This window comes from Xylophilus ampelinus (genome assembly GCF_003217575.1).
Lineage (GTDB): Bacteria > Pseudomonadota > Gammaproteobacteria > Burkholderiales > Burkholderiaceae_C > Xylophilus > Xylophilus ampelinus.
The window spans coordinates 1-56,809 of sequence record NZ_QJTC01000021.1 but is presented as its reverse complement, the minus strand read 5'-3'; the positions used below and the strand labels follow the sequence as shown (position 1 = coordinate 56,809).

Sequence of the window (56,809 nt, the reverse complement as noted above, 5' to 3'; positions counted from 1 at the left end):
CCGGCATCCTGATCCTGCTGGGCCTGATCCCCGGCATGCCGCACCTGGTGTTCCTGGGCGTGGGCGGCGTCGTGGCCTGGATGACCTGGCGCCTGCACAAGCGCCCACCGCCGCCCGATCCGGCCGCAGCCGCCGCCGCGGCCCCCCCGCCCGACGGCGAAGCCAGCTGGGACGACCTGCAGCCGGTCGACCTGCTGGGCCTGGAGCTGGGCTACCGCCTGATCACCCTGGTCGACAAGAACCGCCAGGGCGACCTGCTGACCCGCATCAAGGGGGTGCGCCGCAAGTTCGCGCAGGAAGTCGGCTTCCTGCCGCCGGCCGTCCACGTGCGCGACAACCTGGAGTTGAAGCCCAGCGGATACCGCATCACCCTGCGCGGAGTGGTCATGGGCGACGGCGAAGCCTTCCCCGGCATGTTCCTGGCGATCAACCCCGGCGGCATCACCACCCCCCTGATCGGCACCGCCACCACCGACCCCGCCTTCGGCCTGCCCGCCCACTGGATCGACGAACGCCAGAAGGAAGCGGCACAAATGGCGGGTTTTACCGTCGTTGATTCAGAAACCGTGATGGCCACGCATCTCTCACACTTGATGCAAGTGCAGGCCGCGAAGTTGCTGAGCCGCACCGAGACCCAGCAGCTCGTCGAACACGTGGCGAAGCTGGCCCCCAAGCTGATCGAGGAAGTGGTTCCGAAAATGGTGTCCATCGCCGTGTTCCAGAAGGTTCTCCAGCTGCTGCTGGAAGAGTCGGTGCACATCCGCGACATCCGCACCATCGTCGAGACCCTCGCAGAACACGCCGGCGGCGTGCAGGACCCGGCCGAGCTGGCCCGCCGTGTGCGCGTCGCCCTGGCCCCGGCCATCGTCCAGCAGATCTACGGCCCGATCCGCGAGCTGGCGGTGATCGCCATCGAGCCGGGCCTGGAGCGGCTGCTGGTACAGGCCCTCGGCAACGCCGCCGGCCCCGCGCTCGACCCGGGCGTGGCCGACGTGCTGACCCGCTCCGCCGCCGAAGTGGCCCTGAAGCAGGAAGAGCTGGGCCTGCCCGCCTGCCTGCTGGTGCCCGACGTCATCCGCTCCGCCATCGCCCGCCTGGTGCGGCGCGTGGCCCCCCGACTGCAGGTGCTCGCTCACAGCGAGATCCCTGAGACCCACACGATCCGCATCGGTCCCATCCTCCGAGGTGCTTGAGCATGAACATCCAACGTTTCCACGCCGCCACGTCCCGCGAAGCCCTGGCCAAGGCCCGCGCCGCCTTCGGCGACGGCACGCTGATCCTCTCGAACCGCCCGACGGCGACCGGGGTGGAGGTGGTGGCCACGGCCGAGGATGCCCTCTCCGCGCTCGACCAGGAGCCGCTGGCCGCCGCCGCGCCGGCCGCCGCCTCGCCCTCGCCGCTGCAGGCCCGCGCCGCCGCCCAGATCGACAAGCCCCTGGCCAAGGCCAAGCCCAAGCCCACGCCCAAGCCGGCAGCCCGCAACTTGGTGCAGGAAGATACCGAACAGCTCGCGATGAGCACCCTATCGTTCCAGGACTATGTGCGCGAGCGTATGCTGCGCCGCCGCCACGAGGCCCTCAACGGCCAAGCCGACGGCCTGCGCACCGACGAAGCCCTGGCCGACATACCCGCCGCGCCGGCCCCGGCACCTGCCGTCGCCGCTCCGGTCGCCCCTATTACCGTGCGCCCGGCTGCCGCTCCCGCCCGTCCCGCGCCGGCCCGCCAGGTGCAGCACCAATTCGAGGCTCCGTCCCCCCGCGCCCGCGCATCCGCACCGGTGATGGCCTCGGCCCCGGCCCCGGCCCCGGCCCCGTCGCAGCAGGGCATCGTCGACGAGCTGCAGGCGATGAAGGAACTGATCGAAGACCGGTTCAACACCCTCTCCTGGCTCGGTCAGGCGCGCCAGGACCCGATCCAGTCGAACCTGATGTTGAAGCTGATCCGCGCCGGCTACTCGCCCGCACTGGCCCGCGCCGTGCTGGAGCGCATGCCGCCCGACGCCGATGCCGGCGAAGCCGTGCGCTGGCTGATGGACGTGCTGGAGCGCAACCTGCGCACCGACGCCGAAGCCCGCCCGCTGGCCGAGGAAGGCGGCATCTTCGCGCTGGTCGGCGCCACCGGCGTCGGCAAGACCACCACCGCCGCCAAGCTGGCCGCCCAGTGCGCCCGGCTCTACGGCCCCGCCAGCGTCGGCCTGATCACGCTCGACACCTACCGCATCGCCGCCCACGAGCAGCTGCGCGCCTACGGCCGCATGCTGGGCGTCGTGGCCCACCTGGCCCACGACCGCGCCGCCCTGCAGGACCTGCTGGGCCTGCTGGCCGGCAAGAAGATGGTCCTGATCGACACCACCGGCGTGGCGCCGCGCGACCCGCGCAAGCGCGACATGCTCGACGTGCTGGACCTGCCCGGCGTGCAGCGCCTGATGGTACTGAACGCCGGCGGCCACGGCGACACGCTCGACGACGTCGTCACCTCGTTCAAGACCAGCGGCGCCCAGCAGGCGATCCTGTCGAAGACCGACGAGGCGGTGAAGCTCGGCCCCGCGGTCGACGCCCTGATCCGCCACCAGCTGGTGCTGCGCGGCGTGGCCAACGGCCAGCGCGTGCCCGAGGACTGGGAAGAGGCCGATGCCGGCCAACTGGTGCGCGCCTCGATGCGCTCGCCCGCCAAGTCGGCCTTCGACCCGAAGGCGGCCGACCTGAGCTTCTTCTTCTCGCAGGCCTCGTCGTCTTCCGCGGTAGCGCTGTCCGACACCCGTGGCCGGAGCATGCTCCATGCTTGACGCCTTGCTGGACCAGGGAGCCGGCCTGCGGATGCAAACGCCCCATGCCGCCACCCGCCTGGCCGCGCTCGTCGCCCAGGGCGATGCCGATACCGAGCTGCCGCTGCTGTGGCAGATCTGCGCGGCGCTGCAGGCGCTCGGCTACCAGGTCGCGGTGCTGGACGGCACCAGCGCCGAACACCTGCATTCGCCCGGTCTGCTGCAGCTGCTCGACGGCAGCATCGGCGCCGACGACGATTTCGATCCCGCGTCCGCACCCTGCGGCCTATCGGTCTTCCCCGCCGCCCTCGGCCTGAAGGCGATGGCCGACGAGCACAACCTGCGCGCCGAGGATGCCCTGCGCTTGGCGCGCCTGTTGCGGCCGCACGACATCGTACTGCTGTACGCGCCGGCCGAGGTGGTCGCCCACTGGGCGGCCGACTGCGCCATCGCCCCGGTGCTGCCGGCCGCGCCCCTGCAGTCGGGCGTGCTGGCGGCCTACCGGTCGCTGCGCACCCTGCATGCGGCGGGCATCGCGCCGACGGTCGCCTCGGTCGTCACCCGCACCGGCATGGCCACCGCCGCCAGCGCCCAGGCGGCACGCGAGAACCTGGCCCGCTGCGCCGAGACCTGGCTGGGCCTGCAGATCGAAGTGCTGCGGGTGCGCGCGGTGCCGCTGGAAAGCGGCCTGCCCGCCGCGTCGGGCGACGTGCACCGGCTCGCGCTGCGGCTGATCGAAGGCGCGGCCACCCTCGCGGCGCACGCTTTGCCTTTCCCTGCGCCCGCCACAGGCGCACACTACGCGGCTGAACGTTTTGTCCGGAGTCATTGATGTACACCGCCAAAGGCCAACTCGACCGCGAGGCCATGATCCGCCAGTACGTGCCGCTGGTGCGTCGGTTGGCGCACCACATGATCGCGAAGCTGCCGCCCAACATCGAGATCGACGACCTGATCCAGGTCGGGATGATGGGCCTGGCCGAAGCGCTCTCGCGCTACGAGGCCAGCCAGGGCGTGCAGTTCGAGACCTTCGCCACCCAGCGGATCCGCGGCGCCATGATCGACGAGCTGCGCGAGGGCGACTGGATGAGCCGCGGCTCGCGCAAGAGCCAGAAGGACATCGAGCACGCGGTGCGCCGGCTGGAGCAGCGCCTGGGCCGCAGCCCGCTCGAATCCGAGATCGCCGCCGAGCTGGAAATGACGCTCACCGACTACCAGAGCCTGCTGGCCAAGGTGCGCGGCACCCAGCTGGTGTACCTGGAAGACATGGGCGCCGGCCAGGACGACGACAGTTTCCTCGACCGCCATGTGGCCGACAGCGACGCCGACCCGATGCAGCAGCTGCGCGACCAGCGCCTGCGCACCAGCCTGGTCGCCGCCATCGAGGGCCTGCCCGAGCGCGAGAAATTCATCATGAGCATGTACTACGACGACGACATGAACCTGAAGGAAATCGCCGCGGTGCTTGGCATCACCGAGTCTCGGGTGTGCCAGCTGCACAGCCAGTCGATCGCGCGCCTGCGGGCGCGGATGAGATCGCACTGACCTCCCCCAGGCCGCGCGCGTCTAGCCCATCGCCTCACTCGGAGGCCAACACCGGCGGACCGGCCAAGCCGGCTCCGCTGTGTTTCTGGGGGGTGGGAGTTGACAGGGCGGCTTTTTCTTGCTGTATCGTGCGTCGAGTGCTATAGTAGTTGCCTAGTCGGAAACGGCTACTACTTGGCGTCCAAAAGCGCCCCATACTACTATCGGTGCCAACCGCACCTCTACTTCGGTGCCCAAAAGCACCTTTAAAGAGCGCTTCTAGGCGCTCTTTTCACGTCTGCAATATGCAAAGAATCGCAGTTTTCATAGATGCCGGTTATTTTTGGGTGCAATTGTGCAAAACCATCACCGGCAGCTATGCTTCTCGTGGACAGGTAACGGTGGATTACGCCGCTCTTCGGAACCGGTTGCTGACGGAAGTGTCAAGCCAGTTTCCAGCAAGCGACCTTTTACGCGTTTACTGGTATGACGGCCCTGGCAACATGACCGGCACCAAAACAGCGTAACACCTGTCGATCGACGCGCTGGACGACTTCAAATTGCGTTTGGGCACGCGCAACATCCCAGGTCAACAAAAAGGCGTCGACGGCCTGATGATCGCCGACCTCATCAGCTTGACTCAGCAGAGGGCTATTAGCGCCGCGTTGCTTGTCTCAGGGGACGCAGATACTGCGCCTGGCGTGGTGGCCGCTCAAGGAATGGGCCTGCGGGTGCACCTGCTAAGTCTAGGCACTACTGCAGCTACTTCGCCATTGCTCGCCGCTGAGGTGGATATGAAGCGTTCCTGGGCTTTGGCGGACGTCGCGATGTTTGCCAGCCAAACTGCGGCCTCCGTCGTCGTGACGGCTCTCGCGCCGAGCGGAGTAACGGTGCAAGCCCCGGCCTCTCCCGTGGATTTTTCTGCGATTGCTCGTATCGCGCATACAAACATTACAAGCGGGCCACTGGCTGCATTGGTGGCAAGTTGGCCGCCCGGCACTTTTCAAATTCCAGCGGATATCGATCGGGCTCTTTTGTCAGATGCCAAGTCTCAACTCGGCAGAGCGCTTCACGATCGCGAAAAACCGCTGCTGCGAAATGAGTTTCGCGCATTGCGCGCCTAATTTCGCGACAGGCGGGCGGGATTCGCGATGTTTCCAGGAACCGATGCCTGAAAAATCGATGGCTGCGGCGGCGATTGCATCGCGCCGCTGGTGATCCACTGGCTATGGCTTTTTTGCCGCAGATCCTGCATCCCGTTTTTTTCAGCATCCCGGACTGCTTATGGCCAGCGCCTCGCTCGTCGGATTCAACTGCGAACTCAAACGAAATGGGGCTGTAGCCGGCATTCCGCGCCAACCTCCAGCTATCAAAATAATATCAGTCAGCCGAAGCGGCTGCGCATCGCACCGCCGGCGCCGTAGGTGACGGCTTTCTTGGCGGCGACGTCGGGGAGCAGGGAGGCGACGGCGCGGTCGACGATGGCCATGCGGCGGGCCATCTGGGTGCGATGCTGGGCGAGGGCCGTGCCGGCCTGGCGAACGCGGGCCTGAAGCGGGCTGCAGGCGGCGACGGCCTGGGCGGCGCCGGGAACGTCGAGGCAGCGGGAGAAGTCGGCAGCGGCGTTGCGCAGCGCGGTGGCTGCGGCCTGCAGGCCGTCGGGGTGACCGGACACCATTGCCTCGGCCATGGCGGCCAGCTGCACCTCGACCGGGGCCAGGCCTTGCGCCACGAAGGCCTGGAGGCGTTCGGCGGAAGGGGCGGCGGGCGTGGAGGCTGCGGTCATGGCGGTGAAAGCGTCGGGCGCTGGGGGGTGTCAGGCGCCGCCGGCGTCGGAGCGGTCGGCGTCCGATGCGTTGCGGCGCAGCACCTGCTGGGCGTTGGACAGGAGCTTGTCGGCTATGGCGCCGGCATTGACCTTGTAGGTGCCCTGGGCGATGGCGGCCTTCACTTCGGCCACCTTGGCGGCGTTGAAGTCGCCGCTGGTGTCGGCGGCGACGCCGGCGGCGGCCCGCGTCTCCATCGAGCGGGCCAGGTTCGACACGGTGACCGTCGCGGCGGGCGCTGCCGCAGCCGTGGCAGTGCTGCCGACGGCGGGCGCGGCGGCCGCACCCGTTCGGGCTGCGGGCGCCTTGAGCAGGTCGGCTTGCAATGAGGGGTTGATCTTCATGGCTTTTCTCCATCGCCTCGCAGGGTAGGAGGCGGCACAGGAGTTGTTTCGGCGGTCGAGGCCGGAACTTTAGGGCCAATTGCAACTTTTTGCAGCGCCCGGGGCACGCCCGACGGCCGGCGCGAGGTCGTCAAAGAGAGTGGGCTGTCGGTGCGGAGCGCCATAGTTGTCGTATCGACGCCTACAGCGCCATCTGTACCGTCTGCGAATCGACCACGGTGCCGTTCATGATCCGGCCGTTGTCCATCCGCACCCGGACCTGCTGGCCGACGAAGCCGGCGTTGATCGCCTGGCCGCCCGAGGTGACGGCGAAGCCCGGGCCCTGCGCCACGATGCGCACCTGGCTGCCGGCACCGAAGGCCTGCGGCGCCCGCACCAGCGACTGGCGCAGCGCCTGGCCGGGTTGCAGGGCGCGGGTGACGGTGGTCCCGATCCACTGGGCCGGGTCGGAGACGATCGGCGAGGCGTCCTCGGCCCAATCGACCTCGGCCTCGACCGCGTCGCCCGCGGCCAGCGTGGTGCCGGGCGCAACCGCCCCCTGCACCACCCAGGCCGGGCCGAAGGCCTTCACCGTGACCGGCAAAAAGACGTTCCAGCGCACCGCTCCTTCCAGGCAGCGCAGGCCGAGCCGCGTCTTGCCCCAGAGACGCATGCCGGGCGGCAGGTAGGGCTCGACCCGGGCGCAGGGCGCCAGCCGCAGCCGGCTGTCGAGCGCGCCGAGGCTGACTTCCATGCGCAGCGGCATGTTGGCGGCGGCCGGCGCCTGGGCGACGGCGGCATCGAGGAATTGGCGGCTAGCGGCGGCGATGTCGGGTACGGCCTCCAGGCCCGGTGCCACCGGCACGGCGGCCGGCGGTATCGCGGCGGCGGCGGCATGCACGGCCGCGGCAGGTGCCGCGGGCACGGCGACGCCGATCGGCGGCATCGGGTAGGCGGGCGCCATCGGGGCGGCGGACGCGACCACGGCGACCGGCGCCTTGGCGGACGTTGCGGCTGCGGCCGGCTGCGCTTTGGTCACCGCGGCCAGCTGCGCCGCCTGCATCGCCTGGACGGATGCCGGGATCTGAATGGGCCTGGCCATCCCCGCGGCGGCGGGCGCCGCGGGGATGGCGGGCTCGGCCGCGGCGGCGACGCCGGCCGGTAGGCAGGCCGCCGCCAGCAGGCAGAGCGAAGTCGAAAAAGGGGGGTGCATGGCGGTGGTCTCCCACAGTGGCCGGGACACCGACTGTAGGGCGGCCCGCGGCGGGCGAGCGGGCGAACTGCGGCGGCTTCACCCCCTTCATTCCGGGTTCGGCCGCGGCTTCGGTTTTCATAATTACTCCCACGTGGAGAACCGTGCCGCCCCCGGTGCCGCCCTCCTGCCCATCCACCCTACGCCGACGACGGCCGCGCCCATGCTCGACAAGCTCACACAGGCAATTGATTTCCAAGGCAAGGCCCTGGTGATGCGCGCCGAGCGTCAGCGCAACATCGCCAGCAACATCGCCAATGCCGACACGCCCGGCTACGCCGCCCGCGACTTCAAGTTCGCCGACGCGATGCGCGACGCCACCGGCAACGGCGGCACCGCCCTCGGCGCGCTGCGCCTTGCGGCGCCCCAGTCGGGCGGTGGCGTAGGCGGCAGCACGGTGGCGATGGGCACCGGCGCCGGCCACATCCCGCTGACTAGCTCGACGGGCTCGCTGCAATCCGGCTCCGGCCCCAGGATGGACTACACGGTGCAGAGCCAGCCCAGCATGGACGGCAACAGCGTGGACCTCGACCGCGAGCGCGCGGCCTTCACCGACAACTCGGTCCGCTACGAGGCCACGCTGCGTTTCATCAACGGTTCGGCCAAGACGATGCTCACGGCCATCCAGGGCCAGTAGGCCTCGCCGCACGGTTCACCCAGGAGTTTCGCCATGTCGATGTTCTCTATCTTCAATATCTCCGGCAGCGCGGTCGGTGCGCAGTCGCAGCGCCTGAACGTGGTGGCCAGCAACCTGGCCAACGTCGACGCGGTGGCCGGACCCGACGGCAAGGCCTACCAGGCGCGCCAGGTGGTGTTCCAGACGGTTCCCTACGGCAACGAAGGCAGCGCCGGCGTGAAGGTGTCGTCGATCTCAGAGAACACGTCGCCCGGCCGCAAGCTGCTCGACCCGAGCAACCCCGCCGCCGACGCGCAGGGCTACGTGACGCATTCCAACGTGAACGCGGTCGAGGAGATGGTCAACATGATCTCGGCCTCGCGGGCGTACCAGAACAACGTCGAGGTGATGAACACCGCCAAGTCGCTGCTGCTCAAGACCTTGCAGATGGGCCAGTAGGCCCTCAGCCCACCCAGACACCACCGGAGACCGCCATGGCCACCACCAACAACGTCGCTGCCGCCACCTCCAGCAGCACCTACACCTACACGCCCACGACGGACGCCAGCAAGGCGGCCACCGGCGCGGCCGCCAACGTGGCCAACGACCCGGCCACGGCGCAAGACCGGTTCCTGAAGCTCCTGGTGGCGCAGCTCACCAACCAGGACCCGACGAATCCGATGGACAACGCGCAGATGACCTCGCAGATCGCGCAGATCAACACCGTCACCGGCATCACCCAGCTCAACAGCACCGTCAAGGACATGGCGGCCCAGCTGGCGGCCACGCAGGGCCTGCAGGCGACGGCGCTCGTCGGCCGCACGGTGCAGGCCGAGGGCGACACGCTCTCGATCGACAAGACCGGCAAGACCGGCACCGGCGGCTTCGAGTTGTCGGGAGCGGCCTCCAGCGTGGTAGTCAACATCGCCACTGCCAGCGGCAAGTCGCTCGGCAGCATCAACATGGGCACGCAGAGTGCCGGCGCCCACGACTTCAGCTTCGACACCTCGGGCTACACCGGCACCGAGCCGCTGAAGTTCACGGTCGAGGCCACCAACAAGGGCACCGCCGTCAGCAGCACCTCGCTCACCAGGAGCACCGTCACCAGCGTCGGCTCCGACAGCAGCGGCGCGCTGACGCTCAACCTGGGCAACGGCAGCAGCGTCGCCTACGGCAAGGTCAAGGCGATCAGCTGACCGGCCCCGCCGCACCGTTCCGAACCACACCCCCACTCCCTATCACACCCGCCACGGCCACCATCCACCAGGAGCACCGACCATGTCATTCCAGCAAGGGCTTTCGGGCCTCAACGCCTCCAGCCGCAACCTCGACGTCATCGGCCACAACATCGCCAATGCCAACACCACAGGCATGAAGGCCTCGCGCGCCGAGTTCTCGGAGCTGTACGCCGGCAACATCGGCACCTCGGGCGGCACCGCGGCGGGCATCGGCGTGGCGGTCAGCACCGTGTCGCAGCAGTTCACCCAGGGCAACATCACCACCACCGGCAACAGCCTCGACGTGTCGATCAACGGCAGCGGCTTCTTCACCGTGGCCCAGCCCAACGGCGACCTGGCCTACACCCGCGCCGGCAACTTCAAGCTGGACGCGACCGGCAACATCATCACCAACGACGGCGCCAAGCTGCAAGGCGACATCATCGACCCGGTGACCGGCGCGATCAGCAAAGGCGCCCTCACGGTACCCACCGGCAAGGGCGTGGCGGGCAAGGAAACCACCACCGGCAAGCTGGAGCTGAACCTCGACACCCGGGCCCCGGTGGCCTCGGCCCAGGTGCCGCCCACCCCCACCACCACCTACGGAACCTCGCTCAACGTCTACGACAAGCAGGGCGCCGCCATCCCGGTGAACCTGTACTTCGTGAAGACCGGCCCCAACGCCTGGAACGCCTATACCAAGCCCGACGCCAGCGACACGCCCACCGCGCTGACCTTCGACACCAGCGGCAAGCTGCTGACACCCAACCCGGCCACGATGACGCTGACCGGCCTGCAGAACGCGGGCAGCACCAGCGACCCGGTCTCCGTCGCCTTCGACCTGAGCGGCATGACGCAGAACGCCTCGTCGTTCGCGGTGTCCGACCTCGCTCAGAACGGCTACGCGCCCGGCCAGCTCACCGGCATGTCGATCGAGAACGACGGCACGCTGACCACCCGCTACTCCAACGGCCAGACCCAGTCGGCAGGCCGGGTGACGCTGTCGAACTTCCGCAACGTGCAGGGCCTGGAAGTCTCCAACGGCGGCTACTGGAAGCAGACCGCCGCCTCCGGCGCGCCGATCACCAGCAACCCCGGCTCGGGCAGCTTCGGCCAGCTGCGCTCCGGCGCGCTGGAAGACTCCACCGTCGACCTGACCGGCGAGCTGGTGAACATGATGACCGCGCAGCGGGCCTACCAGGCCAATGCGCAGACGATCAAGACCCAGGACCAGGTGATGTCAACCCTGGTGAATCTGAGGTGACATCCCCCCAGGCTGCGCGCTGCGCGCTTCGCCTACCCCCCCTTCCGCTGCGCGAAGGGGGGCGACGACGGCGGCCAGGCGGAGCCTGTTCCGCGGCGTCCTCTGGGACGGAGCCGCATCGGTGGTCTATGCGATGCGCGCGGGCTACGCGTTTCGTATCGCTTTCTTAAAGGTTGTGCATGGACCGTTTGATCTACACCTCGATGACCGGCGCCAGCGCCGCTGCGGCACGGCAGACGGTGCTGGCCAACAACCTGGCCAATGCCTCGACCAACGGCTTTCGGGCCGAGCTGTCGCAGTTCCGGGCGGTGCCGCTCAACGGCAGCGGTGCCAGCACCCGGGTGTTCTCAGTCGAGACGACGGCGGGCTTCGACGACCGCCGCGGCGCGATGCAGCCCACCGGCCGCAACATGGACGCGATGGCCCAGGGCAATGCCTGGTTCGCGGTGCAGGGGCTCGACGGCACCGAGGCTTACACCAAGAACGGCACGCTCGAGGTCAACGCCCAGGGCACCCTGGTCAACAGCGTCGGCCTGACGGTGCTCTCCGACGGCGGCGCGCCGATCGACGTGCCGCCGGGCGCGCAGATCGCGCTGGGCCAGGACGGCACCATCACCGCCAAGACCGACGGCCAGCCGCCCGCCACGCTCGGCCGCCTGAAGCTGGCCACGCCCACGCCCGAAGACCCGATGAAGCGCAGCGACGACGGCCTGTTCCGCGCCCGTTCCGGCGAGCCGGTGCCGCAGGACGCGCTGGCCCGCATCCAGACCGGCGCGGTGGAGAGTTCCAACGTCAACCCGGTCGAGGCGATGGTCGGGATGATCGCCGCCGCCCGCCAGTTCGAGCAGCAGATGCGCCTGATGCAGAACGCCGAGACCAACGACAAGACCGCCAGCAAGTTGCTGAGCATGCAGGGCTGATGCCCGTCCCGCCCGCCCCCCATTCCCAAGGTAGCCCGCCATGATCAATTCGCTCTGGATCTCCAAGACCGGCATGGAAGCCCAGCAGACCCAGCTGGACGTCATCTCGCACAACCTGGCCAACGTCTCCACCAACGGCTACAAGCGCGCCACCGCGGTGTTCGAGGACCTGATGTACCAGAACCTGCGCCAGGTGGGTGCCAACAGCACCGAGCAGGCGCAGCTGCCGACCGGTCTTCAGCTCGGCCTGGGCGTGCGCACCGTCGCCACCAGCCGCTCGTTCGCCCAGGGCAGCCTGCAGCAGTCGGGCAACGTGATGGACGTGGCCATCAAGGGCAACGGCTTCTTCCAGGTGACCCAGGCCGACGGCACGCTGGGCTACACCCGCGACGGCTCGTTCCAAGTCAACGCCCAGGGCCAGCTGGTCACCGCCACCGGCCTGCCGGTCGCCAGCGGAGTGACCATCCCCGCCAATGCGCAGAGCGTCTCGATCGCGGCCGACGGCACGGTGAGCGTCACCACGACCGGCGCCGCCGCGCCGCAGCAGGTCGGCACCATCGCGCTGGCCAACTTCATCAATCCGGCCGGCCTGGAGCCGCGCGGCCAGAACCTGTTCACCGAGACCGCCGCCTCCGGCCAGCCCCAGCAGGGCACCGCCGGCCTGAACGGCCTGGGCTCGCTGATGCAGGGCTACGTGGAAACCTCCAACGTCAACGTGGTGCAGGAACTGGTCACCATGATCCAGACCCAGCGCGCCTACGAGATGAATTCCAAGGCCGTGACCACGTCCGACCAGATGCTGCAAAAGCTGGGACAACTGTGATGAATCTCCGCACCCTCCTCTCTCCCGCGCTGGCCGTCGCGGCCGGCCTGCTGCTCGCCGGCTGCGAGACCACCCGGCCGCAGGTCGACATGGCGATCACCTCGGCCCCGCCGATCACCTACACCACCGCGGCCAAGCCGCCGGTGACCGGCGGCCTGTTTCACGTCAGCCAGTTCCGCCCGGCCTTCGAGGACCGGCGCGCCCGGCTGGTGGGCGACAGCCTCACCATCCTGATCTCGGAGAACGTCTCGGCCAGCCAGAAGTCGTCGTCCACCGCCGACCGGGCCAGCAGCAACAAGGCGGGCATCACCGCGCTGCCCTTCTTCGGCGCGGCCTCGCTCGCGGCAAAGACCGGCATCGGCGCCTCGACCGAGAACACCTTCGCCGGCAAGGGCGGCACCGAAAGCGCCAACACCTTCACCGGCACGATCACCGGCACCGTGGTGCAGGTACTGCCCAACGGCTATCTTATGATCGCCGCCGAGAAGCAGATCGGGGTGAACCAGAACGTCGACGTGATGCGCTTCACCGGTACCGTCGATCCGCGGGCGATCCTGCCGGGCAACGTGATCCCGTCCACCCAGGTGGCCAACGTGCGGGTCGACTCGCGCGGCCGGGGCGCGCAGGACGAAGCGCAGACAGTAGGCTGGTTTTCCCGCGTCTTTTCCAGCTATAGCCCTTTCTGATCGTACGCAGAATGCAGCCATGGCACTGCATTCCCCCATCGCTTCCGTCGCCGCCGCTTCCCGCGGCGCATCCGGCCTGCTGCAGGCGGCCCGGCTGGCCGCCGCGGCGCTGCTGGCCCTGACGGGCCTGGGCCTGGCCCTGCCGGCCCAGGCGATCCGCATCAAGGAAGTGGCCCAGATCGCCGGGGCCCGCAGCAACAAGCTGACCGGCTACGGCCTGGTGGTGGGCCTGGACGGCACCGGCGACCAGACCACCCAGATGCCGGTCACCACGCAGAGCCTGTCCAACTACCTGCAGCAGCTCGGCATCACGCTGCCGTCCGCCTCCCTCTCCCAGCTCCAGCTCAAGAACGTGGCCGCAGTGCTGGTCACCGCCGAGATGCCGGCCTTCGCCCAGCCGGGCCAGGCGATCGACATCAACGTGTCGTCGATCGGAAACTCCAAGTCGCTCAAGGGCGGCACCCTCATCGTCACGCCGCTTCGCGGGGTGGACGGCGAGATCTACGCCCTCGCCCAGGGCAACATGGTGATCGCCGGTGCCGGCGCCGCCGCCGGCGGCAGCAAGGTGCAGATCAACCACCTGAGCGCCGGCCGCATCCCCGGCGGCGCGCAGGTCGAGCGGATCATCCCGTCGCCGCTGCAGGAAGGCACGACGATCAACCTCGACCTGAACGCCACCGATTTCCAGACCGCCCGCCGCGTCGCCCAGATCATCAACAGCCGCATCGGCGCCGGCACCGCGCAGGCGCTCGACGGCCGCACGGTGCAGGTGCAGGCGCCGCTCGACCCGAGCACCCGTGTCGGCTTCATCGCCGACCTGGAAGAGCTGCCGCTGGAGCTGTCCACGCCCGCGGCCAAGGTGGTGGTGAACGCCCGCACCGGCTCGATCGTGCTGAACCAATCGGTCACGCTCGGCCCCTGCGCCATCGCGCACGGCAACCTGGCGATCACCATCAGCTCGACCCCGGTCATCAGCCAGCCCGGTGCATTCTCCGGCGGCCAGACGGTGGTGGCGCAGAAGAGCGACATCCAGATCAAGCAGGAGCCCGGCACACTGCTGACGCTGCCCGCATCGCCGCAGCTCGCCGACGTGGTGCGGGCGCTCAATTCGCTCGGCGCCACGCCGCAGGACCTGCTGGCCATCCTGCAGGCCATCAAGGCCGCCGGCGCGCTCAATGCCGAGCTGGAAGTGATTTGACGGGAGCACCTGCATGGCCATCTCCTCCGCTGCCTCCTCCGTGATGTCCAACGCGTCCCTGCTCGGGACGGGTGGGCAGAACGCCGTTTCGTCCAACTCCCTGGCGGCCGATGCGCGTAACCTCAACTCGCTCAAGGCCCAGGCCGGGCAGGACAGCCCCAAGGCGATCCGCGAGACCGCCAAGCAGCTCGAGTCGCTCTTCATGCGCGAGCTGTTGAAGAGCATGCGCGAGGCCACGATGAAATCGGGCCTGACCGACAACGCCGGCAGCGACCTGGGCACCGACATGCTCGACCAGCAGTTCGCGGTGCAGATGTCGGGCCAGCGCGGCGGCCTGTCGGACCTGATCGCCAAGCAGCTCTCGCGGCAGACCAACGGTGCGGATGCCGACGGCGACGCCGCGCCGATGGAATTCAAGGTTCCCTCGACCCTGTCGCTCGGCCGGTTCGACGCCAGCGGCATCACCGGTGCGGCTGGCGCCGCCGCGGCCACCGTGGCACCCGCCAGCCGGGTGCGCACCACCCAGACGCAGGCGGGTTTCGTGGAACAGCATGCCGACGTGGCCGCCCGCGTGGGCCAGGACAGCGGCATCCCGGCGGCCTTCATGGTCGGCCAGGCCGGCCACGAGACCGGCTGGGGCAGGAGCGAGATCCGGATGAAGGACGGCAGCAACTCGTACAACCTGTTCGGCATCAAGGCCGGCGGCGGCTGGACCGGCAAGGTCGCCGAGATCACCACCACCGAATACGTCGGCGGCAAGGCGCAGAAGGTCACGGCCAAGTTCCGGGCCTACGACAGCTACGAGGATTCGTTCCGCGACTACGCCCGGATGATCAACGAGAGCCCGCGCTACGCCGCCGCCCGCGGCAAGACCGATTCGGCCCTGGGCTACGCCACCGAACTCAAGCGCGCAGGCTACGCCACCGACCCGGCCTACGCCAGCAAGCTGAGCCGCGCGATCAAGAGCACCGAGCAGCTGCAGCGCGCCCAGCAGGCGCAGGCCACGGTGCCGACGCCTGCGGGCGGCATCGGGACCGGGACCTCCACCGTCTTCGCGGGTACAGCGGCATGACACCGCGCGCCACCACCCGGTCGAGCCGCCCGACCGCCGCCCTGCGCGGCGCAGGGGCTGCGCCATGAGCGGCCTACTGAACGTCGGCACCCGGGCGCTGCTGGCCAACCAGGCCGCGCTCTCGACCACCGGCCACAACATCGCCAACGTCAACACCCTCGGCTACTCGCGCCAGACGGTGGTGATGGGCCAGGTGCAGGGCCAGAACACCGGCAGCGGCTACATCGGCAAGGGCGTGCAGATCGTCACGGTCGACCGTCAGCACAGCGACTTCCTGATCAAGCAGAGCACCGCGGCCAATTCGGTCGCCGCGGGCGACACCGCGCGCGCCACCAAGCTCTACCAGATGGAGGACGTGTTCCCCGGCGGCGCGTCCGGCCTAGGCGCGGCGATCACCGACCTGATGGGCGCCTTCGGCGACGCGGCGATCACCCCCACCGACCTGACCGCTCGCTCGGTCGCGCTGGCCCGCACCGACGAGCTGGCGACCCGGTTCAACAACGCGTCGGCCAGGCTCGACGACCTGGCCAGCTCCACCAAGCAGGAGCTGACCTCGGCCGTGACCGCGGTCAACCGCCTCACCGCGCAGATCGCCGACGTCAACGAGCAGATCGCCCGCGCCACCAGCAGCGGCCACGCGCCCAACGACCTGCTGGACCAGCGCGACCAGTTCATCAACGACCTGAACGGCTACGTGCAGACCTCGCAGCTGGCGGCCGAGGACGGCACCGTCAACGTGTTCCTCGGCAGCCAGCCGCTGGTGCTGGGCGTGGCGGTGACGCCGCTGACGCTCAACACCGACGACCCGACCGGCGCCAAGCTGACGATCGTGCGCGACAATGCGACGACGGTGCTCGACGAGAACGCCATCGGCGGCGGCAGCATCGCAGGCCTGCTGAAGTTCAACAACAGCGATCTGGCCGACGCCCGCAACCAGTTGGGCCGGATGGCGGCGACCGTGTCGTCGCTGGTCAATGCGCAGCATTCGGTGGGCGTGGACCTGAACGGCAAGCAGGGCACCGCGCTCTTCACCACGCCGCAATTGGACAACGTCTACGACAGCACCGGCGTGAAGAGCACCGCGGTGGGCGTGACGCTCACCGACACCACCGCGCTGAAGGCGACCGACTACGAGCTGCACTTCGACGCCGCCGGCACCGGCGGCACGCTGATCCGCACCTCCGACGGCAGCAAGGAAGCGTTCACCGTCACCGGCGGCACCCTGACCTTCGCCGGCGGCACCGCCGCCACGCTCGACGGCCTGCGCTTCGCCGTCGGCACGCCGGCGCCCGCGGGCAACACCACCCTCACCGCCAAACCTTTCGAGGTGGCGGCCGCCAAGATCAAGAGCACCGTCTCGGATCCCCGCGCTCTGGCCGTGGCGAGCCCGATCCAGCCGACGCTGGGTGCCACCAACACCGGCACGCTGACGGTGGCCTCGATCGCCGCCACGCCGGCGCTGGCGACGCCCACCAGCAACCTGACGCTGACCTTCGCCAAGGCGGTGGCCCCGGCGACGCAGGACACCTATAGCTACACCGACGCCGGCGGCGCCACCGTCACGGCCAACTACGTGCCGGGCCGGGCGATCGTGGTCGAAGGCCGCAGCATCACCCTGAAGGGCACTCCCGCGGCCGGCGACACCGTCACCATCGGCGCGGCCACCGCCGCCTACCGCGGCACCAGCGCCGGCAACGCGAGCGCGCTGGCCGGCATCGCCGACGTGGCGGCGTTCGACGGCGCCACCGTCTCCGACGGCTACTCCCACATCATCGCCGGCGTGGGCCTGCGGGTGCAGAACGCGCAGTACGCGTCGCAGGTGTCGTCGTCCATCGCCAAGAGCCTGACGGCCGACAAGACCGCCATCTCGGGCGTCAACCTCGACGAGGAAGCCGGCAATCTGCTGATGTACCAGCAGGCCTACCAGGCGTCGGCCAAGCTGATCCAGGTGTCGCAAAGCATCTTCGACTCCCTGATCCAGACCATGGGCCGCTGACGCGCCGAACCGCAGGAGACCCTCCCCGTGACCGCACCCTTTTCCCGCATGGGCACCGCCAACTCCTACGAGACGGCGCTGCGCAACCTCTCGGCCCGGCAGAACTCGCTCGTGACCCTGCAGGGCCAGATGAGCGCCAACAAGTCGGTGCTGCGCGGCAGCGACGACCCGACCGCCGCCGCTGCGGCCGAGCGCGCCACCACCCGACTCTCGCGCATCGACTCGGAGCAGCGCGCACTGGCGGCCCAGCGCAACACCATTCAGAACGCCGAGAGTACCCTCGGCAGCGTCAATTCGGCGATCCAGGATTTCCGCGAGCTGGTGGTGCAGGCCGGCAGCGGCGTCTACAACGCGACCGACCGGGCCAGCATCGCCCAGCAGCTCACCTCGCTGCGCGACCAGATCCTGGCCTATGCCAACGAGAAGGACACCAACGGCCAGCCGCTCTTCGGCGGCCTGGGCAGCAGCGTGGCGCCCTTCGTCGACGGCAGCGGCAACGTGAGCTACGACGCGGTGGCCGGGCAGAACGCCAGCGCCGGCAACGCGATCTCGAACACGATCGACGGCAAGGCGACCTTCATGAACGTGCCCACCGGCAACGGCGTGTTCACCGTCGACCTGGCCAAGGACGCGTCCGGCAAGGTGACCAACACCGGCACCGCCTCGACCGATGCCGGCAAGGTGACCGACCCGTCGGCCCTCACCGGCAACGGCTACACCATCAGTTTCGCGCTCGACGCGGCCGGCAAGACGACTTACACCGTCACCAACACCACCACCGGCACCGCCGCGCTCACCAACCAGCCCTACGTCGCCGGCAACGCGATAGCGTTCGACGGCATCTCGTTGACCGTCAAGGGCAACCCGGTGGTGGGCGACACGATCAACGTCGGCACCAGCACCACCAGCAACCTGTTCAAGACGCTTGACGACGCGATCTCCACCATCGGCAAGGCGGGCGCCAACGTCGGCGCGATCGGCCAGGCGGTGACCAACGCGCTGGTGCAGCTAGACGCGGGCCTGACCCGCACCTCGGCCAGCCGCGGCTACGCCGGCGAGCTGCTCAACCGGGCCGACCGGATCAGCGACGTGCAGGATGCGCGCACCACGCAGGTCACCTCCGACCTGTCGGTGGCCGAGGGCTCCGACCAGGACAGCCAGATCAAGCGCATCTCGGATTTCCAGAACCAGCAGACCGGCTACTCGGCCGCGCTGCAGTCGTACGCGCAGATCCAGAAGCTGTCGCTGTTCAACTTCATCGGCGGCTGATCGTTTGCTCCGGGGCCGCAGGCCGGGCCGCCCGGCTACGATGGCGCACTCGATCCGATCCCACGCCTCTGCGCCGCGCACTGCATGACCGCTTCCGTTCTCGACAGCATCACCCTGGGCTATCAGCCGCTCTGGGGACCGCGCCGCACGCTGGCGGGCGTGGCGCTCTTCGTGCGCACCGTGGACGCCGGGGTGGACGCCCAGCACCTGCTCGACGCGATCCAGGACCTGCTGCCGGCCGAGGCACCGCCCCTCTTCCTGGTGGTGCAGTCGCAGCGCCTGCTGATCGACCTGCTCGACCATGCGCGGCCGCCGCTGCCCGCCGGCCGCACGCCCACCTTCTCCACCAACGGGCTGTTCGCGCCCACCATCGTCGTGATGGCCGGGGCCCTGACCCGCCCGGGCGTCGCCGAATCGGTGCGGCGCGCCTACCGCCGCGGGCTGCAGATGGTCTGGAAGGGCGACGCCGCCCTGCCGCCCGACCACACGATCGCCAACTGCTTCGCCCGCCACTGGCTGACGCTGCCGCCCGGCATGGCCGCGCAGGCGCTGCACGAGGCGCGGCGTCCGGCGCCCGACTACGGCAGCGGCCAGGCCGTGCCGCCCGGCATCTGGCCGCCGGGCCACATCTTCGGCGAGCTGCCCAACCTGGCCCTGGCCGACTACTGCCTGCAGCGCTGCGGCGCGCTGGCCGTGGCCGGCTGGCCGGCCGAGGACACCGTCTACCACCTGCGCCACAAGCCGCTGGAGCCGGAGCACGCGGTGGTGCTGGCGACGCTGCAGGCGCTGGAGGCCGACCGCCCGGCCGAGCAGGTCGACCGCATCCTTTGCGACGACCCGCTGCTGGCCTACCGCTTCCTGGTCTATGCCAACTCGCCGGGCGTGGGCCTGCGCGGCGCGGCCGAGTCGGTGCGGCATGCGCTGATGATGCTGGGAACCGCGACCCTCGCACGCTGGCTGGCCGAGCAGCTGCCCCATGCCACCCACGACACCGCTCTGCGGCCGGTGAAGGCCGCCCTGGTGCTGCGCGGCAGGCTGATGGAGCACCTGCTCGAGTCGGGCGTCGAAGGCGCGCTGCGCCGCGAAGTCGCGATGTGCGGCCTGTTCTCCGGCCTGGACCAGCTGCTCGACCAGCCGCTGGGCGCCATCCTGCACAGCCTGCCGCTGTCGAGCAGGCTCTACGATGCCGCGGTACTCCACACCGGCCCCTATGCCGAGGCGCTGCAGATGGCGATGGCGCTGGAATCGGCCGACACGCCGGCTACCCATGCGCTGGGCAAGCGCCACGGCATGGCGGCCGAGGACGTCAACCGTTCGCTGCTGCGGGTGGTGGCCGGCCTGCAGGCGGACGCGCTGCTGATCTAGGAGGCTGCCCGGCAGAAGGATCGTCGGCTACGAAGCGACCGCAGCGGTCCATTTTTCACCGGCTTCTTGCCCCATAGCCTGCTATGCGGCAGCGAATCCGGCAAAAACTGTCCTCGCTGGGGTCGCTTCTCGCTATCGACGCCTTCTGCCGCGCAGCCTCCTAGCCGGCCGGTTGTTATGCTCGCCGGCCCCTCACCCGGCAGACGGCGCATGACCCCCACTTCCTCCCCCATCGAGATCGAGACCGGCCCGCAGCCGCGCGCCAGCATCGTCGTGCTGCACGGCCTGGGCGCCAGCGGCGAGGATTTCGTGCCCTTCGCCGACGAACTGGACCTGGCCGCCGTCGGCCCGGTGCGCTTCGTGTTCCCCTTCGCGCCGGTGCAGCCGGTCACCGTCAACGGCGGCTATGCGATGCCCGCCTGGTACGACATCTTCCCCGAGGTCGGCGGCCGGCGGCAGGAGGACGACGCCGGCCTGCGCCGCTCGCAGGCGCTGCTGGAGGCGCTGATCGCGCAGGAGAAGGCCCGGGGCGTGCCGGCCGGCCGCATCGTCGTCGCCGGCTTCTCGCAGGGCTGCGCGATGGCGCTGATGACCGGCGTGCGCCATGCCGAGCCGCTGGCCGGCATCGTCGGCCTGTCGGGCTACCTGCCGGTGGCGGCCACCACCGCCGCCGAGCGCAGCCCCGCCAACCAGCGCACGCCGATCTTCCTGGCCCACGGACGGCAGGACGGCGTGGTGACCATGCCCCGGGCCGAGGCGACGCGCGACGCGCTGCAGGCGCTGGGCTATTCGGTCGAGTGGCACACCTATCCGATGCAGCACAGCGTCTGCCCGCAGGAAGTGGCCGACCTGAACCGCTTTCTTCTGCAGGTTCTGGGCTGAGCCGGTGCTCTGGATTGCTGGCCCGAAGAGGCTGTAGTCGTTGCTGTATGCCGGCTACTAGCTACATATTTAATAGCGTGCATCCGCCATGGGGCGGGCATTGCGCCGAATGCGGGCGCAAAAGGCCGGCCAGTGTTACCGTGCGTGCCAGCAAATGACAAGAATGAAGAAACCATGGGCGAACTGCAACAGCGGCTGGAGGCACTGACGCCCGGCAGCCTCACCGGCATCCGGCGCGGCATCGAGAAGGAAAGCCTGCGATCGCGTGCCGACGGCAAGCTGTCGCTCACGCCGCATCCGGCGGTGCTGGGCTCGGCCCTGACGCATCCCCACATCACCACCGATTTCAGCGAATCGCAGCTGGAGCTGATCACCGGCGTGCACGCCGGCGTCGAGGCCTGCCTGGACGAGCTGCACGAGGTGCACCGCTTCGTCGCCCAGTCGGTCGCGCCCGGTGCCGACGAGCTGATGTGGGCGTCGAGCATGCCCTGCGGCCTGCCCTCGGACGAGACGATCCCGATCGGCCGCTACGGCACCTCGAACGTCGGCCGCGCCAAGAGCGTCTACCGCATGGGCCTGGGCCACCGCTACGGCCGGCGTATGCAGACCATCTCGGGCATCCACTACAACTGGTCGATGCCGGGCCTCTCCAGCGCGCAGTATTTCGCGCTGATCCGCAACTTCCGCCGGCACGCGTTCCTGCCGCTGGTGCTGTTCGGCGCGTCGCCGGCGGTGTGCGAGAGCTTCGTCGAAGGCCGGCCGCACGCGCTGCAGCGCATCGGCGACTACACGATGCACATGCCCCACGGCACCTCGCTGCGCATGGGCCGGCTGGGCTACCAGAGCGAGGCGCAGGCCTCGCTGTCGGTGAGCTACAACGGCCTGGAAGGCTACGGCGCCTCGCTGCACGAAGCCCTCACCCGACCGTACCCGGCCTACGAGACCATCGGCGTGCGCAACCTGGGCGGCGAGTACAACCAGCTGGCCACCACGCTGCTGCAGATCGAGAACGAGTTCTACGGCACGATCCGCCCCAAGCGCACCATCTTCCCCGGCGAGCGCCCGCTGCATGCGCTGCGCGAGCGCGGCGTGGAGTACGTCGAGGTGCGGCTGATGGACCTGGACCCGTTCGAGCCGCTGGGCATCGGCCCGCGCACCGTGCGGCTGCTCGACGTGTTCCTGCTGCACTGCCTGCTGGCCGACAGCCCCGACGACAGCCCCGAGGAGATCGCCGAGATCGGCCACAACCAGCACCTGGTCGCCGCCCGCGGCCGCGAGCCCGGCCTGCGGCTGCAGCGCCGCGGCCGCGCCGTCTCGCTGATCGACTGGGCCGCCGAGATCCTGGCCGAATGCGTGCCCCTGGCCGCCGCGCTGGACGCGGTCGACGGCGGCAGCCTGCATGCCGAGGCGGTGCGCGCCGCCGAGGCGTCGCTGGCCGCGCCGCAGACGCTGCCCTCGGCCCGGGTGCTGAAGGCGATGGCGCAGGACCACGGCAACTCCTTCGTCGACTTCATCCGCAACCGCTCGCTCGCCACCCGCGACGCGCTGCTGGCCGCGCCCCTGCCGGCCGACCGCCAAACCGCGTTCGCCCAGATGGCGCAGCAGTCGGTCGATGCGCAGAAGGCGATCGAGGCGGCCGACACGCTGCCCTTCGAGCAGTACCGCGAGCAGTACGTGTCGCCCGCGCGGCTGATGCCGCGGGCGATGCAGGCGCGGGCCGCGCAGCCGGCCTGAGAAGGGGTGCGCACTCCGCACTCGAAAAATAAAGCGCCTTAAATCGATCGCAATACGTATAATGTTCGATATGACGAACACCTACTGCTTCGACTTATCACCATGAAAGTGCAGCAATCGGCAGTCTTGGCATCGCATCTGCTGCAGGAAGCCAGCCAACTCGGCCATCTTTTCGCCCGCTTGCGCCACGCACGCAAGATCAAGCAGGCAGATGCGGCACTGCGTGCGGGCATTTCGCGCAACACCGCCTACCGGCTGGAAAAAGGCGATCCGGGCCTCGCCATCGGCCAGTGGCTGCGGTACCTGGACGCCATCGCCCCGGGGGCCACTTTGGCAGACCTCCTGATGCAGACCGATCCCGCACTGGCCGCACTGCAGGCCCACGAGGCGACCCGGCGGGTGCGCGACCTGAGCGCCGCCGAACGGGACGAGCTGAACTTCTGATCGCGTCCCCGCGGCGATAGCCCTGTTTCCTGCGCCACCCCATGCCGGCAAAAGAACGCAAGTTGATCGCCTTCGCCCACCTCGGCGAAGACTGGGCGCCGTGTGGCCAGCTCACCCTGACCTAGCAAGGCCCCGAACTGCTGACATCGCGTTTTGCCTATGGCCTCAACTATCTCCAGCGCCCCGATGCGCTGGAGGTCGATCCGGTCAGCCTGGGCATCGGCGGCCCGGAGCCGGTCAGAGGCAGGCTGCTGCTGCCCATTCACAACCTGACGGGCTTCGGTGGCATCCGTGATGCCGCGCCGGACTCCTGGGGTCGCCGGGTGATCGAAGCCAAGCTCAAGGTCCCGGCGAACAGCCTGCCCGAGTCGCAGTACCTGCTGCATGCGGGAAGCGAGCGCGTCGGCGCACTGGACGTCCGCACCGGCCTTGCGGAAGCGCCCACCGGTACCACCGGCGACGTGCACACGCTCGCCTACCTGATGGAAGCGGCCGAGCGGATCGAGGCAGGCGAAACGGTCCCCGCGCATCTCGACCCGATCTTCGTGGCAGGCACTGCCCTCGGGGGTGCCCGGCCCAAGGCGTCGGTGCGCGATGGAAGCGGGACGCTCTGGCTCGCCAAGTTCCAGAGCCGACACGACGCATTCGACATTCCGGCAGTCGAGTGCGCTGCTTTGGTACTGGCCCGAGAGACGGGGCTGCAGGTGCCCCCGGTTGCCACGCGCATGCTCGGCGATCGCCGCATCATGATGATCCGTCGTTTCGACCGCTACTGGCTGGCGCACGACACGCGGCCCGACGCATCGACCGATCTCATGGAGGCAGGCGGACGGACCGAGCGCCGTATGGGTTTCGTCAGCGGTCTGACCATGGTGGGATGCGACGAGACCGAATCGCGCATCAAGTCCTATGCAGACCTGGCGGCTGCCGTGCGCCGCTACTGCCATCCGGATGCGATCCGGGCGGACAACGAAGAGCTTTTCAAGCGGATGGTCTTCAACATCTTCGCCAGCAACGACGACGACCACCTGCGCAACCACGGTTTTTTGTGGGACCCCCGGCTACCCGGCTGGCGGCTGAGCCCGCTCTACGACGTCCTGCCGCGCCCGAGCCACGCGGCCGAGCGTTATCTGCACCTGGGCATCGGGCCGCAGGGCCGTGTTGCGACGATCGACAACGCCTTGGCCGGACATGCGATATTCTCCTTGGGCCGGGCCCGCGCATGCGCCCTGATCGGCGAGGTGTGGCGGGCCGTGCGGGAGTGGAAGGTGTCGTTCGGGCAGTCCGGCGTCGCGGACCACGACATCGCCAAGGTGGCGACCGCGTTCCGGCATCTGGACGACATCAGTACCGTGAATACGCGCAAGCTGCTGCCCTGACGCAGGGGGATCGAGCCGGGGCCGGCAGCTTCGAGGCGATGCACATTGCCTTCGCGCTCGTGGGCGATCTGGCCGGTGCGTACTCACGGCGCATCGCTATCCAGCATCGCTTGGTGTACGAGGTCATTGCGCAAGAGCACACGGTTCGGGTGCTACGAATGTGGACGCACTACGAGCGACGCACCAACCCGGCCACCTCACTCGCCCCGCACCGCGTCCCGCATCTTCTCGAACGCCCGCCAGAACTCCGCCTCCTGCGTATTCGCGAAATTGATCCGCATCAGCGTGCTGGGCGCGCGGGTGGCGTGGAACAGCGCCCCCGGCGCCAGCAGCCAGCCGTCGTCGAGCATGCGCTGGGCCAGGATGTCGGTGTCCACCCCAGTGTCCACCCAGCCGAAGATGCCCATCGGCTCGGCCACGAAGCGGCAGCCGGCCGCCTGGGCCAGCTTGACGCTGCGGCTGCGGGCGGTGTCCAGGCGGGCGCGCACACGCTGGGCGTGGCGGCGTAGCTGGCCCTGCTCGATGCAGATGGCCATGGCTTTCTCCAGCAGCGACGGGGTGGTGAGGGTGGCGAGCAGCTTGGTGTCGAGCATCCGCTCCAGCAAGTCCGGCGGCGCGGCCAGGAAGCCGATGCGCCAGTTGGGCGCCAGGATCTTGGCGAAGCCCCCCACGTAGAGGGTGCGGCGCAGGCCGTCGAGTGCGGTGACGCGGGTGGCGTGTTCGGGCGCGATGTGGCCGTAGGTGTCGTCCTCGACGATGTGGAAGTCGTGCTTGGCACTCAGCTCCAGCAGCCGGTGGGCGCTGCCGGGCGAGAGGCAGTAGCCGGTCGGGTTGTGGAACACGCTGACGCTGACGAAGAGGCGCGGCGCATGGGCCTCGCAATAGCGGGCCATCACCTCCAGGTCGGGGCCGGCCGCGTTGCGGGGCACCGGCAGCACCCGCATGCCGAGCGAGGCCAGCCGCGCGAACTCGACCGACCAGCCGGGCTCTTCCACCATCACCGGGTCGCCGGCCTTCAGCAGGGTGCGGCTGACGATGTCGAGCGCATGGGTGGCGCCCACAGTGGTCATGATCTGCGCGGGCGGCGCCTCGATGCCGATCTGCGCCAGGCGGCGCGAAAGCACTTCGCGCAGGCCCGCGTCGCCCAGCGGCTCGCCGTACTGCAGCGCACTGCGGGCCCAGGCGGCGCTGGCGACCACCTTGCGCACCGCGGCGGGCAGCGCGGGCAGGTCCAGCCAATCGGGCGGCATCACGCCCGAGCCCGGCTGGGCGCGGCCCGAGGGCGTGTGGAACATGCCGCGGATCAGTGCGGTGGCCTGCATCGGCGAGGCATGGAGCGGGCGCAGCGGCTGCGCGGCCTCTGCTATTTTTTTAGTAGCTGAAGGCCGGCCCGTATCGCCGGCTTCGGGCCTTTTGGGCCCCGAATCCCGCACGAAGAAGCCGCGCTGGCGTTGCGCCTCCACCAGGCCCTGGGCCAGCAGCAGGTCGTAGGCGGCGACCACCGTGTGCGGGCTCACGCCCTGCTGGCGGGCGCATTCGCGCACCGAGGGCAGCCGGGCGCCCGGCACCAGCAGGCCGGAGCGCACCCGCTCGGCCAGGCGTCCGGCCAGTTGTTCGGTGAGGGTCTGGCTGGGGGTGCGGGTCAGCATGGTGAAGGGCGTCGTGTGCCAGTGGATCGTCCGGTACAGATAGGCCAATTGATCGTCCATCTGTACCGGTACTGTGATGGCTATGCACTTTAAAGTAGCGGCCGTGACCTGGCAAGAATTCAACGTGCCGCACGGCCACGCCCGTTTTTTCTCACCGGTTCCGTCTCGACGCCTCCCACGTCCCACCCGAAGGATTTCGACATGCACTGGACCCTGGCCGCCCGCACCCGCAAGATGACCTCCTCCGCGATCCGCGACCTGCTCAAGCTCACCGAGCGGCCCGGCATCATCAGCTTCGCCGGCGGCCTGCCCTCGCCCGAGGCCTTCCCGGTCGAGGCCTTCGCCGAGGCCTGCCGGAAGGTCTTGAAGGACGACGGCCGCGCCGCGCTGCAGTACGCCACCACCGAAGGCCTGCCCGCGCTGCGTGAGGCGGTCGCGGCCGGCCTGCCCTGGAACGTCGACCCGGCCGACGTGCTGATCACCACCGGGTCGCAGCAGGGCCTGGACCTGGCGGCCAAGGTGCTGGTCGATCCGGGCAGCCGCATCCTGGTGGAGACGCCCACCTATCTGGGCGCGCTGCAGGCCTTCGCGCCGATGGAGCCCGAGGTGGTCGGGGTGGCCAGCGACGCGGGCGGCATCGACGTGGACGATCTGGCCGCCAAGGCCGAGGGCGCCCGCTTCCTCTACGCCCTGCCCAATTTCCAGAACCCCACCGGCCGCACGATGGACGAGGCGCGCCGCATGGCGCTCTCGGCCCGCGCCGCCGCACGCGGCGTGCCGATCCTCGAGGACAACCCCTACGGCGAGCTGTGGTTCGACGCGCCGCCGCCCGCCTCGCTCACCGCCCGCAACCCCGAGGGCTGCATCTACATGGGCTCGTTCAGCAAGGTGCTGGCGCCCGGTCTGCGCCTGGGCTTCATGGTGGCGCCGCCCGAGCTGCACCGCCGCCTCACGATGGCCAAGCAGGCCGCCGACCTGCACAGCGCGAGCTTCAACCAGCGGGTGGTGGCCGAGGTGATGAAGGACGGCTTCCTCGACCGCCACGTGCCCACCATCCGGGCGCTGTACAAGCGCCAGCGCGACGCGATGCTGGCCGCGCTGCAGCGCGAGATGGGCGGCCTGGGCGTGGAGTGGAACACCCCCGTCGGCGGCATGTTCCTGTGGCTGCGCCTGCCCGCCGGCATGGACGCCACCGCCTTGCTGCCCCGCGCGGTGGAGAAGGGCGTCGCCTTCGTGCCCGGCCTGCCCTTCTATGCCGGTGCCGGCGATGCCCGCGCGCTGCGCCCGTCCTTCGTCACCGCCAGCGTGGCGCAGATCGATACCGGCATCGCCGCCCTGGCCGCCGCGGTGCGCGAATCGCGGCCGCGGCGCGCGGCGCTGGCCGACGCGGCGGCGTGATGGTCCCGTCTCCTGCCGCACCGCCCCGCGCGCGGCCCTTCCAGCAGATCGATGTCTTCAGCGCCGAAGCCGGCCTGGGCAATCCGCTGGCGGTGGTGGTCGACGGCGACGGTCTGTCGAACGCGCAGATGCAACGCTTCGCCGGCTGGACCAACCTGTCGGAGACCAGCTTCCTGCTGCCGCCGACCACGCCCGAGGCCGACTACCGGGTCCGCATCTTCACGCCCGGCGGCGAGCTGCCCTTCGCAGGCCACCCGACGCTCGGCAGCTGCCACGCCTGGCGCGCCGCCGGCGGCACGCCCCGCCGCCCGGGCCTGGTGGTGCAGGAATGCGGCGCGGGCCTGGTCCGCATCCGCCAGACCGGCGACCGGCCCGCCTTCGCCGCCCCGCCGCTGCGGCGGCGCGACCCGGCCCCGTCGGTGCTGGCCCAGGTGGCCCGGGCGCTGGGCCTGAAGCCGCAGGAGATCCGCGGCGCGCAGCTGCTCGACAACGGCCCGGTCTGGCTCGGCCTGCAGCTCGACAGCGCCCACACCGTGCTGGCCCTGGCGCCCGACCATGCCCGGCTGAAGCAACTCGACGTGAAGGTGGGCGTGGTGCACGTCGACCCGCAGCCGGCGCCCGGCGCGCATGCCCTGCTGGTGCGCGCCTTCGCCGCGCCGATCGGCGTACCCGAAGACCCGGTCACCGGCAGCCTGAACGCGTCGCTGGCGCAGTGGCTGATCGCCGAGGGCGCGGTGCCGCGCGCCTACCTCGCGTCGCAGGGCGAATGCCTGGGCCGCGCCGGCCGCGTCTTCGTCGAGCAGGACGACGACGGCACCACCTGGATCGGCGGCGACGTCGCGCCGTGCATCCAGGGCACCGTTCTGCTGTGAGGCGGCCACAGCCCGTTTCTTGAACAAAAGTAGCCGCAGCCGGCGCAGTACGACGACCGCCAGCTATTTATTCGATAGCAGAGCGACGGCACACCCGGACGGACTCACAGCTGCGCCGCGAGCAGCGCGGACGCCCGCTCCATCAGCTTCTCGTTCCACGGCCGGTCGAGCCACTGCGCCATCGTCAGTTGCCTGGCCACGGCCAGGTCGCGTTCGAAAATGGCGTTCTGCTCGGCGGCGAAGGCTTCGTCGTAGAGGTTGAGGTTGGCCTCGTCGTTGAGCCGGAACGAGCGGTTGTCGAAGTTGGTGGAGCCGACCGAGACCAGCAGGCCGTCGACGATCAGCACCTTGCAGTGGTACATCGTCGGCTGGTATTCGCGGATTTCGGCACCGGCGGCCAGCAGCGGGCCCCAGAGCGCGCGGGAGGCGCTGCGCACCGTCTGCGCGTCCATGATCGGGCCGGGGGTGACGATGCGCACCTGCGCCCCGCGCCGCATCGCGGCCACCAGGGCGCGCACCGTCAGCTTGTCGGGCACGAAGTAGGCGCTCGACAGATCGATGCGGCGCTGGGCCGCGGTGATCGCCATCAGGTACATCAGATGCATGCTCTCGCTGCCGCCCGAAGGGGAGCTGCTGAACATCTGTACGCGGCCCTGGCCGGCGGCGATGCCCGCGATCGGCTGCAGCGCGGGGAAGTACGGCTCGCCGTGCAGCACCTCGCCCGAGGCCTTGGTCCAGTTGTGCATGAAGACGGCCTGCATCTGCGCGACCACCGGGCCTTCGACGCGGAAGTGGGTGTCGCGCCAGTGCTCGGGGCTCTAGGCGTCGCCGGTCCATTCGGGGGCGATGCCCACGCCGCCGGTGAAGCCGGTGCGGCCGTCGACCACCAGCAGCTTGCGGTGGGTACGGTTGTTCATCCGGCCTCAGTGGTACCAGTGCGGCTCGTGGAACTTCTGGATCTCCACGCCGGCCCCGCGCATCTGCTCCAGGAACTCCTCGTCGATCTTGGCGCTGCCCAGCCAGTCGAGCAGCACGTGCACCTTGACCCCGGCGCGGGCGCGCTCGGTGAGCGCATCGGCGAAGGCACGGCCGATGTCGCCCGACCAGTAGATGTAGGTCTCGAAGGTGATCGTATTCTGCGCGCCGCGGATCGCCTCGAGCATCGAAGGGAAGATGCGGTCGCCGTTGACCAGCGCCTGGGTGCGGTTGCCCTCCCGGATCGGCGGGCCGAGCAGCACGCCCATGGCGCGCTGGTATTGCGGATCGTGCAGGTCGTAGAGGCGCGGCAACTGCTCCTCGAGTTTCTTCTCGCCCGAGCTGAAGTTGAGCAGCAGCAGCGTGGAGGCCAGCGTCAGGAAGAAGGTGATCAGGATCGCCTTCAGCGGCAGGGAGCGAGGATGCATGCGGGGCGATCGGTGGGGCGGCGGGGGGGGGCGGTGCCACTCTAGGGCCCGCAGGGGCGGGATGCGCAAGCAGGCGTTACCAGAAAGCGGGATATTCGCCACAGCCGGCTGTCGGCCGGGCCGCTATCATTGCGCGCCCCGCCAGCCGCTCGCACGGCCGGCGCCGCGGCCCGGCCCCGGCCGACCCATTCCCCCTTTTTTGCTGCAGCCCCCGCCCCTTTGCGCTCCATGTCCGCCGGCCTGAACCTCGCCCAGCAAGAAGCGGTGAACTACATGCACGGGCCCTGCCTGGTGCTGGCGGGCGCCGGCTCGGGCAAGACGCGGGTGATCACCCACAAGATCGGCAACCTGATCCAGAACGGCGTGGCGCCCAAGCGCATCGCCGCCATCACCTTCACCAACAAGGCCGCCGCGGAAATGCGCGAGCGGGCCAAGAGCCTGATCGGCCGGCAGGCCAAGGACGTGGTGATCTGCACCTTCCACGCCCTGGGCGTGCGGATGATGCGGGAAGACGGCAAGGTGCTGGGCCTGAAGCCGCAGTTCAGCATTCTGGATTCCGACGACGTCACCAGCATCCTGAAGGACGCCGCCGGCGGCACCGCCGATGCGGCCACCGCCCGCCAGTGGCAGTGGGTGATCAGCAAGTGGAAGAACGCCGGCATGAACTCGGCCGACGCCCTGGCCCGGGCCGCCGACGACAACGAGCGGATCATCGCCCAGGTGATGGCCCGCTACGAGGAGCGGCTCTCGGCCTACCAGAGCGTCGATTTCGACGACCTGATCGGCATGCCGCTGAAGCTGCTGAAGGACTACCCCGACGTGCGGATGCGCTGGCAGCAGGCGATGGGCCATGTGCTGGTCGACGAGTACCAGGACACCAACGCCACCCAGTACGAGGTGCTCAAGCACCTGGTGGGCGAGCGCGGCCGCTTCACCGCGGTGGGCGACGACGACCAGTCGATCTACGGCTGGCGCGGCGCCACGCTCGACAATTTGAAGAAGCTGCCGGTCGACTTCCCGCAGCTGAAGGTCATCAAGCTGGAGCAGAACTACCGCTCCACCAGCGCGATCCTGCGCGCGGCAAACAACGTGATCGGCCCCAATCCGAAGCTGTTCCCCAAGACCCTGTTCAGCGAACTGGGCGAGGGCGACCCGGTGCGGGTGGTCGATGCCGACACCGAGGAGCACGAGGCCGAGCGCGCCGTCGCCCGCATCCAGAGCCTGCGCGCCGGCACCTCGGTGGTCACCAGCGGCGGGCAGTTCCAGGAGTTCCGGCACTTCGCGATCCTCTACCGCGCCAACCACCAGGCCAAGGCGTTCGAGAAGGCGCTGCGCCGGGTGCAGATCCCGTACAAGGTCTCCGGCGGGCAGAGCTTCTTCGACCGCGCCGAGATCAAGGACCTGTGCGCCTGGTTCCGGCTGTGGGTCAACCACGACGACGACCCGGCCTTCCTGCGGGCGATCACCACGCCCAAGCGCGGCATCGGCCACACCACGCTCGGCAAGCTGGGCGAGTTCTCCGAGAGCTACCGGCAGAGCATGTTCGCATCGCTCTTCAGCGCGTCGCTGCCGTCGATGCTGCCCGAGCGCGCCATGGGCAGCCTGCTGGAATTCGGCCGCTACGTGAACGACCTGGAGTTCCGCGCCCGCCGCACCGTCGGCGCCGAGGACGCCAAGGCCTTCATGCTCGAGTGGCTCAAAGAGATCGGCTACGAGCAGCACCTCTACGACGGCGAGGACAGCGAGAAGGTCGCCGCGGCCCGCTGGACCAACGTGCTCGATTTCTGCGACTGGATGAGCCAGCGCTGCGGCGGCCAGATCGAGGACGCCTCGGGCGCTGGCGCCGCGACCGAGGCCAAGACCCTGCTGGAAGTGGCGCAGACGATCTCGCTGCTCTCGACCATCGGCGAGCGCGAGCAGGACCAGGACGTGGTGACGCTCTCGACCCTGCACGCCTCGAAGGGCCTGGAGTGGCCGCACGTCATCCTGGTCGGCGTGACCGAGGGCATGCTGCCCTTCAAGCTCGACGACGACGAGGGCCGCCAGAAGGTGGTGAGCGACGACACCACCCAGCGCCTGCAGGAAGAGCGTCGCCTGATGTACGTGGGCATCACCCGCGCCCAGCGCAGCCTGGCCGTCAGCTGGACCCGCAAGCGCAAGAAGGGCCGCGAGATGGTCGCCGCCCGGCCCAGCCGCTTCATCGCCGAGATGGGTCTGGACCAGGCCACCACCCGCGAAGACCCCCGCGAGAAGCTGCGCGCCCTGCGCGCCGAATTCGCCATGAAAGCCGACGCCTCGGCGCTGGCCGCGGCCGCCTCCGCCCAGCCGGCCGCCTGAAAACCCACACGCGATGCCCCTGCCCTTGCCCTTGCCCCTGCGCCTGCAGCTGCGCCTTCGTTCCCGCCACCACCGCCCGGCCGCCCTTCTTGCGGCGGTGCTGCTGATCCTGCTCGCGTCAGTGTCGTCGGCCGCCGTACACGCGGCCGACGCCGCCTCCGGCGCGCCGCTTGTTTCGCCCCCCGCGGCCGCCGCACCGCCGGTCGCACCGCCCGCGGTCCGCACCGCCGCCTGCCCCGCCGCCGAGAAGGTGGGCCAGGCCGAACTGCTGGGCCGCTGGGAGGTGCGCTTCGCCAATCGGCCGGACCGCGGCACCGTCGACTTCGTGGTGCATCCGGATTTCGATGGCGCGGTGCGCGGCACCGTGGCCTACGGCGATGCCTCGGGCACCGTCGCCGGCGACGTGGACGAGGGCGTCTTCGCCGTCGACGCATCGTCGGATGGAAAGAACCTCACCGCCCTCTGGGAAGGGCATGTCACCGCCGGCAGTTGCGGCAGGAAGATCGAAGGAATATGGACCGACTCAGCCACCAACAGCAAGCGCCCGTTCGTGCTGCAGCGCCCCGCCGCCGCACGATGAAGAAGGCCTCGCTCGTCCTGGCGTTGCTGGCCGTCGGCTCCGCCGGCGTGGCGCATGCCCAGACGCAGACACAAACGCAGAAGGCGCGCGCCGCCACCGCCAAGCCGCCGGTCGCCCGGCCCGGTGCCAAGGCCGCGCCGCTGGCGCCCGTCACCGAAGGCCGGGTCGCCACCGCCACCGCCTGGCAGCAGTGCGCCACCCTGGCCGACGACACCGAGCGCCTGCTCTGTTTCGACCAGTGGTCGAAGTCCCAGCAGAAGATCGTCGATGCCGTCGAGGCCCGCTCCACCGAGGCGGCCGGCACCGGCACCGCGCCGCCCGGTGCCGCGCCATCGGCCCTGCGCGCGGACGTCGCCGCCGCCCTGGCCGCCACCCAGCCGGCCACGGCCGAGGGCGGCAGCGTCACCGCGTCGGCGGGCATCGTCGGCGTCGGCCTGGAGCAGGGCTGCAAGGACCGCCAGTTCTCGAACCTGTCGCGCTTCTGGGAGCTGGAGTCGGGCAGCAACTGCCCCACCTTCAGCCTGCGGGGTTTCCGCGCGAACAGCCTGTCGGTCGTCGGTGCCAATTCGGTCAACCGCATGCCGCGTTCGGAAAACGCCAACAACAACGCCACCACCGCGCTCGACTACCGTAAGGAAGAGCTGCGGCTGCAGCTGTCGATGCGCACCAAGGTCGCGGGCGGCCTGTTGACCCCCGCCGGCTCCACCCTGCGCGACTCGCTGTGGGTGGCCTACAGCCAGCAGTCGTACTGGCAGTTCTTCAACAGCGGCCTGTCGCGCCCGTTCCGCAGCACCGACTACGAGCCCGAAGTCATCTACGTCTACCCCACCACCGCCGCCCTGCCCGGCGGCTGGAACTGGCGCTACAGCGGTGCCGGCCTGGTCCACCAGTCCAACGGGCAGAGCGACCCGCTCTCCCGCAGCTGGAACCGCTTCTACCTGATGACCGGCTTCGAGAAAAGCAACGACTTCAGTCTGCAGGCCCGCGCCTGGAAGCGGCTGTACGAATCGGGCTTCAAGGACAACAACCCCCAGATCGTCAACTACATCGGCCGCGGCGAGCTGACCGGCACCTGGCATTACGACGCCAAGAACACCTTCGTCGCCACCGCACGCAGTTCCTTCGGTGGCACCCAGCGCGGATCGGGCCGGATCGAGTGGCTGCGGTCGCTGGGCGACGGCGCAGGAAACACCTTCAGCGGTTTGCGGCTGCATACGCAGCTGTTCAGCGGATACGGGGACAGCCTGACGGATTACAACTTCAAGCGGACGGTGTTCAGCGTAGGGTTGAGCCTGGTGGACTTTTAACCCGGTATCCGGGGCGGCGACCGGGCGGGCCCGCGCGTGCCTCGGAACGCACGTCCCGGTGAGCCGCACTAGTCGGTAACATTCCGCTCGAACTGCAACTCAGAGCCGGCAACCTTCCGCGCTTTCGTCCAGATTCCTACAATTGTGTCGCCAACGGTTTAGTCCGCGACCCCGGTTCCACCAGGGTTGCCCGCTTTCATCGGCGGAATTGCCCCGCATTCCGACCGTTTCTCTACCCCTCCCCGGTGGAGCCCGCTTGGACAATCCAACCGAGGAGATTCCAGATGGACCTGCAATACCAATTGAAATCCGGCAGCTACTACCTGTACGACATGGGCGACGCCCCCAGCGTTGCGACAGGGGAGCGCCGTTGGCGGCTGAAGACGGACAACGTGGCGATCGCGTTCGATGCGAGTACCGGGACGGTTCACCAGCACGGGAGTCCGGCGCGGATTCAGTCGTGGGCTATCGGCGCACGACGCCGACTGCGGGCTGAAGGTGCGCAAGCTGCTGCGAATGATATTGTGGTCGTGTCGGGGCCACTGCCTGTGGAAGAGATTAATAACTGCTTGCGTATTGCAGGCTATAGCCGACGGCTTTTTCGACGCCTTGCTACCATGCCGCACGGAAAAAGAGACAGATCAGTTCGCACGGCTCATTAATTAAATACCATACAAAAAGGGCGCCGAGCGCCCTCTTTGTATATTATCCTTAATAAAGCACACTCATATCGGAAATCAAGTGCTATTATGTAGCAGTACTGGTGCAAGCCTTTGGAGCGTATTTTTGTGCCGCGCTGGTAGTGCAAGTCCAAACATTCGAGCCTTTATCAGCGTTACTCAGCGCCAGGGTCAAGGTCTTACCTTGAATGCCCTTAGAGGCAGTTGATGAGCTAATAAGAGCCACGATTGTGCAACCGCCGCCAGTCGCTGCAGCTCCGCCAGTGGTCACCGAATCAACATATTTTCCTTTGATATCGGCTGCAGGCGCGATACCGTCGCTGCCATTGACGGGGCAGCTGCCGTTTTGTGCGAAAACTTCGCTGATAGCGACCTTAGGACCAGATGCCAACGTGAGTGCTTCAGACATTTGTGCACGAGCAACATAGTCTTGATAAGCTGGAAGCGCAACGGAGGCCAAAATACCGATAATCGCCACGACGATCATCAACTCCATCAACGTGAAGCCCTTCTGGGCTTGCTGAATACTGCGGGACATGTAACGCTTCATGGGAAACTCCTAGAGGTGGGGGGGGGGGGGAAGACGCTCCTTATCAGCAGCTTCCATGCCAGCAGCAAAACACGCGGTTACAAGCGACCGTCGCCTCCGAACCGACAACTTCGCGCGCCGAGCTTGTCACCAGCACCGCGACAAAGATACGAGTTGACACTTTTGTCCGCCTCCTTGGATCGATACGCGACATGTTGACACTGTCGACGCCGACGTGTGCCCACGGGCCTTGGTGCCAGCGCGCAACGTCGGCAGCCGGCCCTGGCGAACAGACGGCCGCCGAACGGCCCCGAGCACCCCCCTACCGGCTGTCGAACCGATACGCCCCGTCCCAATCCGCCATCGGAGGTCTTTGCCGCGCCGCTTCGATCCGGGAGGCATACAGATCGCGCAGCGCCGACCCGACCGGCTGGAGGGCCAGCAGGGCGGACGCTTCGTCCCAGCGGCATTCGCGGTACGCGTGCAGCATCTCGGGCCAGGTGTCGTCCTCGGGCATGTCGGCGACCGGCATGTAGACGGTGACGGCCTGCTGGCGGCCCCGCACCACCACCCGGTCCAGTTCCCGCCAGGCACAGAGATCGGCCGCCCGGGCCTGGGCGCGATCGCCGACGACGATCTGCACGCCGTACAGTTTCGACAAGCTCTCCAGCCGCGCGCCCAGGTTCACCGCATCGCCGATCACGGTGTAGCTGCGGCGGCTGTAGGAGCCCATGTCGCCGACGCACATGGTGCCGGTGTTGATGCCGATCCCGATGCCGATTTCCGGCAGGCCGCGCTGGCGGTGTTCGGCGTTCAGGACCTTCAGCTCTTCGACCATGTCCAGGGCGGCGGCCACGGCCAGGCGGGCGTGGAGGGGGGTTTCCAGCGGGGCGCCCCAGAACGCCATCACGCAGTCGCCCATGTATTTGTCGATGGTGCCGCGGTGTTTGCGGATAATGCGGGTCAGGCGGCTGAAGACGGTATTGAGCAGGGCCTGCAGGGCGAGCGGCTCCATCTGCTCCGACAGGGCGGTGAAGCCGCGCATGTCGCAGAACATGACGGTCATCTCACGGTTGATCGCCTGCATGTTGTAGCTTTCGGGGTCCTTGACCATCTCTCGGACCAATTCGCGCGGCACGTAGTTGCCGAACAGGCGGGCGAGCTGCCGGCGGGAGCGGCTTTCCACGAAATAGCCGTAGCCGATATTGAGCGTGTATGCCGCGACGACCATCAGCAATTGCGCAGCGACCGGCATCACGAGATCGTGAGCGCGGTAAAACCAGAAATTGAGTCCGGCCAGGCTGGCCGCGACCGCGATCGCCAGCAAGGTGCCCGACAGCACCGACAGTAACGGCAGCGCCAGCGCCAGCAGCAGGCCGGCCACCAGCAGCGCCGCGGCGTCGTAGCCGCGCGCGTAGTCGGGGCGGATCAGGCTGCGGCCGTCGAGCCAGCCCGAGATGACGTTGGCGTGCGTCTCCACGCCGGGATAGGTTTCGCCGACCGGCGTGACCCGCAGATCCAGCAGGCCGGGCGCGGTGGAGCCGAGCAGTGCGATCTTGCCCTGCAGGGAGCCGGCGGGCAGCTGGCCCTTGAGCACGGCCGCGGCGGAGACGTAGCCGAACGACCCGCCCCGGGCGCCGCCCGGCCCCCGGTACGGCACCAGGGTGGCGGCGCTGGCGTCGACCCGCACCGGCAGCAGGGCGCCGGGCGTCTGCAGCAGCAGCTTCTCGACGACCCGCAGGCCGCTGTCGCCTTTGACCGCCGGCACCAGGACCGGCAGCAGATCGGCCCGCCCGTGGACCAGGCGGAACATCGCCAGCGCCAGCGATTCGTAGTAGTGGCCCCGGTACTGGGCGATGACCGGCACGCTGCGCACCACGCCGTCGGCGTCGGTGATCGAATTGAAGAAGCCCGCCAGCGGCACGGCCGACACCAGTCCCGCCAGGTTGGCGCCGTAGCCGTTCCAGCCATAGGCCTGCAGGGGCGGCACGACCGGCCCCTGCCCCCGAGCGAGGGCGGCGTATTCGGCACCGCGCAGGACCGGCGCCGGCAGCACGCCCTTGGTCCGGCCCTCGCGGTCGCTGGTGAAGTAGTAGCCGAGCACGGCGGGGCGCCTGGCCAGGGACTGGGCGAAGCGCCCGTCGTAGTCGAGCGCCGGCTCCAGCTGGCGCAGGCTCTCTGCGAAGCCGGGGTGGCCGCGCAGGGGTCCCTCGGCCAGCTGGCGCAGGCTGCCCAGGCCCGAGCTCTGGTCGGCTTCGGCGAACAGCACGTCCATGCCCAGGACGGCGGCCTTCTGCCGGTCGAACAGCTCGTCGACCAGCCGGGCGACCTTGTCGCGGCCCCAGGGCCAGTGGCCGATCTCGTCGAGGCTGCGCTCGTCGATGTCGACGATGACGATGCGGTCGTCGCGGGTGCCGGGCATGGTGGCACGCAGCCGGATATCGTAGAGGGCGGCGTCCAGCCGGTGGATCGGCGCCCATTCGGTGGCGAGTGTCGCATGCCACAGGGCCAGCACCACCGGCACCAGGGTGACGGCGATGCGCGGGCCGTGGCGGCGCAGGAAATTCATGCGGCCGGCGGTACTGCCACGGCGGCCGTGCGGTGGCTCAGGCGGCCTGGTCGAACTGCATGCGGATGCCCGCCAGTTCGATCAGGTCGCCGGGGCGCAGCATCACCGGGACACGGCGGGCGCTGACGCCGTTGACGAAAGGCATCGCTTCGCCCTCGACGTAGGCGAGGATGAAGCCCTGCGGCCGGCGGGTGATCGCCGCCACGCCGATGCCCGACTTGCCGATGGTGGTGACCACCTTGTGCAGGTCCACCGCGCGGCCGGCGGCGGCGCCCGACAGGATGCGGATGGCCGCCGGCCGCACCGGGGCGGCGCCGGAATCGGGCGCCGTGGCGGTCTCGGCGAAGAGCGGGATGCCGGCCAGCGCCGCATCGCGTTCGGCATCGGACGCGGCCTGGGCGGCGGCGGCATCGGCGCGGCCGGATCGGCGCGCCGCGCCGGTGCTTCCGGGCTCTTGGTCGAAGGTCAGCGTCAGCCGGCCGATCTCGACCACGTCGCCGTGCTTCAGGTTCTGCCGCAGCACCAGCACGCCGTTGACCACGGTGCCGTTGACGCTCTGCAGGTCCTCGATCGCCGCCTGGCCGTCGGGCGCCAGGTGGACGACGGCATGCTCGCCGCTCACCACCGGGCTGTCGACGACGATATCGCTGTAGGGCCGGCGGCCGATGGTGGTGCGGTCCTTGACCAGCGCGACCTCCCGGATCGTGATTCCCTCGAGGGACAACAACAGCTTGGCCATGCCGATTCCTGCTCCGGTTCTTCTTTTCTGCTAGCTGCCGCGCGGCGAGCGGCCCAGCAGGCGCGCCCAGCGCCCGAGAGGGGGCGAGGCGCCCTCGGCCTGCGCCAACAGTACGCTGACATTATCGCGCCCGCCCGCGGCGTTGGCGGCGTCGACCAGCGCGGCCGCGGTGCTCTCCATCGGCATCCCGGCGCCCAGGATCGCCGCGATCTCGGCGTCGTTCAGCATGTCGGTCAGGCCGTCGGAGCAGATCAGGTAGCGGTCGCCGGGCGCGGGGGCGTGCTCGGCCACGTCCAGCTGGGCGCCGCTGTCCACGCCCAGGGCGCGCGTCACCAGGTTGCGGTAAGGCACCGTACTGGCCTGCGCGGCGTCGACCAGGCCGGCGTCGATGTGCTCCTGCAGCACCGAATGGTCGCGGGTCAGGCGCTGCAGCTCGCCGCCGCGCAGGCGGTAGCAGCGCGAGTCGCCGATGTGACCCACCATGATCCGCTGGGGCAAAAACAGGCAGAAAACCAGGGTGGTGCCCATGCCGCGGTAAGCGGGCTGCGCCTCTGCCGCCTCCAGGATGGCCCGGTTGGCTTCTTCCGCGCAGATTTCCATCGCGCGGCGCAGTTCGCGCGGGCCGGTCGCCCGGCCGTTGCCATGCGCCCGGATCCAGGCGCCGAACGCGTGCTGCACGAAATCGGTGGCGATGCCGCTGGCCACCTCGCCGGCGTTATAGCCGCCCATGCCGTCGGCCAGAAGGGCCAGGCCCAGGGATTCGTCGTGGGCGACCGTGTCTTCGTTGTTGCCCCGCACACGGCCGGTGTCGCTCAGGGCATGGAACTCGTAGTGCATGAATGCGGCAATCGCGGTCGGCGGGAACGGCCCCCCAAGGAACCGGCTGGCCGGATGATAGAGCAGGCGACGCCGCCCCCACCCGGCAGACCCGGCACATGCGCCCGCCGCACCGGCCCCGCGCCGCTGCCCGGCCAGGGCGGCCCGGCGCCCCGGGAGGCTCAGCGCGCCGCGTGGCGCCGCGCGGCGCGGGCCTGCAGCGACTTGCCCACCGCCACTACGAAGCCTGCGCCGATCGCGGCCGCCACGTAGTGCAGCCACGGATTGGCGGCCAGGACGCCACGCATCGAGACGTCGTTGACGATGGTTTCGCCGCCCACCCAGCCGATCAGGGCCGCGCCGAGCAGCACGATGATCGGGAAGCGCTCCATCAGCTTGATCATCAACGTGCTGCCGAAGATCACCAGCGGGATGCTGATCGCCAGGCCCAGGATCAGCAGCGTGGTGTTGCCCTGCGCGGCGGCCGCCACGGCGATCACGTTGTCCAGGCTCATGACCAGGTCGGCGATCAGGATGGTGCGCACCGCGGCCATCAGGTTGCCGTATTCCTTGGATTCGCCGTTTTCTTCCTCTTCCTCGCCGAGCAGTTGCACGCCGATCCAGAGCAGCAGGCAGCCGCCGACGATCTGCAGGTACGGCAACTCCAGCAGCTTGGCCGCGACGACGGTGAGCGCGATCCGCAGCACCACCGCGGCGCCCGAGCCCCACAGGATGGCCTGCTTCTGCTGGTGCGGCGGCAGCGAGCGCGCGGCCAGCGCGATCACCACCGCGTTGTCGCCCGACAGGATGATGTTGATCCAGACGATCTTGAGAAGACCGATCCAGAAATCGGGGCTGTGTAGAACTTCCATGCTGGCTGGCTCCTGTTGTCATGAATGCAGAAGCGCCCCGGGAATATTCCAGGGGCGCTTCTATTTATGCAGCGGAGTGTAGCGGCACCGGGGCCCGGGCCGGTGCGTAGTATTGCGTACGCGCCGGCCGAGGGTGGCGTCGGGGCACCGTGCCGGTCAGGCGCGCTTGAGCAGGCCCTGCAGCAGCTTGCCCATCTCCGACGGGTTGCGGGTGATGGTGAAGCCGCACTCTTCCATGACCGCCAGCTTGGCGTCGGCCGTGTCGGCACCGCCCGAGATCAGCGCGCCGGCGTGGCCCATGCGCTTGCCGGGAGGGGCGGTGACGCCGGCGATGAAACCGACGATCGGCTTCTTCATGTTGTCCTTGCACCAGCGGGCGGCGTCCGCCTCGTCCGGTCCGCCGATCTCGCCGATCATGATGACCGCGTCGGTATCCGGATCGTCGTTGAAGGCCTGCATCACGTCGATGTGCTTCAGGCCGTTGATCGGATCGCCACCGATGCCGACGGCGCTCGACTGGCCGATGCCGAGTTCGGTCAGCTGTGCGACGGCTTCGTAGGTCAGCGTGCCGGAGCGGCTGACCACGCCGATGCGGCCCTTCTTGTGGATGTGGCCGGGCATGATGCCGATCTTGATCTCGTCGGGCGTGATCAGGCCGGGGCAGTTGGGGCCGAGCAGCAGCGTCTTCTTGCCGCCCTTGGCTTCCTTGGCCAACATCTTGTTGCGCACTTCGAGCATATCCCGCACCGGAATGCCTTCGGTGATGCAGATCGCCAGGTCCAGGTCGGCCTCGACGGCTTCCCAGATCGCGCCGGCGGCGCCGGCCGGCGGCACGTAGATCACCGAGACGGTGGCACCGGTCTGCGATGCGGCCTCCTTGACCGAGGCGTAGATCGGGATGTTGAAGATCGACTCGCCGGCCTTCTTCGGGTTCACACCGGCGACGAAGGCGTTCTTGCCGTTCGCGTATTCCTGGCACTTTTCCGTGTGGAACTGGCCGGTCTTGCCGGTGATGCCCTGGGTGATGACCTTGGTGTCTTTGTTGATGTAGATCGACATGACTTCAGTTCCTTACTTGGCCTTGACGGCTGCAACCACTTTTTGGGCCGCTTCGGCCATCGAATCGGCGCTGATGATCGGCAGGCCCGATTCGGCCAGCATCTTCTTGCCCAGTTCTTCGTTGGTGCCCTTCATGCGCACGACCAGCGGCACCGACAGGTTCACCGCCTTGCAGGCGGTGATCACGCCGGTGGCGATGGTGTCGCACTTCATGATGCCGCCGAAGATGTTGACCATGATGGCCTCGACCTTCTTGTTCTTCAGCATGATCTTGAAGGCTTCGGTGACCTTCTCGGGGGTGGCGCCGCCGCCCACGTCGAGGAAGTTGGCAGGCTCCGCGCCGTAGAGCTTGATGGTGTCCATCGTGGCCATGGCCAGACCCGCGCCGTTGACCAGGCAGCCGATGTTGCCGTCGAGGCTGATGTAGGCCAGGTCGAACTTGCTGGCTTCGATCTCGGCGGCGTCTTCCTCGTCCAGATCGCGCAGGGCGACGATCTCGGGCAGGCGGAACAGCGCGTTGCTGTCGAAGTTGAACTTGGCGTCCAGGGCCAGCAGCTGGCCCTTGCTGTCGACGTTCAGCGGGTTGATCTCGACCAGCGACGCGTCGGTCTCCATGTAGCAGGTGTAGAGCTTCTTGAAGATGTCGACGGCCTGGGCGGTGGAGCCGGCCGGGATGCCGATGGCGTCCGAGATCTTCTTGGCCTGTTCGTCGCCCAGGCCGGTCAGCGGGTCGATGTACTCGGTGACGATCTTGTCGGGCGTGGAGTGGGCCACTTCCTCGATGTCCATGCCGCCTTCGCTCGACGCGATGAAGGCCAGCTTCTGCGTGGCGCGGTCGGTGACGATGGACACGTAGAGCTCGTTCTGGATGTCGGCGCCGTCTTCGATGTAGAGGCGACGCACCTTCTGGCCTTCGGGGCCGGTCTGGTGGGTCTTGAGCTGCATGCCCAGGATCTCGCCGGAGATACGCTTGACGTCCTCGATGGTCTTGGCGACCTTGACGCCGCCGCCCTTGCCGCGGCCGCCCGCGTGGATCTGGGCCTTGACCACCCAGACGGGGCCGCCGAGCTTCTGGGCGGCTTCGACCGCTTCCTGCACGGTGAAGGCTGCCTGGCCGCGGGGCACGGGCACACCGAATTTGCGCAAGATTTCCTTGGCTTGGTATTCGTGAATCTTCATGAGGGTTCTCTCAGGAGAAAAAGAGGGGAGGCAGACCCGGCGGCCGAGGGAAAAGTGCGAAATCTGTGCTGGCAGCGGGCATGGGACACAGCGGGGCCGACTGTATCATGGGCGTTTTCCGTAGCTGCCGAGCGCCCCGGCAGCGCCGTGCCCGGCCCGCGCCCGCGCCCGCGCCCCTCTCCCACGACAGCCAGGACACCCTTCCATGCCCCAGGTCTTCATCGATGGCGAAGCCGGCACCACCGGCCTCCAGATCCGCGAACGTCTCCAGCGGATGCCCGAAGTCGCCCTGGCCAGCATCGACCCGGCCCGCCGCAAGGATCCCGAGGCCAAGCGGGCGCTGCTGGCGCAGGTCGACCTGGTGGTGCTGTGCCTGCACGACGACGCGGCCCGCGAGACGGTGGCGCTGGTCGACTCGCTCGACGGCCGCAGGCCCAAGATCATCGACGCCTCGACCGCCCACCGCACCGCGCCGGGCTGGGTCTACGGCTTTCCCGAGCTGGACGCGGGCCAGGCCGCGGCCGTCGCCGCCGCCGACCGGGTGGCCAACCCCGGCTGCTACGCCACCGGCGCGATCGCCCTGGTGCGGCCGCTGGTCGAGGCCGGCCTGCTGCCGGCCGATTTTCCGATCGCCCTGCCCTCGGTCAGCGGATATTCGGGCGGCGGCCGGGCGATGATCGAGGCCTACGAGGCCGGCCAAGCCGCGCCCTTCGAGCTGTACGCCCTCGGCCTGAAGCACAAGCACATCCCCGAGATCATGGCCTGCACCGGCCTGACGCGGCGCCCGGTCTTCGTGCCGTCGGTGGGCAACTTCAGGCAGGGCATGCTGGTGCAGCTGCCGCTGCACCTGGACCTGCTGCCCGGCGCGCCCCGCGCCGCCGATCTGCACGCCGCGCTGGCCGCGCACTATGCCAGGAGCAACACGCCCGAGCATTTCGTGAAGGTGCTGCCCGTCACCGACGACGGCAAGCTGGAGCCCGAGGCCCTCAACGATACCAACCGGCTCGAGATCCGGGTGTACCCGAACGACGATCACCACCACGCGGTGCTGGTCGCGCGCCTGGACAACCTGGGCAAGGGCGCCGGCGGCGCGGCGGTGCAGAACCTGAAGCTGATGCTGGGGGCATAGGCACAACGCCGATGGGCCCTGGCGGGCCGGGGCTCTGTCGCAGGCCGGTGCCGGTACGCTCGCCGTCCGCATCGGCGAGCCGGGAACGCCCGCGCGAAACGCCTGCCCTCCGCTCGGCGCTCCGGACCTGGCCGCGAATTCGCCTCAAAGCACATGTCTTCGCCCGGGCGCCTGACGGAGCGAAATACCTGTCGAAGAATCGGTGCCCGGTGACGATCCCCTGCGATGAGACGCACGCCGCGTGCGGCAGCCTCCTGTGCCCCCCAAAAAAAAGAGCAACCGAGATACCGATGAAACCAGAAGTTCGTCCCTTCGTTCAAACCCTGAGCGTCCTGTGGGACGGCCCTGCCGTTCAAGCCCGGGCATCGAAAGGGGTAGCGGTCGCCGCGGTGGCGATCGTCGACCCCGCGCTGGCAGGCTTGCCTCCTGGGAAAGCGTGCTCCTGTCCGCCACGCAAGGCCCCTGTGCCTGCGGTGCCGGATGGCGGTGCGGGGGGTGGTGGCGGATCGAACGCTTCGCCGCGGCGCATCGGCCATTGGGCGAAGGGCGTCGCAGCCGCGATCGGCGCAGCGTATGTCCACGAGAAGGTCGGCGACGATTTCTTCCTGTCGACCACCACGTTGAACGACGGCAAGCGCGGATTCACCGGCAACGCGCGGCTCGCCCTGGCACAGGAGGACGCGCGGGCGTATCGCCAGCGCTACCTCGCCGGCGCCCCGGCGCAACGGATGCACGACAACCGGCCGCCCACCTTTGTCCGAAGGGTCGGGAACAACGAGTTCGCGACCATGGTCGATTTCCGCGCGGCGACCAAGGTCCATCTTGCCGAGACGACGAATACCCCGGAAGCCTACCGTTCGCTGTCGACCAGCCTGGACTGTTTCACGGGTCGGCGCATCAGGCCCGACGTGGTCGCCCGGTACAAGCCGTCGCAGGTTCCGGCGGAGTTCGATCTGACCAAGAGCGCGCGGTTCAGGGAGAAGAACCATTACGCGCTGACGGGCGTTCCCAACGAGGAGACCGGTGCCAGCGGATACGCCTCCCGGTCGGTGACGCACCCGTTCCTGAACAACGGAATGCAGCACTACAAGGACGAGTCCGAAGCCAGGGGCCTGTCGCCGGAGCAGTGCCAGAGGTCGTTCGAGGCCGCCCTGGAGGGCAGCGCCACGCTCAGCCCGGCGGCACAGTTCGCCGCGGGCCAGTTCATCCTGAACCTTCGGCAGGTGTATGCCGCCGACGAACATTGGGGCCACTCCGAAAATGTCGTGATGGCGGACCTGAAGGCGCTCGGCCTGCTGTCGCAGGCGGAAACCGACAAGATCGACGCCACCCTGCTGTTCGAGGATCCCTCGAAGAACGTGCTCAAGCGAAACACCAGCCTGGCCGGCCCGCGGCTGCATAAGATCGATACCGGCATCCAGAGCATTCGCCTGAGAAACGATCCCGAGGCACTCGCGGACATCAAGGCCATGGTCGGACATAAGAACATCGAGAATCTGCCCATCGTCCATTTCAAGCTGAACGAGGAGGGCAACGGCTTCGAGGACTGCTCGGGGCTGGGCGACTCGTTCACCAGCGCCAATGCCACCGCATGCATGAACCACGCACGGTTGATGAGCGGCGAGGAGCGCCTGTCCCGATACGACGTCGGGGTGATCGTCGCCTGCCTCAACGCGGTGTACGACGACGCGAGCAGCCTTCGGCATACCTTGCGCGAGATCGCACGAGGCTGCTTCGTGGGCGCTGGCTACACCACCGAGGATGCCGACCATTTTTACGCGGACCTCTGCAGCCAGGCCAGCCAAGAGTTCTACGGCGGCAAGAAGCTGCCGCCCGTCGCTGCCGCGGACCTCCACCGGCAAGGCAGGTGACTTCCTGTCGGTCGGACTCCGGCATCGGCAATTGCTATTAATTCTATAGCTAGAAGTCGACGATCCACGCCGGCTGCAGGCACTTTTTACTCTGGATTTCTCCAGGCACGCCGCTTCTACGCCAGCGACCGCCCCAGACGGTGCAGAAAGCCCTCGCAGGCCTCCAGCTGGTCGAGCGCCACGAACTCGTCGGGCTTGTGGGCGTGCTCGATGTGGCCCGGGCCGCAGATGACGGTGGGGATGCCGTATTGCTGGAACAGGCCGCCTTCGGTGCCGTAGGCGACCTTGCGGGTTTCGCGGTCGCGGGTCAGCGCGCGGGCCAGGGCGACGATCGCCTCATGCTCGGCGGTCTCCATGCCGGGGGCCGAGGCGCCGACGGCGATGTCGATGCCGGCCTCGGCGTATTCCTTCTGCATCTTCGGCAGCAGCTCGTCGCGCACGTACCGCTCGACCCGGGCGTGGATGCTGTCGACCGACATGCCCGGCAGGTTGCGGAATTCGTACTGGAACTCGCACAGCTCGGGGATCGTGTTGACCGCGATGCCGCCCTGGATCTGGTTGGTGGTGAGGGTGGTGAAGGGCACGTCGAAGAACTCGTCGTACGGGCCGTGGGCGCGGTAGTGGTCGGCGATGTCGCGGATGCGGCAGATCAGCCGGGCGGCGTACTCGATCGCGTTGCAGCCGCGCGGGGTGAGCGACGAGTGCGCCGCCTTGCCGTGCACCCGGCAGCGGTAGAGGTTGATGCCCTTGTGGGCCACCACCACCTGCATGCCGGTGGGCTCGCCCACCACGCAGCCCTCTACGCGCAGGCCGCGCTGCTTGAGTTCGGCCAGCATCACCGGCGCGCCGACGCAGCCCACTTCCTCGTCGTACGAGTAGGCCAGGTGAATCGGCTTCTGGCGCGGCATCGCGAGGAACCCCGGCACCAGGGCCAGGGTGGTGGCGATGAAGCCCTTCATGTCGGCCGAGCCGCGGGCATAGAGCTTGCCGTCGCGCTCGTCGATCCGGAACGGGTCGCTGCTCCAGTCCTGGCCGTCGACCGGCACCACGTCGGTGTGGCCCGACAGCACGACGCCGCCGTCGGTGCGACCGTCGGTGGCGGGCAGGGTGGCGAAGAGGTTGGCCTTGCGGCCGTCGGGCGAGGCGATGACTTCGGCCCGCACGCCGTGCCCGGCCAGGCCCTCGCGCACGGCGTCGATCAGGTCGAGATTGGAATTGCGGCTGGTCGTGTCGAAGGCGACCAGCTGTTCCAGCCATTGGCGGGTATTCATGGACGGAGGCACCGGGGAGAAGAAGACATGAAGCCGCCAGTGTAGGCCGGCGCCCCCGCACACGCGCCCCCCGGGTATCGACCGCCGCCCCGCCGCGCGCTACCGGTTGGTGAAGCTGGCGTTGCCGAGCCCGGTGCCGACCGTCAGCACCGCCCAGCGCTTGACGTCGTTCATGAAGGGCAGTTCCGACAGGCCCTGCACCACCGCGTCGTTGTGCAGCCGCACGTGCGTGGGCTCGCCGCCGATGAGGGGCAGTTTCTCGCACAGGTGGCGCGGCAGGTGGAACCGGGTGCTCTCCCAGTTGCCGGGCAGGTTCTGGGTGCCGCCGGCGATCGAGCCGTCGGGCCGCACCATGCCCGGGCAGGCCACGCCGACGAACGGCGCGAGCTTGATGCCGTCGCGCTTGGCCTCGCGGATCAGGTCCTCCAGCATGCCGGCGATGCCCTGGACCAGGTCGTCGCGCTTCTTCACGTCCTCGTCCTCGGCATGGCCCCACTTGTCGCGGCCGACCACCTCGGCGCGGGTCGGGTCGGGGCCGTTGCCGCGCACCCGCACGATGCCGCAGCGCACGTTGGTGCCGCCGATGTCGACCGCCAGCAGCGCGTCGTGCCGCTCCAGCACCTCGGGCGGCGCCACGTGCAGCCAGCCGATCAGGCCGCCCTCGTCGGCATGGTGGTGCAGGGTGCGCAGCGAGACGCCCGCCTTCGCCTCGGCCAGCAGCTCGCCGGCGCGGCCCACCGCCCGCTTGCCCAGTTCGCTCTGCTGGAAACCGCCGCCGATCACCACCCGCTCGACGCCCTGCCACGACTTCTGGCGCTGGAAGCGGCGCACCACCTGGGCCAGCTGCACCGCGTAGTCCTCCGACGCGGCGCGGATCGCCGCGGCCGCCGGGCCGTTTTGCGCCAGCAGCTCGTCGAGCCGGCGCTTGCCGATCTCGGCGGTCGGCTTGGCGCCGAAAGCGTCCTTGCCGTCGTTCATCTCGGCGAACAGGCTGCGCCAGAGGGCGAGCATCTTGCCGAAGGCGGTGCGGCTCGCGCGGTCGCCGTAGAAGCCGCCGGTCTCGCTGTCGCGCACCTCCAGGCTGTAGCTCTCGATGGTGACGGCGGGCAGGGTCAGGTCGCCGTGGACCGGGGGCGCGACGTCGGCGGCGGTGTCGTCGGCGGGGCGGGAATCGGTGCGCGGGGAGCGGGGCATGGCGGTGTCGGAGGTTCGGCAGGGGGCGAAGGGGGCGGTGCGGCGGCGACCGGGCAAAGGGCCGGGCGGCCGGGCCACCACCGGCCGAGACCGCGTCGCATGCCGACAGCATGACCGACAAGCGCCGCGCGGCTGCATCCAAACGCAAGGCGCTCCGTCCGCCTACGCCTCGCCCCGATCCGCACCGACACGGCGGGCCAGGCGTGCCCGCACCCACTGTGCTGTCCGGCCCGCACACCTTCGTGGTACGTGCCGTGGCCGGCGGCGGTGCGTTCGCACTACCGCGAACACCCCCGTCATCACCGCCCAAAAGGAATCCACCATGGCCGTCAAGACCCTCGAAGACCTGTTCGTCCACGCCCTGTCGGACGTCTACAGCGCCGAAAAGCAGCTGACCAAGGCACTGCCCAAGATGGCGCGCGCCGCGACCAATCCGGCGCTGGCCGCCGCCTTCACCCTCCACCTGGAAGAGACCCAGGGCCAGATCGAGCGGATCGACCGCGCGGTGGAAGCCACCGGCATCAAGTTGAAGCGCATCAAGTGCGCCGCGATGGAAGGCCTGGTCGAGGAAGGCGAAGAAATGATCGAGGAAGTGGAGAAGGGCCCGGTGCTCGACGCCGGCCTGATCGGCGCGGCCCAGAAGGTCGAGCACTACGAGATCGCCACCTACGGCACCCTCTGCGCCCTGGCCAAGCAGCTCGGCTACACCGAAGCGATGCAGCTGCTGCGCGAGACGCTGGAAGAGGAAAAGTCCACCGACGAAAAGCTCACCCTGCTGGCCGAAAGCGGAGGCAACGCCGCGGCGGCCGATGCGGGAGGCGAATCGGACAAGGATTCGGTCCCCGCCCGCCGCGCACCGACCGAGAGCGCCAAGACCCCTGCCGGTCCGGCCGCCAAGACCCAGGTGCCCGCCACCCGCAAGGCTCCGGCCCGCAAGACCGCAGGCTGACCGCACCGGCGGCTCAGGTCGCGCATGCTACAAAATAGATAGCTACAGGTCGGCGCGCAACGTCGGCCGCAGCTATTTTTTTGGGCGGATGCGAGAGCCAAGGCATGCTCTTTGCATGAAAGGCGAACCCGCCACAGGAGCCTTTTTCATGAGCCGCAACGACGTCACCGAGAAAATCATCACCGCCAAGGTCCTGAAGGGGATCAGCTGGGCCGGCGTGGCCGAGAAGGTGGGCTTGTCCAAGGAATGGACCACCGCCGCCTGCCTGGGCCAGATGACGCTCACCGCCGCGCAGGCCGCCACCGTCGGCGACATCTTCGACCTGAGCGCCGACGACCGCAAATGGCTGCAGGTGGTGCCGTACAAGGGCTCGCTGCCCACCCCGGTGCCGACCGATCCGCTGATCTATCGCTGGTACGAGCTGGTGAGCGTCTACGGCACCACGATCAAGGAGCTGATCCACGAGGAGTTCGGCGACGGCATCATGAGCGCGATCGACTTCTCGATGGACATGCAGCGCCAGGAAGATCCCAAGGGCGACCGGGTGCGGGTGGTCCTGTCGGGCAAGTTCCTGCCGTACAAGACCTACTGAGGCCGGCTCCCGGACGGCCCGCGACGCGGCGATGGCCTTGCGTGCCGACACGCGATAGGCGTCTGGCCGTACATCCGGCGCGGGTCGGCGGGCCCAGTCTTGCGGCATTCCTGCGGCGGCGGGGTCTTGTCGGCATCGCCCCGCTTCTATTCGCCTTTGCCGGAGTTCCACCATGGCCCCTCTCACCGCCCTCTCGTCCTGCCTGCTCGCCGCCTTGGCCTTCACCGGTGTCGCCGCCCACGCGGCCGACGAAGCGAGCCACCCGGCCGCACCCGAGCGCAGCCAGCGCGCCCAGGCCGACAAGCCCGGCGCCCGCAACCACAACCCCGAGGGCGAAGGCACGACCAAGTCGGCGCCCTCGGCCATCAGCAAGGCCGACCGCGACTTCGTCACCAAGGCCGCCGGCGCTTCGCTCTACGAGATGGAAGCCGCCAAGCTCGCAGAATCCCGCGCCGCCGATCCCCGGCTCAAGGCCTTCGCCCAGACCCTGCAGCGCGACCACCGCCGCGCGATGGACGGCCTCAAGCAGATCTCGCTCGACCACAACTACCCGCTGCCCGAGCACGCTCCGCAAGACAAGGCCGCGATCCTGGCGCGGCTGCAGTCCCTCTCGGGCAAGGAGTTCGACACCGTGTTCCGGCTGCAGGTGGGCATCGAGGACCACAAGGACGACATCGAGCTGCTGGAGCGGGCCCGCCGCGCCAGCCGCACGCCCGACATCCGCGCCTGGATCGAACAGTCGCTGCCGGTGATGCGCCGGCACCTGGAACAAGCCCAGGCGATGTAGCCGCACCGCGCGACGGTCTTGCGGCGCCGGGCCAGAATGCAGGCCCGTTCCTTGCGGGCCGCGCGGCCCGCCCGCCCCACGCTCCGCCGCCCTCGTCTTCTTCCGGATCCCGACATGCACGATCTCACCGCCTTCCCGATCACCGCCAAGTGGCCCGCGCAGCGCCCCGACCTGCTGCAGCTCTATTCGCTGCCCACGCCCAACGGGGTGAAAGTCTCGATCCTGCTGGAAGAAACCGGCCTGCCGTACGAGCCGCACCTGGTGGATTTCGGGCAGAACGACCAGACCTCCGCGGCCTTTCTCTCGCTCAACCCGAACAACAAGATCCCGGCGATCCTCGACCCCGACGGCCCGGACGGAAAACCGCTGGCGCTCTTCGAATCCGGCGCGATCCTGGTCTACCTGGCCGAGAAGACCGGCCAGTGCATGCCGGCGGATGCGGCCGGCCGCTACGAAACGCTGCAGTGGCTGATGTGGCAGATGGGCGGCGTCGGGCCGATGTTCGGCCAGCTGGGCTTCTTCCAAAAGTTCGCCGGCAGGGACTATGAGGACAAGCGCCCGCGCGACCGGTACGTGGCCGAATCGAAGCGGCTGCTGGCGGTGCTGGACAAGCGCCTGGAGGGGCGCGACTGGATCATGGGCGCCGGGCTCACCATCGCCGACATCGCGGTGCTGCCCTGGGTGCGCAACCTGGTCGGGTTCTACGAGGCGCGCGAGCTGGTCGGGTTCGACGATTTCCCCGCGGTGCAGCGAGTGCTGGCGACCTTCGTGGCGCGACCGGCGGTGGCACGCGGGCTGGAGATTCCGAGGCGGGCCTGAGCCGCCGCACCGACCGACGTCGCGGGCGGATCGGTTCGAGGACGTCAGCGTGCCCCTGGCGCGCGACGGGGCCGAGGCGGTGGAAGTTCGTCTGCAGGCATGGGCGCACCGGCGGCGCTGGTCCCGAGGCGATACGGCGCGTAGGCCGCTGCCCACAGGCAGGCGGCGCGCGACGCCCTGGCGCCGCATGGTCGCGGCCGCGAAAAATGGCGGGCCGACCCGGCCCACCGGGCACCACGATGACATGCCGCCGAGCAGAAGGATCCCCATGGACCAGGCCGTTGTTTCCCCGCGCCCCGCACCCGCGGCCGCGCTTCTTCCTCCCACCCAGACCCTGCGCTTCGTGCTCAACGGCCACCCGACCCAGGTGGAGGTGGCGCCGTGGACCACCCTGCTCGACCTGCTGCGCGAGGACCTGCGGCAGAGCGGCACCAAGAAGGGCTGCGACCACGGCCAGTGCGGCGCCTGCACCGTGCTGGTCGACGGCCGGCGGATCAATTCCTGCCTGACGCTGGCGCTGATGCACGAGGGCGCCGACGTCGCCACGGTCGAGGGACTGGCCAAGGAGGATGCGCTGCATCCGCTGCAACAGGCCTTCATCGACCACGACGCGTTCCAGTGCGGCTACTGCACGCCGGGCCAGATCTGCTCGGCCGTCGGCCTGATGAACGAAGGCCATGCGCACGACGCCGAGGACGTGCGCGAGCAGATGAGCGGCAACGTCTGCCGCTGCGGCGCCTATGCCGGCATCGTCTCGGCGGTGGTGCAGGTGATCCGGCAGCAGCCGGCTGCCGATCCCGGCGCGGCGAACGCGCAGGAGTCCGCACGATGAACCCGTTCGCCTTCGAACGCGCCGCCTCCGCCGCCGACGCGGTGGCCCGCGTCGGCGCCCGCCCATGCGACGTACGCTTCATCGCCGGCGGCACCAACCTGCTCGACCTGATGAAGGAAGGGCTGACCGCGCCCGACACGCTGGTCGACATCAACGCCCTGCCGCTCGGCGGCATCGAGGACGCCGAGGGCGGCGGCCTGCGCATCGGTGCGCTGGCCCGCAATGCCGACACCGCCTGGCACCCCGCGGTGCGGCAGCGCTATCCGTTGCTGGCCCAGGCGCTGCTGGCGGGCGCCTCCCCGCAGTTGCGCAACATGGCGACCACCGGCGGCAACCTGCTGCAGCGCACCCGCTGCTACTACTTCTACGACGCCTCGGTGCCGTGCAACAAGCGCAAGCCCGGCAGCGGCTGCCCCGCCATCGGCGGGGTGAACCGGATCCACGCGATCCAGGGCGCGAGCGACTCCTGCATCGCGGTGCACCCGTCCGACATGTGCGTGGCGATGGCCGCGCTCGACGCCACGGTCCAGGTCCAGGGTGCGCAGGGCAGCCGCGGCATCGCCTTCGCAGACTTCCACCGCCTGCCCGGCGACCGGCCCGACCTCGACACCACCCTGGCACCCGGCGAACTGATCACCTCGGTGGACCTGCCCGCCGCGCCGCTGTTCACGCGCATCGCGTACCTGAAGATCCGCGACCGCCGTTCCTATGCCTTCGCGCTGGTGTCGGTGGCCGCCGCGCTCGACCTCGAAGCCGACGGCCGCACGGTGAAGTCGGCCCGCATCGCGCTCGGCGGCGTCGCGCACAAGCCCTGGCGCCTGCCCGAAGCCGAGACGCTGTTGGCCGGCGCCACCGTCGGCGAAGAAGCCTTCGGCCGCGCCGCCGACGCCCTGCTGGCGGGCGCCCGCGGCCAGGGCGACAACGATTTCAAGATCCCGCTGGCCCGCCGCACCGTCGTGCGCGCCCTGCTGCAGGCGGCCGGCCAGGAGGCGGCCGCATGAGCGCCCGCACCTTAGCATCGACAGCCCGCCCCCTGCCGCACGCCCGCACCGAGGTACTCCCATGAACAGCACGTCCACAGCCCCCGCCACCGCCCGCGCACCCCGGCCCGAGGTGAACCTGCCCGGCCCTTTCGGCACCCCGGTGCCGCGGGTCGACGGCCGCGCCAAGGTGACCGGCGCCGCCCGCTACGCGGCCGAGCATTTCGCCGACGGCATGGTCTACGGCGTGGTGGTCTCGGCCACCATCGCCCGCGGCCGGATCGCGCGGATCGACACCGCCGCCGCCCGGGCCGTGCCCGGCCTGGTGGAGGTGATGCACCACGGCAACCGCCTGCCGATGTCGCGCCTGGACCTGATGCACAAGGACATCGTCTCGCCCTCGGGCTCGCCGTTCCGGCCGCTGGAAGACGACCGGGTGCATTCCGAGGGCCAGCCGGTCGCGCTCGTCATCGCCGAGACCTTCGAAGCCGCGCGCCACGCCGCCCGGCTGGTGCGGATCGACTATGCGGCCGAGCCCCACCGCAGCAGCCTGCACAAGCGCCTGGACGAGGCGCGCAAGCCCGGCCGGCTGAAGTTCGGCTTCACCCCGCCGCCCAAGCCGAAAGGCGATGCGGATCGCATCTTCGCGGCCGCCGACATCAGGGTCGCGGCCGAGTACCTGGCCTCGTCCGAGTACCACAACCCGATGGAGATGTTCGCCACCACCGCCGTCTGGGACGGCCCGGGCAGGCTCACCGTGTACGACAAGACCCAGGGCGCGCAGAACTCGCGGATGTACCTGGCCCATGCGCTGAAGCTGAAGAAGGAGAACGTGCGGGTGCTGTGCCCCTACGTCGGCGGCGCTTTCGGCTCGGGGCTGCGGCCGCAGTACCAGTCGCTGCTGGCGTCGATGGCCGCGCTCAAGCTGCAGCGCCCGGTGCGGGTGGTGCTGACCCGCCAGCAGATGTTCACCTTCGGCCACCGGCCCGAAGCGGTGCAGACGATCAGGCTCTCCTGCACGCCCGACGGCCGGCTGACCTCGGTGCAGCACAGCGCGGTGACCGAAACCTCGCGCAACGAGGACTACGTGGAGGTGATCGTCAACTGGTCGGCCCTGCTCTACCCGTGCGACAACGTGGCGCTCGATTTCAAGGTGGTGCCGCTCGACCGGTTCACGCCCATCGACATGCGGGCGCCCGGCGCCGTCACCGGTGTGCATGCACTCGAATGCGCGATGGACGAGCTGGCCTACGCCGCCGACCTCGACCCGCTGGCGCTGCGCCTGTGCAACTACGCCGAGCGCGACCACGGCGAGGACAAGCCCTTCTCCAGCAAGGCGCTGCGCGACTGCTATGCCCAGGGCGCCGAGCGTTTCGGCTGGGCGCGCCGCTCGGCCGCGCCGCGCTCGATGCGCGACGGCCGCACCCTCGTCGGCTGGGGCATGGCCACCGGCGTCTGGGACGCGATGCAGATGCCCGGCGCCGCCCGTGCGGTGCTGCAGGCCGACGGCACGCTGGCGGTGAGCAGCGCCACCACCGACATCGGCACCGGCACCTATACCGTCATGGCCCAGATCGCCGCGGCGAGCATCGGCCTGCCGCTCGACAAGGTGGTGTTCACCCTGGGCGACTCCACCCTGCCGATGGCGCCGATCGAGGGCGGCTCGATGACGGTCGCCACCATCGGCACGGCGGTGCAGGCCGCCTGCCACAAGCTGGCGCGTACCCTGTTCCGCATGGTGCGGGTGCTGCCCGACGCGCCGCTCGGCAAGCCGCTGTTCGAGGAGGTCGAGTTCGCGGACGGCTGCATCCGACTGGTGGCCGACCCGGCACGGTACGTGGCCTTCGACGACCTGCTGCGGCGCAGCGGCAAGGACCGGGTCGAGGAAAAGACCCTGTCGCTCGCGCATTTCCTGAAGCAGCGCAAGTTCACCCGCTCCACCCATTCGGCGGTGTTCGCCGAGGTGCGGGTGGACGAGGACTTCGGCACCGTCGAGGTGACCCGCATCGTGAGCGCGATAGCCGCCGGCCGCATCGTCAACCCGCGCACCGCCACCAGCCAGATCCAGGGCGGCGTGGTCTGGGGCATCAGCCATGCGCTGCACGAGGAAGCCCTGCACGACCACCGCCTGGGCAAGGTGGTGAACCACAGCTTCGCCGAGTACCACGTGCCGGTGAACCGCGACATCGGCGAGATCGACGTGCTCTTCGTGCCCGAGGAGGACGACGTGGTGAACCCGCTGGGCGTCAAGGGCGTGGGCGAGATCGGCATGGTGGGCGTGTCGGCCGCGATCGCCAACGCGATCTTCCACGCCACCGGGCGGCGGCTCTACAGCGTGCCGATGACGCCGGAAAAGGTAATGGCGCCGGGTGGCTAGCAGCGCCCCGCAGCCTGTCGGCGCCGACGCCTGCGCCCCGGACGGCCTGCCGCCCGCGGCCCGGCGACGGGCGATGGCGGTCATCATCCTGGGCATGACGCTCAGCGTGCTCGACGGCAGCATCCTGAACCTGGCGCTGCCCGGCATCGCGCACGACCTGGGGGCCGATGCGGTCTCGTCGATCTGGATCGTCAACGCCTACCAGGTGGCCACGCTGGGTCTGCTGCTGCCGCTGGCCACGCTGGGCGACACGATCGGCTACCGGCGGGTGTACCTGGGCGGCCTGGCGCTGTTCACCGTCGCCTCGGTCGGCTGCATCCTGGCGCACACGCTGGGCCAGCTGGTCGCGGCGCGGGCGGTGCAAGGCGTGGGTGCCGCCGGGATGATGGGCGTCAACGCGGCGATGGTGCGGCTGGTGTATCCGCGCAAGCTGCTGGGCCGCGGCGTGGCGATCAACTCGGTGGTGGTGGCCACCGCCTCGGTCGCGGGGCCGACGGTGGCGGCGGCGGTGCTGTCGGTCGCCAGCTGGCCGTGGCTCTTCGCGATCAATCTCCCGCTGGGGCTGATGGTGTTGCTGGGCGGCCGTGCCCTGCCGCGCAACACCGCCCAGGCGGCGGGCGCACGGCTCTCGGTGGTGGACGTGCTGCTCAATGTGCTGATGTTCGGCCTGGTGTTCCTGGGCGCCGACGCACTCGGCACACGCACCGCCGGCACCACCGGCGGCGTGGCCAGCGGCGTGGCGCTGCTGGCGGCCGGCCTCGCGGTCGGCTTCTTCTACCTGCGCCGCCAGAGCCGGCTGCCGCTGTTTCCGGTCGACCTGCTGCGGATCCAGGTGTTCGCGCTGTCGATGTGCACCTCGGTCGCGGCCTTCGCGGCGCAGATGCTGGCGTACATCGCACTGCCGTTCCTGCTGCTGGGCAGCTACGGCCGCAGCCACCTGGCCGCCGGCCTGCTGATCACCGCCTGGCCGCTGGCCATCGTGGCGATCGCGCCGGTGGCCGGCCGGCTGATCGGCCGGGTGCCCGACGGGCTGCTGGGCGGCATCGGCCTGGGCATCCTGGCGACCGGCCTGGCCCTGCTGGCCGCGCTGCCGGCCCAGCCGTCGGATATCGACGTGGTGTGGCGCATGGCGATGTGCGGCATCGGCTTCGGCCTGTTCCAGTCGCCCAACAACCACACCATCGTGACCACCCCGCCCGCCCACCGCTCGGGCGGCGCCAGCGGCATGCTGGGCACCGCGCGGCTCACCGGCCAGACGCTGGGGGCGGTTCTGCTGGCCATCGTGTTCAGCATCGCGCCGCCCGGCGAGGGACGCGGCCCCATCGTGGCGCTGGGCCTGGCCGCGCTGCTGGCGGCCGGGGCGGGGGTGTTCAGCATGCTGCGGCTGCGGAAGAAGAAGGCCGGCTGAACGAATTGCTATTTAATCAATAGCATGAAGTCGTTGCAGGAAGCTGGGGGGGGGGGG

At 69.3% G+C, this 56,809-nt stretch carries 50 protein-coding genes and 1 pseudogene (1 of these 51 cut by a window edge); 37 read left to right on the top strand and 14 right to left on the bottom strand.

The window, feature by feature from the left end:
• The 5 genes from flhA to DFQ15_RS13235 form a co-directional block, all read left to right on the top strand.
• Nucleotides 1-1,193, top strand: partial view of a flagellar biosynthesis protein FlhA gene (flhA, locus tag DFQ15_RS13255; RefSeq protein ID WP_110466429.1) — the 3' portion only. Its footprint begins 886 nt before the window's first position; only the last 1,193 of its 2,079 coding nucleotides appear in the window; the start codon falls outside the window, past its left edge; its stop codon occupies nt 1,191-1,193.
• Nucleotides 1,194-1,195: 2 nt separating this feature from the next.
• Nucleotides 1,196-2,785 (top strand): flagellar biosynthesis protein FlhF, encoded by a 1,590-nt coding sequence (gene flhF / locus DFQ15_RS13250; protein WP_110466428.1) that lies wholly within the window; start codon nt 1,196-1,198, stop codon nt 2,783-2,785.
• Nucleotides 2,778-3,596, top strand: a complete 819-nt coding sequence (locus tag DFQ15_RS13245; RefSeq protein ID WP_110466427.1) for a hypothetical protein — start codon at nt 2,778-2,780, stop codon at nt 3,594-3,596. Before flhF ends, DFQ15_RS13245 begins: the two co-directional genes overlap by 8 nt.
• A complete protein-coding gene (locus DFQ15_RS13240) occupies nt 3,596-4,309 on the top strand; it encodes an RNA polymerase sigma factor FliA (RefSeq protein ID WP_110466426.1) in 714 nt (237 codons plus the stop codon). Before DFQ15_RS13245 ends, DFQ15_RS13240 begins: the two co-directional genes overlap by 1 nt.
• Before the next feature lie 545 nt (nt 4,310-4,854).
• A complete protein-coding gene (locus DFQ15_RS13235; RefSeq protein ID WP_146228749.1) occupies nt 4,855-5,412 on the top strand; it encodes an NYN domain-containing protein in 558 nt (185 codons plus the stop codon).
• Between the two features lie 260 nt (nt 5,413-5,672).
• Here the strand turns inward: DFQ15_RS13235 and DFQ15_RS13230 are convergent, their stop codons facing one another.
• The 3 genes from DFQ15_RS13230 to flgA form a co-directional block, all read right to left on the bottom strand.
• The gene (locus DFQ15_RS13230) at nt 5,673-6,074 is read right to left on the bottom strand and encodes a hypothetical protein (protein WP_110466424.1); all 402 of its coding nucleotides are present in this window, start codon (nt 6,072-6,074) and stop codon (nt 5,673-5,675) included.
• A 30-nt stretch (nt 6,075-6,104) separates the two neighbouring features.
• A complete protein-coding gene (gene flgM, locus DFQ15_RS13225; RefSeq protein ID WP_110466423.1) occupies nt 6,105-6,458 on the bottom strand; it encodes a flagellar biosynthesis anti-sigma factor FlgM in 354 nt (117 codons plus the stop codon).
• Between the two features lie 181 nt (nt 6,459-6,639).
• On the bottom strand, nt 6,640-7,383 hold the full coding sequence (gene flgA / locus DFQ15_RS13220) for a flagellar basal body P-ring formation chaperone FlgA (RefSeq protein WP_110466452.1): 744 nt from the start codon (nt 7,381-7,383) through the stop codon (nt 6,640-6,642).
• Between the two features lie 469 nt (nt 7,384-7,852).
• Between flgA and DFQ15_RS13215 the strand changes: the two genes are divergently transcribed.
• The 16 genes from DFQ15_RS13215 (at nt 7,853) to DFQ15_RS13140 (ending at nt 24,554) form a co-directional block, all read left to right on the top strand.
• Nucleotides 7,853-8,326 carry a flagellar basal body rod protein FlgB gene (locus tag DFQ15_RS13215; protein WP_110466422.1) on the top strand — a complete coding sequence of 158 codons (474 nt, stop codon included), beginning with the start codon at nt 7,853-7,855 and terminating at the stop codon, nt 8,324-8,326.
• A gap of 33 nt (nt 8,327-8,359) precedes the next feature.
• Entirely contained in the window at nt 8,360-8,764 is a 405-nt protein-coding gene (gene flgC / locus DFQ15_RS13210; RefSeq protein WP_110466421.1) for a flagellar basal body rod protein FlgC, read from the top strand.
• Between the two features lie 35 nt (nt 8,765-8,799).
• A complete protein-coding gene (locus DFQ15_RS13205; protein ID WP_110466420.1) occupies nt 8,800-9,501 on the top strand; it encodes a flagellar hook assembly protein FlgD in 702 nt (233 codons plus the stop codon).
• An 82-nt stretch (nt 9,502-9,583) separates the two neighbouring features.
• Nucleotides 9,584-10,786: a flagellar hook protein FlgE gene (gene flgE / locus DFQ15_RS13200; protein WP_110466419.1), complete on the top strand. Its 1,203-nt coding sequence runs from the start codon at nt 9,584-9,586 to the stop codon at nt 10,784-10,786.
• A gap of 179 nt (nt 10,787-10,965) precedes the next feature.
• Nucleotides 10,966-11,706 (top strand): flagellar basal body rod protein FlgF, encoded by a 741-nt coding sequence (locus DFQ15_RS13195; RefSeq protein ID WP_110466418.1) that lies wholly within the window; start codon nt 10,966-10,968, stop codon nt 11,704-11,706.
• A gap of 40 nt (nt 11,707-11,746) precedes the next feature.
• On the top strand, nt 11,747-12,529 hold the full coding sequence (flgG, locus tag DFQ15_RS13190) for a flagellar basal-body rod protein FlgG (RefSeq protein WP_110466417.1): 783 nt from the start codon (nt 11,747-11,749) through the stop codon (nt 12,527-12,529).
• Entirely contained in the window at nt 12,529-13,215 is a 687-nt protein-coding gene (locus DFQ15_RS13185) for a flagellar basal body L-ring protein FlgH (RefSeq protein ID WP_110466416.1), read from the top strand. The genes flgG and DFQ15_RS13185 overlap by 1 nt, the downstream gene beginning before the upstream one ends.
• A gap of 19 nt (nt 13,216-13,234) precedes the next feature.
• Nucleotides 13,235-14,413, top strand: coding sequence for a flagellar basal body P-ring protein FlgI (locus DFQ15_RS13180; protein ID WP_110466415.1), 1,179 nt, complete (start codon nt 13,235-13,237; stop codon nt 14,411-14,413).
• A gap of 43 nt (nt 14,414-14,456) precedes the next feature.
• Nucleotides 14,457-15,485 carry a flagellar assembly peptidoglycan hydrolase FlgJ gene (gene flgJ, locus DFQ15_RS13175; RefSeq protein ID WP_110466451.1) on the top strand — a complete coding sequence of 343 codons (1,029 nt, stop codon included), beginning with the start codon at nt 14,457-14,459 and terminating at the stop codon, nt 15,483-15,485.
• Between the two features lie 64 nt (nt 15,486-15,549).
• On the top strand, nt 15,550-17,481 hold the full coding sequence (gene flgK / locus DFQ15_RS13170; RefSeq protein ID WP_110466414.1) for a flagellar hook-associated protein FlgK: 1,932 nt from the start codon (nt 15,550-15,552) through the stop codon (nt 17,479-17,481).
• A 27-nt stretch (nt 17,482-17,508) separates the two neighbouring features.
• A complete protein-coding gene (flgL, locus tag DFQ15_RS13165; RefSeq protein ID WP_233504499.1) occupies nt 17,509-18,750 on the top strand; it encodes a flagellar hook-associated protein FlgL in 1,242 nt (413 codons plus the stop codon).
• Between the two features lie 84 nt (nt 18,751-18,834).
• Nucleotides 18,835-20,115 carry an HDOD domain-containing protein gene (locus tag DFQ15_RS13160; protein ID WP_110466412.1) on the top strand — a complete coding sequence of 427 codons (1,281 nt, stop codon included), beginning with the start codon at nt 18,835-18,837 and terminating at the stop codon, nt 20,113-20,115.
• Nucleotides 20,116-20,325: 210 nt separating this feature from the next.
• The gene (locus DFQ15_RS13155; RefSeq protein ID WP_110466411.1) at nt 20,326-20,997 is read left to right on the top strand and encodes an alpha/beta hydrolase; all 672 of its coding nucleotides are present in this window, start codon (nt 20,326-20,328) and stop codon (nt 20,995-20,997) included.
• 174 nt (nt 20,998-21,171) lie between these two features.
• Nucleotides 21,172-22,731 carry a glutamate--cysteine ligase gene (gshA, locus tag DFQ15_RS13150; RefSeq protein ID WP_110466410.1) on the top strand — a complete coding sequence of 520 codons (1,560 nt, stop codon included), beginning with the start codon at nt 21,172-21,174 and terminating at the stop codon, nt 22,729-22,731.
• A gap of 102 nt (nt 22,732-22,833) precedes the next feature.
• Entirely contained in the window at nt 22,834-23,175 is a 342-nt protein-coding gene (locus tag DFQ15_RS13145) for a helix-turn-helix domain-containing protein (protein WP_110466409.1), read from the top strand.
• A gap of 323 nt (nt 23,176-23,498) precedes the next feature.
• On the top strand, nt 23,499-24,554 hold the full coding sequence (locus DFQ15_RS13140) for a type II toxin-antitoxin system HipA family toxin (RefSeq protein ID WP_233504497.1): 1,056 nt from the start codon (nt 23,499-23,501) through the stop codon (nt 24,552-24,554).
• A 197-nt stretch (nt 24,555-24,751) separates the two neighbouring features.
• On the opposite strand, the gene DFQ15_RS13130 is transcribed toward DFQ15_RS13140, so the two are convergent.
• Entirely contained in the window at nt 24,752-26,203 is a 1,452-nt protein-coding gene (locus tag DFQ15_RS13130) for an aminotransferase-like domain-containing protein (RefSeq protein ID WP_110466450.1), read from the bottom strand.
• A 201-nt stretch (nt 26,204-26,404) separates the two neighbouring features.
• Between DFQ15_RS13130 and DFQ15_RS13125 the strand changes: the two genes are divergently transcribed.
• Nucleotides 26,405-27,601: an aminotransferase-like domain-containing protein gene (locus tag DFQ15_RS13125; RefSeq protein ID WP_110466408.1), complete on the top strand. Its 1,197-nt coding sequence runs from the start codon at nt 26,405-26,407 to the stop codon at nt 27,599-27,601.
• Nucleotides 27,601-28,473, top strand: coding sequence for a PhzF family phenazine biosynthesis protein (locus DFQ15_RS13120; protein WP_110466407.1), 873 nt, complete (start codon nt 27,601-27,603; stop codon nt 28,471-28,473). The genes DFQ15_RS13125 and DFQ15_RS13120 overlap by 1 nt, the downstream gene beginning before the upstream one ends.
• A 104-nt stretch (nt 28,474-28,577) precedes the next feature.
• Here the strand turns inward: DFQ15_RS13120 and DFQ15_RS13115 are convergent.
• Nucleotides 28,578-29,876 (bottom strand): annotated as a pseudogene (locus tag DFQ15_RS13115) (phospholipase D-like domain-containing protein).
• A gap of 228 nt (nt 29,877-30,104) precedes the next feature.
• Between DFQ15_RS13115 and DFQ15_RS13110 the strand changes: the two are divergent.
• The 4 genes from DFQ15_RS13110 (at nt 30,105) to DFQ15_RS13095 (ending at nt 34,762) form a co-directional block, all read left to right on the top strand.
• Nucleotides 30,105-32,213, top strand: coding sequence for an ATP-dependent helicase (locus DFQ15_RS13110; protein WP_110466406.1), 2,109 nt, complete (start codon nt 30,105-30,107; stop codon nt 32,211-32,213).
• A 13-nt stretch (nt 32,214-32,226) separates the two neighbouring features.
• Nucleotides 32,227-32,793 (top strand): hypothetical protein, encoded by a 567-nt coding sequence (locus DFQ15_RS13105; protein WP_110466405.1) that lies wholly within the window; start codon nt 32,227-32,229, stop codon nt 32,791-32,793.
• Nucleotides 32,790-34,100, top strand: a complete 1,311-nt coding sequence (locus tag DFQ15_RS13100) for a phospholipase A (protein ID WP_110466404.1) — start codon at nt 32,790-32,792, stop codon at nt 34,098-34,100. The genes DFQ15_RS13105 and DFQ15_RS13100 overlap by 4 nt, the downstream gene beginning before the upstream one ends.
• 284 nt (nt 34,101-34,384) lie before the next feature.
• On the top strand, nt 34,385-34,762 hold the full coding sequence (locus tag DFQ15_RS13095; protein ID WP_110466403.1) for a hypothetical protein: 378 nt from the start codon (nt 34,385-34,387) through the stop codon (nt 34,760-34,762).
• A gap of 85 nt (nt 34,763-34,847) precedes the next feature.
• Here DFQ15_RS13095 and DFQ15_RS13090 read toward each other — a convergent pair whose 3' ends face one another.
• From DFQ15_RS13090 to sucC, 7 genes are all read right to left on the bottom strand, one after another.
• Complete coding sequence (locus DFQ15_RS13090) at nt 34,848-35,330, bottom strand: pilin (RefSeq protein ID WP_310593143.1); 483 nt, start codon at nt 35,328-35,330, stop codon at nt 34,848-34,850.
• 301 nt (nt 35,331-35,631) lie between these two features.
• A complete protein-coding gene (locus DFQ15_RS13085) occupies nt 35,632-37,878 on the bottom strand; it encodes a CHASE2 domain-containing protein (RefSeq protein ID WP_110466402.1) in 2,247 nt (748 codons plus the stop codon).
• A gap of 37 nt (nt 37,879-37,915) precedes the next feature.
• On the bottom strand, nt 37,916-38,617 hold the full coding sequence (locus tag DFQ15_RS13080) for an FHA domain-containing protein (protein ID WP_110466401.1): 702 nt from the start codon (nt 38,615-38,617) through the stop codon (nt 37,916-37,918).
• Nucleotides 38,618-38,647: 30 nt separating this feature from the next.
• Nucleotides 38,648-39,454: a PP2C family protein-serine/threonine phosphatase gene (locus DFQ15_RS13075; protein WP_110466400.1), complete on the bottom strand. Its 807-nt coding sequence runs from the start codon at nt 39,452-39,454 to the stop codon at nt 38,648-38,650.
• Between the two features lie 161 nt (nt 39,455-39,615).
• Nucleotides 39,616-40,305 (bottom strand): TerC family protein, encoded by a 690-nt coding sequence (locus tag DFQ15_RS13070; RefSeq protein WP_110466399.1) that lies wholly within the window; start codon nt 40,303-40,305, stop codon nt 39,616-39,618.
• Between the two features lie 156 nt (nt 40,306-40,461).
• Entirely contained in the window at nt 40,462-41,364 is a 903-nt protein-coding gene (gene sucD / locus DFQ15_RS13065; RefSeq protein ID WP_110466398.1) for a succinate--CoA ligase subunit alpha, read from the bottom strand.
• Nucleotides 41,365-41,376: 12 nt separating this feature from the next.
• Nucleotides 41,377-42,543 carry an ADP-forming succinate--CoA ligase subunit beta gene (sucC, locus tag DFQ15_RS13060; RefSeq protein ID WP_055841710.1) on the bottom strand — a complete coding sequence of 389 codons (1,167 nt, stop codon included), beginning with the start codon at nt 42,541-42,543 and terminating at the stop codon, nt 41,377-41,379.
• 205 nt (nt 42,544-42,748) lie between these two features.
• Here sucC and argC point away from each other — a divergent pair, with 205 nt between their 5' ends.
• Together argC and xopAG are read left to right on the top strand one after the other, a co-directional pair.
• Complete coding sequence (gene argC / locus DFQ15_RS13055) at nt 42,749-43,672, top strand: N-acetyl-gamma-glutamyl-phosphate reductase (RefSeq protein ID WP_110466397.1); 924 nt, start codon at nt 42,749-42,751, stop codon at nt 43,670-43,672.
• Between the two features lie 290 nt (nt 43,673-43,962).
• Entirely contained in the window at nt 43,963-45,543 is a 1,581-nt protein-coding gene (gene xopAG, locus DFQ15_RS13050; RefSeq protein ID WP_199399882.1) for a XopAG/AvrGf1 family type III secretion system effector, read from the top strand.
• A gap of 116 nt (nt 45,544-45,659) precedes the next feature.
• Here the strand turns inward: xopAG and argE are convergent, their stop codons facing one another.
• Both argE and DFQ15_RS13040 read right to left on the bottom strand, forming a co-directional pair.
• Complete coding sequence (gene argE / locus DFQ15_RS13045; protein WP_110466396.1) at nt 45,660-46,814, bottom strand: acetylornithine deacetylase; 1,155 nt, start codon at nt 46,812-46,814, stop codon at nt 45,660-45,662.
• Nucleotides 46,815-46,913: 99 nt separating this feature from the next.
• On the bottom strand, nt 46,914-48,008 hold the full coding sequence (locus tag DFQ15_RS13040; RefSeq protein WP_199399881.1) for an ROK family protein: 1,095 nt from the start codon (nt 48,006-48,008) through the stop codon (nt 46,914-46,916).
• A 322-nt stretch (nt 48,009-48,330) separates the two neighbouring features.
• Between DFQ15_RS13040 and DFQ15_RS13030 the strand changes: the two genes are divergently transcribed.
• From DFQ15_RS13030 to DFQ15_RS12995, 8 genes are all read left to right on the top strand, one after another.
• Nucleotides 48,331-48,957: a YciE/YciF ferroxidase family protein gene (locus DFQ15_RS13030; RefSeq protein WP_110466394.1), complete on the top strand. Its 627-nt coding sequence runs from the start codon at nt 48,331-48,333 to the stop codon at nt 48,955-48,957.
• Nucleotides 48,958-49,105: 148 nt separating this feature from the next.
• Nucleotides 49,106-49,549, top strand: coding sequence for a cyanase (gene cynS, locus DFQ15_RS13025; RefSeq protein ID WP_110466393.1), 444 nt, complete (start codon nt 49,106-49,108; stop codon nt 49,547-49,549).
• Nucleotides 49,550-49,721: 172 nt separating this feature from the next.
• The gene (locus DFQ15_RS13020) at nt 49,722-50,336 is read left to right on the top strand and encodes a DUF4142 domain-containing protein (protein WP_110466392.1); all 615 of its coding nucleotides are present in this window, start codon (nt 49,722-49,724) and stop codon (nt 50,334-50,336) included.
• Nucleotides 50,337-50,450: 114 nt separating this feature from the next.
• Nucleotides 50,451-51,155, top strand: a complete 705-nt coding sequence (locus DFQ15_RS13015; protein ID WP_110466391.1) for a glutathione S-transferase N-terminal domain-containing protein — start codon at nt 50,451-50,453, stop codon at nt 51,153-51,155.
• Between the two features lie 268 nt (nt 51,156-51,423).
• A complete protein-coding gene (locus DFQ15_RS13010) occupies nt 51,424-51,987 on the top strand; it encodes a (2Fe-2S)-binding protein (protein ID WP_110466390.1) in 564 nt (187 codons plus the stop codon).
• The gene (locus DFQ15_RS13005; RefSeq protein ID WP_110466389.1) at nt 51,984-52,988 is read left to right on the top strand and encodes an FAD binding domain-containing protein; all 1,005 of its coding nucleotides are present in this window, start codon (nt 51,984-51,986) and stop codon (nt 52,986-52,988) included. Before DFQ15_RS13010 ends, DFQ15_RS13005 begins: the two co-directional genes overlap by 4 nt.
• A gap of 61 nt (nt 52,989-53,049) precedes the next feature.
• Nucleotides 53,050-55,344 carry a xanthine dehydrogenase family protein molybdopterin-binding subunit gene (locus tag DFQ15_RS13000; RefSeq protein WP_110466388.1) on the top strand — a complete coding sequence of 765 codons (2,295 nt, stop codon included), beginning with the start codon at nt 53,050-53,052 and terminating at the stop codon, nt 55,342-55,344.
• 73 nt (nt 55,345-55,417) lie between these two features.
• Nucleotides 55,418-56,752 carry an MFS transporter gene (locus DFQ15_RS12995; protein WP_110466387.1) on the top strand — a complete coding sequence of 445 codons (1,335 nt, stop codon included), beginning with the start codon at nt 55,418-55,420 and terminating at the stop codon, nt 56,750-56,752.
• The last annotated feature ends 57 nt before the right edge of the window (nt 56,753-56,809 follow it).

Excerpts from the sequence above, each read along its gene's own strand:
- flhF (WP_110466428.1), top strand. The coding sequence starts at position 1,196 with ATGAACATCCAACGTTTCCACGCCGCCACGTCCCGCGAAGCCCTGGCC.
- DFQ15_RS13245 (WP_110466427.1), top strand. The coding sequence starts at position 2,778 with ATGCTTGACGCCTTGCTGGACCAGGGAGCCGGCCTGCGGATGCAAACG.
- DFQ15_RS13240 (WP_110466426.1), top strand. The coding sequence starts at position 3,596 with ATGTACACCGCCAAAGGCCAACTCGACCGCGAGGCCATGATCCGCCAG.
- DFQ15_RS13230 (WP_110466424.1), bottom strand. The coding sequence starts at position 6,074 with ATGACCGCAGCCTCCACGCCCGCCGCCCCTTCCGCCGAACGCCTCCAG.
- flgM (WP_110466423.1), bottom strand. The coding sequence starts at position 6,458 with ATGAAGATCAACCCCTCATTGCAAGCCGACCTGCTCAAGGCGCCCGCA.
- flgA (WP_110466452.1), bottom strand. The coding sequence starts at position 7,383 with ATGCCGCCGATCGGCGTCGCCGTGCCCGCGGCACCTGCCGCGGCCGTG.
- DFQ15_RS13215 (WP_110466422.1), top strand. The coding sequence starts at position 7,853 with ATGCTCGACAAGCTCACACAGGCAATTGATTTCCAAGGCAAGGCCCTG.
- flgC (WP_110466421.1), top strand. The coding sequence starts at position 8,360 with ATGTCGATGTTCTCTATCTTCAATATCTCCGGCAGCGCGGTCGGTGCG.
- DFQ15_RS13205 (WP_110466420.1), top strand. The coding sequence starts at position 8,800 with ATGGCCACCACCAACAACGTCGCTGCCGCCACCTCCAGCAGCACCTAC.
- flgE (WP_110466419.1), top strand. The coding sequence starts at position 9,584 with ATGTCATTCCAGCAAGGGCTTTCGGGCCTCAACGCCTCCAGCCGCAAC.
- DFQ15_RS13195 (WP_110466418.1), top strand. The coding sequence starts at position 10,966 with ATGGACCGTTTGATCTACACCTCGATGACCGGCGCCAGCGCCGCTGCG.
- flgG (WP_110466417.1), top strand. The coding sequence starts at position 11,747 with ATGATCAATTCGCTCTGGATCTCCAAGACCGGCATGGAAGCCCAGCAG.
- DFQ15_RS13185 (WP_110466416.1), top strand. The coding sequence starts at position 12,529 with ATGAATCTCCGCACCCTCCTCTCTCCCGCGCTGGCCGTCGCGGCCGGC.
- DFQ15_RS13180 (WP_110466415.1), top strand. The coding sequence starts at position 13,235 with ATGGCACTGCATTCCCCCATCGCTTCCGTCGCCGCCGCTTCCCGCGGC.
- flgJ (WP_110466451.1), top strand. The coding sequence starts at position 14,457 with ATGTCCAACGCGTCCCTGCTCGGGACGGGTGGGCAGAACGCCGTTTCG.
- flgK (WP_110466414.1), top strand. The coding sequence starts at position 15,550 with ATGAGCGGCCTACTGAACGTCGGCACCCGGGCGCTGCTGGCCAACCAG.
- DFQ15_RS13160 (WP_110466412.1), top strand. The coding sequence starts at position 18,835 with ATGACCGCTTCCGTTCTCGACAGCATCACCCTGGGCTATCAGCCGCTC.
- DFQ15_RS13155 (WP_110466411.1), top strand. The coding sequence starts at position 20,326 with ATGACCCCCACTTCCTCCCCCATCGAGATCGAGACCGGCCCGCAGCCG.
- gshA (WP_110466410.1), top strand. The coding sequence starts at position 21,172 with ATGGGCGAACTGCAACAGCGGCTGGAGGCACTGACGCCCGGCAGCCTC.
- DFQ15_RS13145 (WP_110466409.1), top strand. The coding sequence starts at position 22,834 with ATGAAAGTGCAGCAATCGGCAGTCTTGGCATCGCATCTGCTGCAGGAA.
- DFQ15_RS13130 (WP_110466450.1), bottom strand. The coding sequence starts at position 26,203 with ATGCTGACCCGCACCCCCAGCCAGACCCTCACCGAACAACTGGCCGGA.
- DFQ15_RS13125 (WP_110466408.1), top strand. The coding sequence starts at position 26,405 with ATGCACTGGACCCTGGCCGCCCGCACCCGCAAGATGACCTCCTCCGCG.
- DFQ15_RS13120 (WP_110466407.1), top strand. The coding sequence starts at position 27,601 with ATGGTCCCGTCTCCTGCCGCACCGCCCCGCGCGCGGCCCTTCCAGCAG.
- DFQ15_RS13110 (WP_110466406.1), top strand. The coding sequence starts at position 30,105 with ATGTCCGCCGGCCTGAACCTCGCCCAGCAAGAAGCGGTGAACTACATG.
- DFQ15_RS13105 (WP_110466405.1), top strand. The coding sequence starts at position 32,227 with ATGCCCCTGCCCTTGCCCTTGCCCCTGCGCCTGCAGCTGCGCCTTCGT.
- DFQ15_RS13100 (WP_110466404.1), top strand. The coding sequence starts at position 32,790 with ATGAAGAAGGCCTCGCTCGTCCTGGCGTTGCTGGCCGTCGGCTCCGCC.
- DFQ15_RS13095 (WP_110466403.1), top strand. The coding sequence starts at position 34,385 with ATGGACCTGCAATACCAATTGAAATCCGGCAGCTACTACCTGTACGAC.
- DFQ15_RS13090 (WP_310593143.1), bottom strand. The coding sequence starts at position 35,330 with ATGAAGCGTTACATGTCCCGCAGTATTCAGCAAGCCCAGAAGGGCTTC.
- DFQ15_RS13085 (WP_110466402.1), bottom strand. The coding sequence starts at position 37,878 with ATGAATTTCCTGCGCCGCCACGGCCCGCGCATCGCCGTCACCCTGGTG.
- DFQ15_RS13080 (WP_110466401.1), bottom strand. The coding sequence starts at position 38,617 with ATGGCCAAGCTGTTGTTGTCCCTCGAGGGAATCACGATCCGGGAGGTC.
- DFQ15_RS13075 (WP_110466400.1), bottom strand. The coding sequence starts at position 39,454 with ATGCACTACGAGTTCCATGCCCTGAGCGACACCGGCCGTGTGCGGGGC.
- DFQ15_RS13070 (WP_110466399.1), bottom strand. The coding sequence starts at position 40,305 with ATGGAAGTTCTACACAGCCCCGATTTCTGGATCGGTCTTCTCAAGATC.
- sucD (WP_110466398.1), bottom strand. The coding sequence starts at position 41,364 with ATGTCGATCTACATCAACAAAGACACCAAGGTCATCACCCAGGGCATC.
- sucC (WP_055841710.1), bottom strand. The coding sequence starts at position 42,543 with ATGAAGATTCACGAATACCAAGCCAAGGAAATCTTGCGCAAATTCGGT.
- argC (WP_110466397.1), top strand. The coding sequence starts at position 42,749 with ATGCCCCAGGTCTTCATCGATGGCGAAGCCGGCACCACCGGCCTCCAG.
- xopAG (WP_199399882.1), top strand. The coding sequence starts at position 43,963 with ATGAAACCAGAAGTTCGTCCCTTCGTTCAAACCCTGAGCGTCCTGTGG.
- argE (WP_110466396.1), bottom strand. The coding sequence starts at position 46,814 with ATGAATACCCGCCAATGGCTGGAACAGCTGGTCGCCTTCGACACGACC.
- DFQ15_RS13040 (WP_199399881.1), bottom strand. The coding sequence starts at position 48,008 with ATGCCCCGCTCCCCGCGCACCGATTCCCGCCCCGCCGACGACACCGCC.
- DFQ15_RS13030 (WP_110466394.1), top strand. The coding sequence starts at position 48,331 with ATGGCCGTCAAGACCCTCGAAGACCTGTTCGTCCACGCCCTGTCGGAC.
- cynS (WP_110466393.1), top strand. The coding sequence starts at position 49,106 with ATGAGCCGCAACGACGTCACCGAGAAAATCATCACCGCCAAGGTCCTG.
- DFQ15_RS13020 (WP_110466392.1), top strand. The coding sequence starts at position 49,722 with ATGGCCCCTCTCACCGCCCTCTCGTCCTGCCTGCTCGCCGCCTTGGCC.
- DFQ15_RS13015 (WP_110466391.1), top strand. The coding sequence starts at position 50,451 with ATGCACGATCTCACCGCCTTCCCGATCACCGCCAAGTGGCCCGCGCAG.
- DFQ15_RS13010 (WP_110466390.1), top strand. The coding sequence starts at position 51,424 with ATGGACCAGGCCGTTGTTTCCCCGCGCCCCGCACCCGCGGCCGCGCTT.
- DFQ15_RS13005 (WP_110466389.1), top strand. The coding sequence starts at position 51,984 with ATGAACCCGTTCGCCTTCGAACGCGCCGCCTCCGCCGCCGACGCGGTG.
- DFQ15_RS13000 (WP_110466388.1), top strand. The coding sequence starts at position 53,050 with ATGAACAGCACGTCCACAGCCCCCGCCACCGCCCGCGCACCCCGGCCC.
- DFQ15_RS12995 (WP_110466387.1), top strand. The coding sequence starts at position 55,418 with ATGGCGGTCATCATCCTGGGCATGACGCTCAGCGTGCTCGACGGCAGC.